46 protein-coding genes (2 of these 46 running past the window's edge) are annotated in these 57,671 nt (G+C 33.4%); 31 read left to right on the top strand and 15 right to left on the bottom strand.

The window, feature by feature from the left end:
* The 7 genes from AC3ITQ_RS12450 to AC3ITQ_RS12420 all read left to right on the top strand — a co-directional run.
* Positions 1-1,275, top strand: partial view of a glycoside hydrolase domain-containing protein gene (locus tag AC3ITQ_RS12450; RefSeq protein ID WP_489234549.1) — the end only. It extends 1,734 nt beyond the left edge of the window; only the last 1,275 of its 3,009 coding nucleotides appear in the window; its start codon lies off the left edge, out of view; the stop codon is at positions 1,273-1,275.
* A gap of 135 nt (positions 1,276-1,410) precedes the next feature.
* Positions 1,411-4,506, top strand: coding sequence for a DUF5107 domain-containing protein (locus AC3ITQ_RS12445; protein ID WP_489234548.1), 3,096 nt, complete (start codon positions 1,411-1,413; stop codon positions 4,504-4,506).
* A gap of 64 nt (positions 4,507-4,570) precedes the next feature.
* Positions 4,571-6,127 carry a M60 family metallopeptidase gene (locus tag AC3ITQ_RS12440; RefSeq protein ID WP_489234547.1) on the top strand — a complete coding sequence of 519 codons (1,557 nt, stop codon included), beginning with the start codon at positions 4,571-4,573 and terminating at the stop codon, positions 6,125-6,127.
* Positions 6,128-6,181: 54 nt separating this feature from the next.
* Positions 6,182-8,359: a M1 family metallopeptidase gene (locus tag AC3ITQ_RS12435; protein ID WP_489234546.1), complete on the top strand. Its 2,178-nt coding sequence runs from the start codon at positions 6,182-6,184 to the stop codon at positions 8,357-8,359.
* A gap of 130 nt (positions 8,360-8,489) precedes the next feature.
* Positions 8,490-10,349, top strand: coding sequence for an alpha-1,3-galactosidase-related protein (locus AC3ITQ_RS12430; RefSeq protein WP_489234545.1), 1,860 nt, complete (start codon positions 8,490-8,492; stop codon positions 10,347-10,349).
* 162 nt (positions 10,350-10,511) lie between these two features.
* Entirely contained in the window at positions 10,512-11,813 is a 1,302-nt protein-coding gene (locus AC3ITQ_RS12425; protein ID WP_489234544.1) for a DUF3472 domain-containing protein, read from the top strand.
* Positions 11,814-11,839: 26 nt separating this feature from the next.
* Positions 11,840-13,219 (top strand): Gfo/Idh/MocA family protein, encoded by a 1,380-nt coding sequence (locus tag AC3ITQ_RS12420; RefSeq protein ID WP_489234543.1) that lies wholly within the window; start codon positions 11,840-11,842, stop codon positions 13,217-13,219.
* A gap of 74 nt (positions 13,220-13,293) precedes the next feature.
* Here AC3ITQ_RS12420 and AC3ITQ_RS12415 read toward each other — a convergent pair whose 3' ends face one another.
* From AC3ITQ_RS12415 to AC3ITQ_RS12395, 5 genes are all read right to left on the bottom strand, one after another.
* On the bottom strand, positions 13,294-13,695 hold the full coding sequence (locus AC3ITQ_RS12415) for an OsmC family protein (RefSeq protein WP_194655405.1): 402 nt from the start codon (positions 13,693-13,695) through the stop codon (positions 13,294-13,296).
* Entirely contained in the window at positions 13,695-15,767 is a 2,073-nt protein-coding gene (locus AC3ITQ_RS12410; RefSeq protein ID WP_489234542.1) for a LysM peptidoglycan-binding domain-containing protein, read from the bottom strand. The genes AC3ITQ_RS12415 and AC3ITQ_RS12410 overlap by 1 nt, the downstream gene beginning before the upstream one ends.
* 95 nt (positions 15,768-15,862) lie before the next feature.
* On the bottom strand, positions 15,863-17,779 hold the full coding sequence (locus AC3ITQ_RS12405; protein ID WP_489234541.1) for a LysM peptidoglycan-binding domain-containing protein: 1,917 nt from the start codon (positions 17,777-17,779) through the stop codon (positions 15,863-15,865).
* Positions 17,780-17,840: 61 nt separating this feature from the next.
* On the bottom strand, positions 17,841-19,370 hold the full coding sequence (guaA, locus tag AC3ITQ_RS12400; RefSeq protein ID WP_026981989.1) for a glutamine-hydrolyzing GMP synthase: 1,530 nt from the start codon (positions 19,368-19,370) through the stop codon (positions 17,841-17,843).
* Positions 19,371-19,553: 183 nt separating this feature from the next.
* Entirely contained in the window at positions 19,554-20,285 is a 732-nt protein-coding gene (locus tag AC3ITQ_RS12395) for a hypothetical protein (RefSeq protein WP_489234540.1), read from the bottom strand.
* 323 nt (positions 20,286-20,608) lie between these two features.
* Between AC3ITQ_RS12395 and AC3ITQ_RS12390 the strand changes: the two genes are divergently transcribed.
* The 14 genes from AC3ITQ_RS12390 to AC3ITQ_RS12325 all read left to right on the top strand — a co-directional run bounded on the left by AC3ITQ_RS12390 (position 20,609) and on the right by AC3ITQ_RS12325 (position 33,535).
* Positions 20,609-21,529, top strand: a complete 921-nt coding sequence (locus tag AC3ITQ_RS12390; RefSeq protein WP_489234539.1) for a DnaJ C-terminal domain-containing protein — start codon at positions 20,609-20,611, stop codon at positions 21,527-21,529.
* Positions 21,522-21,827 carry a chaperone modulator CbpM gene (locus tag AC3ITQ_RS12385; protein WP_489234538.1) on the top strand — a complete coding sequence of 102 codons (306 nt, stop codon included), beginning with the start codon at positions 21,522-21,524 and terminating at the stop codon, positions 21,825-21,827. Before AC3ITQ_RS12390 ends, AC3ITQ_RS12385 begins: the two co-directional genes overlap by 8 nt.
* Before the next feature lie 166 nt (positions 21,828-21,993).
* Positions 21,994-22,377, top strand: a complete 384-nt coding sequence (locus tag AC3ITQ_RS12380) for a RidA family protein (protein WP_489234537.1) — start codon at positions 21,994-21,996, stop codon at positions 22,375-22,377.
* Between the two features lie 109 nt (positions 22,378-22,486).
* Positions 22,487-23,743, top strand: a complete 1,257-nt coding sequence (locus tag AC3ITQ_RS12375; RefSeq protein ID WP_489234536.1) for a voltage-gated chloride channel family protein — start codon at positions 22,487-22,489, stop codon at positions 23,741-23,743.
* A 216-nt stretch (positions 23,744-23,959) separates the two neighbouring features.
* The gene (locus AC3ITQ_RS12370; protein ID WP_489234535.1) at positions 23,960-24,964 is read left to right on the top strand and encodes a DHH family phosphoesterase; all 1,005 of its coding nucleotides are present in this window, start codon (positions 23,960-23,962) and stop codon (positions 24,962-24,964) included.
* 6 nt (positions 24,965-24,970) lie between these two features.
* The gene (gene gldI / locus AC3ITQ_RS12365; protein ID WP_489234534.1) at positions 24,971-25,672 is read left to right on the top strand and encodes a gliding motility-associated peptidyl-prolyl isomerase GldI; all 702 of its coding nucleotides are present in this window, start codon (positions 24,971-24,973) and stop codon (positions 25,670-25,672) included.
* Positions 25,673-25,688: 16 nt separating this feature from the next.
* Entirely contained in the window at positions 25,689-26,765 is a 1,077-nt protein-coding gene (locus AC3ITQ_RS12360) for a peptidylprolyl isomerase (protein WP_489234533.1), read from the top strand.
* 38 nt (positions 26,766-26,803) lie between these two features.
* Entirely contained in the window at positions 26,804-27,943 is a 1,140-nt protein-coding gene (locus AC3ITQ_RS12355) for a peptidylprolyl isomerase (protein WP_489234532.1), read from the top strand.
* Between the two features lie 222 nt (positions 27,944-28,165).
* Complete coding sequence (locus AC3ITQ_RS12350; protein WP_489234531.1) at positions 28,166-29,062, top strand: EamA family transporter; 897 nt, start codon at positions 28,166-28,168, stop codon at positions 29,060-29,062.
* An 87-nt stretch (positions 29,063-29,149) separates the two neighbouring features.
* Positions 29,150-29,506, top strand: a complete 357-nt coding sequence (locus AC3ITQ_RS12345) for a DoxX family protein (protein WP_489234530.1) — start codon at positions 29,150-29,152, stop codon at positions 29,504-29,506.
* A 24-nt stretch (positions 29,507-29,530) separates the two neighbouring features.
* Complete coding sequence (gene aqpZ / locus AC3ITQ_RS12340; RefSeq protein WP_489234529.1) at positions 29,531-30,238, top strand: aquaporin Z; 708 nt, start codon at positions 29,531-29,533, stop codon at positions 30,236-30,238.
* Positions 30,239-30,348: 110 nt separating this feature from the next.
* A complete protein-coding gene (locus AC3ITQ_RS12335; protein ID WP_489234528.1) occupies positions 30,349-31,176 on the top strand; it encodes a sterol desaturase family protein in 828 nt (275 codons plus the stop codon).
* A 120-nt stretch (positions 31,177-31,296) separates the two neighbouring features.
* A complete protein-coding gene (locus AC3ITQ_RS12330) occupies positions 31,297-31,575 on the top strand; it encodes a DUF2805 domain-containing protein (protein WP_042563191.1) in 279 nt (92 codons plus the stop codon).
* A gap of 100 nt (positions 31,576-31,675) precedes the next feature.
* Positions 31,676-33,535: a M61 family metallopeptidase gene (locus AC3ITQ_RS12325; protein ID WP_489234527.1), complete on the top strand. Its 1,860-nt coding sequence runs from the start codon at positions 31,676-31,678 to the stop codon at positions 33,533-33,535.
* 89 nt (positions 33,536-33,624) lie between these two features.
* Here the strand turns inward: AC3ITQ_RS12325 and AC3ITQ_RS12320 are convergent, their stop codons facing one another.
* Entirely contained in the window at positions 33,625-34,068 is a 444-nt protein-coding gene (locus tag AC3ITQ_RS12320) for a hypothetical protein (RefSeq protein ID WP_489234526.1), read from the bottom strand.
* 70 nt (positions 34,069-34,138) lie between these two features.
* On the bottom strand, positions 34,139-36,424 hold the full coding sequence (locus AC3ITQ_RS12315) for a GH92 family glycosyl hydrolase (protein WP_489238933.1): 2,286 nt from the start codon (positions 36,422-36,424) through the stop codon (positions 34,139-34,141).
* Positions 36,425-36,651: 227 nt separating this feature from the next.
* On the opposite strand from AC3ITQ_RS12315, the gene AC3ITQ_RS12310 reads away from it, so the two are divergent.
* On the top strand, positions 36,652-37,275 hold the full coding sequence (locus AC3ITQ_RS12310; protein ID WP_489234525.1) for a M949_RS01915 family surface polysaccharide biosynthesis protein: 624 nt from the start codon (positions 36,652-36,654) through the stop codon (positions 37,273-37,275).
* Positions 37,276-37,409: 134 nt separating this feature from the next.
* Here AC3ITQ_RS12310 and AC3ITQ_RS12305 read toward each other — a convergent pair whose 3' ends face one another.
* A complete protein-coding gene (locus AC3ITQ_RS12305; protein ID WP_489234524.1) occupies positions 37,410-38,006 on the bottom strand; it encodes a GNAT family N-acetyltransferase in 597 nt (198 codons plus the stop codon).
* A 260-nt stretch (positions 38,007-38,266) separates the two neighbouring features.
* On the opposite strand from AC3ITQ_RS12305, the gene AC3ITQ_RS12300 reads away from it, so the two are divergent.
* Positions 38,267-41,116: a M16 family metallopeptidase gene (locus AC3ITQ_RS12300; protein ID WP_489234523.1), complete on the top strand. Its 2,850-nt coding sequence runs from the start codon at positions 38,267-38,269 to the stop codon at positions 41,114-41,116.
* 56 nt (positions 41,117-41,172) lie between these two features.
* On the opposite strand, the gene AC3ITQ_RS12295 is transcribed toward AC3ITQ_RS12300, so the two are convergent.
* From AC3ITQ_RS12295 to AC3ITQ_RS12285, 3 genes are all read right to left on the bottom strand, one after another.
* Positions 41,173-41,529, bottom strand: coding sequence for a hypothetical protein (locus tag AC3ITQ_RS12295; protein ID WP_375032112.1), 357 nt, complete (start codon positions 41,527-41,529; stop codon positions 41,173-41,175).
* Between the two features lie 185 nt (positions 41,530-41,714).
* Positions 41,715-42,893, bottom strand: coding sequence for an AIR synthase related protein (locus tag AC3ITQ_RS12290; RefSeq protein ID WP_489234522.1), 1,179 nt, complete (start codon positions 42,891-42,893; stop codon positions 41,715-41,717).
* A 166-nt stretch (positions 42,894-43,059) separates the two neighbouring features.
* Positions 43,060-45,249 (bottom strand): glutamine synthetase III family protein, encoded by a 2,190-nt coding sequence (locus AC3ITQ_RS12285; RefSeq protein ID WP_072971729.1) that lies wholly within the window; start codon positions 45,247-45,249, stop codon positions 43,060-43,062.
* A gap of 427 nt (positions 45,250-45,676) precedes the next feature.
* Between AC3ITQ_RS12285 and AC3ITQ_RS12280 the strand changes: the two genes are divergently transcribed.
* The 3 genes from AC3ITQ_RS12280 (at position 45,677) to AC3ITQ_RS12270 (ending at position 49,876) form a co-directional block, all read left to right on the top strand.
* Positions 45,677-46,693, top strand: a complete 1,017-nt coding sequence (locus tag AC3ITQ_RS12280; RefSeq protein ID WP_072971733.1) for a glutamine synthetase beta-grasp domain-containing protein — start codon at positions 45,677-45,679, stop codon at positions 46,691-46,693.
* Between the two features lie 380 nt (positions 46,694-47,073).
* Positions 47,074-48,042, top strand: coding sequence for a TerC family protein (locus AC3ITQ_RS12275; RefSeq protein ID WP_489238931.1), 969 nt, complete (start codon positions 47,074-47,076; stop codon positions 48,040-48,042).
* 169 nt (positions 48,043-48,211) lie between these two features.
* Complete coding sequence (locus AC3ITQ_RS12270) at positions 48,212-49,876, top strand: T9SS type A sorting domain-containing protein (RefSeq protein WP_489234521.1); 1,665 nt, start codon at positions 48,212-48,214, stop codon at positions 49,874-49,876.
* Positions 49,877-49,935: 59 nt separating this feature from the next.
* On the opposite strand, the gene AC3ITQ_RS12265 is transcribed toward AC3ITQ_RS12270, so the two are convergent.
* The 3 genes from AC3ITQ_RS12265 to AC3ITQ_RS12255 form a co-directional block, all read right to left on the bottom strand.
* Positions 49,936-50,466: a hypothetical protein gene (locus tag AC3ITQ_RS12265; RefSeq protein WP_489234520.1), complete on the bottom strand. Its 531-nt coding sequence runs from the start codon at positions 50,464-50,466 to the stop codon at positions 49,936-49,938.
* A 227-nt stretch (positions 50,467-50,693) separates the two neighbouring features.
* Entirely contained in the window at positions 50,694-51,557 is an 864-nt protein-coding gene (locus AC3ITQ_RS12260) for an alpha/beta hydrolase (RefSeq protein WP_489234519.1), read from the bottom strand.
* Positions 51,558-51,888: 331 nt separating this feature from the next.
* Positions 51,889-52,761 (bottom strand): AraC family transcriptional regulator, encoded by an 873-nt coding sequence (locus AC3ITQ_RS12255; RefSeq protein ID WP_489234518.1) that lies wholly within the window; start codon positions 52,759-52,761, stop codon positions 51,889-51,891.
* Between the two features lie 448 nt (positions 52,762-53,209).
* On the opposite strand from AC3ITQ_RS12255, the gene AC3ITQ_RS12250 reads away from it, so the two are divergent.
* The 5 genes from AC3ITQ_RS12250 to AC3ITQ_RS12230 all read left to right on the top strand — a co-directional run bounded on the left by AC3ITQ_RS12250 (position 53,210) and on the right by AC3ITQ_RS12230 (position 57,148).
* Complete coding sequence (locus tag AC3ITQ_RS12250; RefSeq protein ID WP_375033453.1) at positions 53,210-53,617, top strand: T9SS type A sorting domain-containing protein; 408 nt, start codon at positions 53,210-53,212, stop codon at positions 53,615-53,617.
* A gap of 672 nt (positions 53,618-54,289) precedes the next feature.
* Positions 54,290-54,697 (top strand): T9SS type A sorting domain-containing protein, encoded by a 408-nt coding sequence (locus AC3ITQ_RS12245; RefSeq protein ID WP_489234517.1) that lies wholly within the window; start codon positions 54,290-54,292, stop codon positions 54,695-54,697.
* 667 nt (positions 54,698-55,364) lie between these two features.
* Entirely contained in the window at positions 55,365-55,772 is a 408-nt protein-coding gene (locus AC3ITQ_RS12240; RefSeq protein WP_072975597.1) for a T9SS type A sorting domain-containing protein, read from the top strand.
* A gap of 394 nt (positions 55,773-56,166) precedes the next feature.
* On the top strand, positions 56,167-56,553 hold the full coding sequence (locus AC3ITQ_RS12235) for a secretion protein (protein ID WP_489234516.1): 387 nt from the start codon (positions 56,167-56,169) through the stop codon (positions 56,551-56,553).
* A gap of 214 nt (positions 56,554-56,767) precedes the next feature.
* Positions 56,768-57,148: a flagellar motor protein MotB gene (locus AC3ITQ_RS12230; RefSeq protein ID WP_489234515.1), complete on the top strand. Its 381-nt coding sequence runs from the start codon at positions 56,768-56,770 to the stop codon at positions 57,146-57,148.
* Positions 57,149-57,203: 55 nt separating this feature from the next.
* Here the strand turns inward: AC3ITQ_RS12230 and AC3ITQ_RS12225 are convergent, their stop codons facing one another.
* Positions 57,204-57,671: the 3' portion of a hypothetical protein gene (locus AC3ITQ_RS12225; RefSeq protein WP_489234514.1), read on the bottom strand. It continues 150 nt past the right edge of the window; only the last 468 of its 618 coding nucleotides appear in the window; its start codon lies off the right edge, out of view — the gene reads right to left on this strand; the stop codon is at positions 57,204-57,206.

Raw genomic sequence — 57,671 nt, 5'->3', positions numbered from 1 at the left:
AACAAAGGTGGAATCACAATAGCACCAAACCAAAAATCAGTTTTGGTAAATGCTTACAGTGGAGCGCGTACCGTTAAAAAAGGAGATGTATTATATTATAACTTCAATTTATTAATCACACCTTTCCACGCACTAAACACAGACTTTCAATGGAATACTAAATTCTATCACAAATACAGTCCAATCGATACCATTGCTAAAACTGGTGCTACGGTAATTAATATTCACCACGCCAATGCAATTAATCCATATATCAATTATCCTTTTATTGAATTTAAAAAAATGAAAAGTTATATTGATGAAGCGCACGAAAAAGGATTAAAAGTAAAAATTTACAATACTGTTAGAGAAGTTTCAAACAAAGCTTATGAGACATTTGCTCTAAGAAGTTTAGGCCACGAAATCTACTCTCCAGGAAAAGGCGGTGGATTCTCATGGTTGCAGGAACATGTTGGCGACGATTATATCGCGGCTTGGTTTGTTCCTGAAATTAAGGATGCTGCAATTGTAAACAGTGGTATGAACCGTTGGCACAATTACTATGTTGAAGGAATGAATTGGTTAACGCAAAACGTTGGTATTGACGGAATTTATCTTGATGATGTTGCTTTTGACAGAATCACAATGAAGCGTGTCAAAAGAGTTTTAACTAAAGACGGACATCCTGGAATTATCGATTTGCATAGTGCCAATCAATACAATAAAAGCGACGGATTTAATAATAGTGCCAATTTATATATGGAGCACTTCCCGTACATCAATAAACTTTGGTTTGGAGAATATTTCGATTACGAAAAAAATCAACCTGACTTTTTCTTAACGGAAGTTAGCGGAATTCCTTTCGGATTAATGGGCGAAATGTTGCAAGATGGAGGAAATCCATGGAGAGGAATGGTTTACGGTATGACAAACAGAATGCCTTGGAGCCACAATGCTGACCCAAGACCAGTTTGGAAATTATGGGATACTTTCGGAATTAAAGGTTCTGAAATGATTGGATATTGGAGCGAAAACTGTCCGGTAAAAACAAATAACGACAAAATATTGGCAACTGTTTACAAAAAGAACGGTTCAACTTTAATTTCAATTGCAAGCTGGGCTGATACTGATGTAAAAGTAAAATTAAGCATCGACTGGAAAAAACTAGGACTTGATCCTTCAAAAGCTACAATAACAGCTCCAGAAGTTTCGAATTTCCAACCTGCTCAAACCTTTACTGCTAAAGATGAATTACCAGTAAGCAAAGGAAAAGGATGGTTGTTGATTGTAAAGTAATTGATTAAAAAATAGTTTTAAGCCACAGATTTCAAAGATTAACACAGATTAATAGATTCTCAGATAAATTTGAAAAAATCTTTTTAATCTGTGAAATCTGTGGCAAAAAAATAACCATACTAAATAGCTTTCCATATGACACTTAAACCTTTCTTATCGATTTTACTGTTTGGAAGCCTGTTTGTCACTGCACAAAATAAACCAACCTATAAGGAATATAAAAAAGTCTTTACAACCTATCCTTTCTCAGATCCGGATCCAATTCCAAAACCAGATACAAAAGTGTATCCTTATTTCCGTTTTGATGGTTTTACAGATAAACCGGTTCAAAAAGAATGGAAAGTAATTGAGATAGAAAACGATTATATTAAACTGATGATTCTTCCTGAAATTGGAGGAAAAGTATGGTCAGCAATTGAAAAGTCAACCGGAAAAGATTTTGTTTACAACAATCATGTTATCAAATTTAGAGATATCGCCATGCGCGGTCCATGGACAAGCGGCGGTGTTGAAGGGAATTACGGAATTATAGGCCATACTCCTAATTGCGCAACTCCTGTTGATTACAAAATTATAACACGAGAAGACGGAAGTATAAGTTGTGTTGTTGGTGTCTTAGATTTACTGACACGTACTTCATGGAAATTAGACATCAATTTACCAAAAGACAAAGCCTATTTTACGACGAATTCCTTTTGGTTTAACTCAACTGAATTTGAACAGCCTTATTATACCTGGATGAATACAGGAATTAAGGCATCACATAGTTTACAATTTATCTATCCGGGACAAAGTTATATTGGCCATAATGGTGAACACAATGCGTGGCCAATTGACAAAGAAAACGGCAAAGATTTATCCTTTTACAAAAACAATGATTTTGGTGGTTATAAATCGTACCATGTTTTTGGTAAATACAATGATTTCTTTGGAGGATATTATCATGATGAAGATTTCGGAATGGGAAGATATGGCAATCACGATGACAAACCCGGCAAGAAAATATGGATTTGGGGATTATCCCAACAAGGTATGATCTGGGAAAAATTATTGACTGACACTGATGGACAATATGTTGAAGTACAAAGCGGAAGATTGTTTAATCAGGCAAGCGACAATAGTAATTTGACGCCTTTCAAGCAACGTTCTTTTGCTCCTTATCAAACAGATACATGGACAGAATATTGGTTTCCGGTAAAACAGACTAAAGGTTTTGTAAAAGCAAATAATTATGGCGCTGTTAATGTTAAAAATGAAAATGGCTGGTTAAAAATTTACCTTTCTCCTCTTCAAAAACTAAATGAAAAATTAGAAGTTTTTGATAATGGCAAAAAAGTCTATTCAAAAGATATTGCTTTAAATACGTTGCAATTATTCAGAGATTCAATTCAGGTTGCGGTTGATCCAAACAAATTAAAACTGGTTTTAGGTGATAATAAACTGGTTTGGAATTCAACTCCCGAAGATGGAAATTTAGCTCGACCATTAGAAGTTCCGAAAGATTTTGATAATAATTCGGTTTACGGTTTATATCTACAAGGAAAGAATTATATCAGTTTTAAAGATTATATAAAAGCAGAAGAGTTCTTAACGGCTTGTTTGAAAAAAGATCCAAACTACGCTCCTGCCCTTTCTGATTTAGCCGGTTTACAAATCAGAAAATTAGAATATAAAGAAGCAATCGCAACTGCGAGTAAAGCATTAGCAATCGACACCTATAATCCCGCTGCGAACTATTACTATGGAATTGCAAATCTTCATTTAGGTAATACAACAGATGCAAAAGATGGTTTCGATATTGCTGCTGCAAGCGTTGAATATCGCAGCCCTGCTTATACCGCTTTGAGTAAAATTTATTTTGCAGAAAATGATCAGACGAAAGCAATTGAATATGCTGAGAAGAGCTTGTTAAACAATCAGAATAATCTGGAAGGTTTACAATTGTTAGCAGTAATGTATCGTCTTCAAAACAAATCTGAAAAAGCACATTCGATCTTAGATAAAATTAATGAAGTCGATCCTTTAAATCATTTTGTTGGCTTTGAAAAATTCCTTTGGAACAATTCAAATGCTTCAAAATCAGATTTCACTTCGTTAATTCAAAATGAAATGCCAGAACAGACTTATCTTGAATTAGGTATTTGGTATCAGCATCTGGGCCGCACGGACGAAGCTGTACAAGTTTTTACGGTGGCGGCTCCAAGTGCTGAAATAATATATTGGAAAGCCTTTTTAGAAAAGAAAGCGGTTGATTTGAGCAAAATTCAACCTGGAATTAGTTTCCCTTTCCGTGGCGAAACTGCCGAAATTCTGGAAAGTTTAATTAAAACAAATGAGCAATGGCAATTGAAATATCATTTGGCTTTGATCGAATGGAATCGCAACAACATTTCAAAAGCAAAAGAATTGTTTTTACAATGTGGTACAAAACCAAATGATCCTGCTTTTTATGCTTCTAAAGCTTCGTTGTTCAAAGATGATTCTCACTTGGTTGTAACGAGTCTTCAACAGGCAATCAAATTAGACCCACAAAGTTGGAGATATCCAAAGTTATTGGCAGAACATTATATCATTCAAAAACAAAATGATAAAGCATTAGCAACGATAGAACCATTTTACAAACGCCATACTGAAAATTATGTAGTTGGGATGTTATATGGAAAAACGCTTTTACTGAATAAAAAATACGCTGAAGCAGATGCCTTTTTAACGAAACTGAAAATCCTTCCTTTTGAAGGTGCAACAAGTGGAAGACAATTGTATCACGAAGCTAAATTGATGCAGGCTTTGGCACAAATGAAAAATAAGCAGTATAAAAAGGCGCTTCAATTTATTGGCGAAGCAAAATTATGGCCTGAAAATTTAGGTGTTGGAAAACCATATCAGGAAGATATTGATGAAAGACTGGAAAACTGGTTAGATTATCAATGTTATACTAGCCTTGGTGATACTGAAACGGCAAACAAATCATTACAAAAAATCGTGGCTTTCAATCCAAAAATCGACAATACGGTTATGAATTTCTTACCGGCAAATCAATTGGTTTCGGCTTGGGCTATCGAAAAAACTGCTTCTTCAAAACAAGCGGAAGAATGGCTAAGAAAGCAGGCAGAATTGTATCCAACAAATAAAATTGTTCAATGGAGTTTAGAAATGTACACAAAAAAACAATCAAACATTTTAAGCGAAGATGAAAAAGATGGCGAAGTCAGAATCATTGAAAAATTATAAAAAACAACAGAGTATATAAGCAATTACCAACTGAATTAACTACCATTAATAAAAACCAACACGAATGAAACACCTAGTTTTACTTTGCCTTTTATTTTTCCTTTCTAATAGTTATGCTCAAAGTTCGACAGACTCAATTTCCATAAAAGAAGATTTAGCTTTTTTTAAAGATAATTTAGCTACGAAACTAAAAAAGAACATAAATTCTCAACAATTAGATAAGATTAAAAATAAAGAAATTCGTAATGCAGCCATACAAATGCTTAAGGGCGACTATGATTTCAATTATAGATTAGCTACTTACAAAGCTTATTTATCACCAGCAACCTTAGGGAAAAAATTATCCATTGGCGATGGGTACAGTAAATATGAAAACATTACAGGTATTTATTTACCTCTGGGTAAACACGTAATTCTGGTAGACAATATTGCAAAAAATAAAACTGTCGATTTAGTTATACCAAATTGGAACAGACAGCCACCTACAGGAATTGCTCCTGATCAGGATCCAAATTGGGGAATTGAAAAAAAATCATATCCTTTGAAAAATGGTATAAACATTATAGATGTTAAAGACTTCGATGGTCTTGCTTATATTAATTATTATTCTGAAGAACCTAAAAAGGAAAACGCAATTAAAATTCATTTTATTGATGCCCAAATAAATGGATTTTTTGATTCAGGAAAACAAAAAAATGAAGATTGGAATAAACTTTTAGACAACACTATTTATCCTATGATAGATGCCAGAGGAAAGTATATTCAAACCATTTATCCTAAAGCTGATTTAAAAAAATATGCTTTTAACAAGGGAGTGGAATTACTAAATTGTTATGACACTTTGATCTATCGCCAGCATCGACTTATGGGATTAATAAAATACAATCGTGTACCAAACAACAGGATATTGGCTCGTGTAAACTACAATTACTATATGTTTAGAGACGAAGATGGAATAGCTTATATGGGCGGTAAATCAGGTTATGCATTAGGAATGGTACTTGATCCCGCAAAAGTTATAGCGGGTGATCCGGCATGGGGATTTAGCCACGAAACCGGACATGTGCATCAACTGCACCCCTATTTTAACTGGGGAGGGCTTTGTGAAGTAAGTAATAATGTTTTCACAATGTATGTTCTCAAATCATTAGGAGTTAAATCTCGCCTTATAGAAGGGAACTACTATGATGCTGCAAGAAAAAAAGTTATCGAGAAAAAAGAAAGCTATTTAAAAGTGGGTGGAAGTTTTGAACCGCTTGTTCCTTTTTGGCAACTGCAATTATACTTCGAAAAAGCAGGTAAAAATCCTGATTTCTACCCTGATCTTTTTGAAGCATTTAGAAAACAAGCTCACAATGCTGATAAACTAAAAGTAAAAGCCGATGAAAATCCGGCTGTTTACCAACTCAATTTTATAAAAACGGCATGTGAAGTTAGTAAAGTTGATTTAACCGATTTTTTTGATTCCTATGGATTCTTTTATGTGGGCGATTTCGATGGCGATTGTTATGGAGCCTATCACTACAAAATGACCGAAAAAATGGCAATGGATTGTAAAAATGAAATAAAATCGAAAAATTATCCTAAACCAGTTTTAGATATCACAACCCTCACTGATTAATTTTTAAATCAAAAATTGATAATTTAAAGTATACCCAATTACTACAAATATAAAATGATGAATAAACAATTTATAAAATATACCTTTTTAAGTCTTGTTGCCATAATGGGACAAAAAATGGAAGCACAAACTGCAGATAAAAAAGCAGATGAATTAACTGCTTACCGCGTTACGGCATTAAAAGTGCATGATTTAGTACACACTAAACTAGATGTTTCGTTTGATTATGGAAAACGTCATTTAAATGGGAAAGAGTGGATTACTTTAAAACCTCATTTCTACGAAACTGATCAGCTTACATTAGATGCTAAAGGAATGGAATTCAAGGAAATTGCGATCATCGACGGCAAAAAAACTATTCCATTAAAATATACTCAGGACAGCGAACAGGTTTTTATTACTTTAAACAGAAAATATAAAAGCACTGAAAAATATGTTGTTTACATAAATTACATCGCAAAACCTAATGAACTAAAAACAAAAGGTGGTGAATCTATTACGGATTCAAAAGGATTATATTTTGTAAATCCCGACGGAAAAGAAGACAAACCGGTACAGATTTGGACACAAGGTGAAACAGAAGCTTCTTCGGCCTGGTTTCCTACTATTGACAAACCAAATCAAAAAACAACTTCTGAAATCGCAATGACTGTGGATTCAAAGTATACAACATTGTCAAACGGAAAATTGACTTCTCAAAAAGATAATAAAAACGGAACCAGAACGGATATCTGGAAAATGGAACAGCCAAATGCACCTTACTTATTTATGATGGCAGTTGGAGATTTTAAAGTATATAAAGACACTTATAATGGTAAAGAAGTGAGCTATTATTTAGAGCCTAAATATGCGCCATACGCCAAACAAATTTTCTGGAAAACGCCAGATATGATGAACTTTTACAGCAAAATGCTGGGAGTAGAATATCCTTGGGCAAAGTATTCGCAAATTGTTGTAACTGATTTTTTTGGAGGTGCAATGGAAAATACTTCTGCAACAGTTCACGGTGGTTATGTGCAAAAAACGGAAAGAGAATTATTAGATGATAACGAAGAAAGTACCGTAGCTCATGAACTTTTTCATCAATGGTTTGGTGATTATGTAACGGCTGAATCCTGGTCAAATTTAACCATGAATGAATCTTTTGCCACTTTTGGAGAAGTTCTTTGGCACGGACATGATGAAGGACAGGATGCAGAAGACAGATCACGATATGGAAAATTACAAAATTATCTGAGTTCTCAGAAAAACGGTGATAGCCAGATTTTAGCTCGTTTTCACTATAAAAACAAAGATGATATGTTTGACAATATCAGCTACTCAAAAGGTTCTATCATTTTGTATGCCATCAAAAATCAAATGGGTGACGAAGCATTTTTCAAATCTCTAAACCATTATTTGACAACCAATGCCTATAAATCGGGAGAAACACACCAATTGCGTTTATCGATGGAAGAAGTGACAGGAAAAGACTGGAGCCCTTATTTTAATCAATGGTATTATCAAGGCGGAAATCCGATTCTAAATATCGAATACGGATATGCAAACGGAAAAGCGACAATTGCAGTAAAACAAGTTCAGGAAAGTACTGTTCAAACCTTTAGTCTTCCTTTAAAAGTCGATTATTATGTAAACGGAACGAAAATCAGAAAAGAAATTTTAATTGATCAAAGAGAACAGAATTTCAGTTTTGACATTCCGTCTCAACCTACCTTCGTAGATCTTGATCCTGATAAAATCTTAGTTGGACAAGTAAAAGACAACAAAAAAATTGCTGATTATTTGTACCAATACAAAAATGTTCCAACGTATTACAACCGTATTGAAGCAATAAAATATGCCACTAAAGATAAAAGTCATGACGCTCAGCTTATCCTTTTAGCAGGATTAAAAGATAAGCAGGATGATTTAAGAACGCTTAGCATTAAAGCAATTGATTTAGGGGATAATCAAATTAAAGATGAGGCAATTAAGACCTTGCTTGATATTGCTAAAAACGATAAAAAAACAATTTCCAGAGCAAATGCAATTATAAAATTAGCCGCTACGGGTGATATGTCTTATAAAGCATTAATGGAGGAAAGCATCAAAAATCAATCTTACAATGTAATTGCAGGAGGTATAATTGGTCTGACTAAATATGCACCAGCTGAAGGAGAAAAAGCCTTATCATCATTAAATGATGATACTAAAAAACATGTAGCGGGGTCGATCAAAAGGCTGAATAAATAAAAAACAGTTCAAAAAACTTTTATGTATTGCCAAACAGAGGTAATCAAATAAAGATCCTGATTTCAAAAATTAAGGATTTATTGAAGTACTAAGTTAAATATCATTTTTCTTGAGAATATAAAAAATACTTATGCAAAAACTTTTTATAACATACATCTTATTTTCAATTTTGACCTTTTGTGCTGCGCAGGAGAAGGTTAAAAAAATAAATGTAAAAGAGTATGGTATTCTTGCCAATACAAAGGAAAATCTGACGGCAAAAGTCAATCAGCTTATTGAAGAAATAGGAAATGAATCAGTACAAATAATTTTTCCGAAAGGACGATATGATTTCTATCCGGACGCCAAATATTACAGAACCTATTATGAAAGCAATACTTATGACGCCGACAGTCGAAAATTAGCTATACTTATTAAAAACAAAAAAAACATCATCATAGATGCGCAACAGTCAGATTTTGTATATCATGGGCACATTCAGCCATTCACATTAGACAATGCAGAAAACATTATTGTAAAGAATGTAAACATCGATTGGGACGTACCTCTAACCTCCGAGAGCGAAGTTATTGAAGCAGATGAAAAACACATTTTAATGAAAATTGATATCGCTCAATCTCCATATAAAATCCATGAAAAAGGATTGACTTTCATAGGCGAAAATGCAAACGAAAACTGGGCTTTATCTGACGGTTCCTGGTTAATTGAATTTGATAAAAATCACATTATTCCAGCAAACACCGGCGATAATGGTTGTGTAAAAGGTGATCTGAAAAATGTAAAATACAGGGAAGTAAAACCCGGATTAGTATTAATGCAGGGCAATTTTACCAAAACTCCAAAGGTTGGAAATTTTCTGATCCTTAGACATGGTAGGCGCGATCATGCCGGAATGTTTTTATTTCATAGTAAAAACACCAAGCTCGAGAATATAAATGTATATCACACCTCCGGATTGGGTATTTTATCTCAATACTGCGAAAATATAGAAATGCGAAATGTAAATATGATTCCCAATCCACATAAAAATCGTTATCTCAGCGGCCACGATGATGGACTGCACTTTATGGGATGCAAGGGCGAAATCATAATCGACAATTGTGATGCACAAGGACTAATGGATGACCCAATTAACATTCATGGCACCTATGTACCTGTAATAGAAAAAGTAGATGACTTTGCTGTAAAATGCAAATTTGGACAAGATATGTCGCACGGATTATTATGGGCGGTTGTTGGAGACAAGGTTGGTTTTATTCAAAAGAAAGAAATGAATACATTTTCCTATGGAACTGTGGCAAGTTTTGAACCTTTAGATGTAGATCATTTCATCATCAGATTCAAAGAAAAAATTCCAGCTAATATAGACGCCAGCTTTGTTTTAGAAAACTTAAGCTGGACTCCAAATGCCACGATTACAAATTGTTTTGTAGGCAGCAACCGAGCGCGAGGTTATTTGATTTCTACACCAGGTAAGGTCATAATTGAAAACAACACATTTGAAACCAGTGGTTCCGCCATCCTTATTGCCGGCGATGCCAATTATTGGTATGAAAGTGGCGCTGTAAAAGATATAACCATTAAGAACAATGAATTTAGATTTCCATGTAATTCATCTAGTTATCAATTCTGTGAAGCTATTATCAGTATTTATCCTGAAATTCCGGAACCAAATGCTTTAAAGCCTTTTCATAAAAATATAAAAATCGAAAACAACAGCTTTAACCCATCGGATTATCCTATTCTTTATGCTGTATCGGTAGATGGTTTAAGTTTTAAAAACAATACAATCACACGCAGTTTTGCTTTCACGCCCTGGCATCCGGGAAAATATAATTTCAGAATTGAGGCTTGCAAAAATGTAGAAATCAGTGGCAATAAAATAGGAGAAAATGTGTTAGGCAAAAATATTCTTCTCAAAGGAATGAAACGAGAAGAATTAAACTTAAAAAACAACGAATTAACCGTTGAAATACCAAAAGCAAACTAAAAATTTTAATCCATAAAAAAAATGTTTTTTTAATACCTAATAATGGAACTTTAATTCAAAACTCATAATTATTTTTAGAATTGTTTGTTTTTGAAGCCTCTCTAATTTGGTTCATTAGAGAGGTTATTTTTAAAATAAAAAAACTTATATATCCATCAAAAAATGAAAAATTTCTATTACTTAATTCTCTCTTTACTAGTATCATGCTCGTATGCCGAAAATAAAAAGGAAAATACAGATCCTCAAATGAAGATTTCACTTCCTTTGGCCGGGAATGCTTTTAGCTCCAAACATATTGACGGAAGCAATACTATTACAGATAATGGCATTGAAAACTGGACAGATTCAAAGGAATATTTTACGGCTTATTTTAGAGTTTCAAAAGCAGGAAATTTTCAAATTACTGTAGAGGAATCTGTGGAAGTGTTTGGAAAAGCAGAACTTGAATTTTCAATAAATAAAGAATCAAAAAAAGTAAATTTTACTGCTTCAAAAAAAGCGGTGATTATCGGAAACTGGAAAATCGATGAGGAAGGATATGTAGCCATCAAAATAAAAGGAATCAGTAAAAGCGGGGATCGTTTTCCGTCTATTAACCGCCTTACTATTTCCAGTACAGATTATGATGGAAAAATCTCTTATGTACCAAATGACGAAGGAAATTTTTATCATTGGGGACGTCGTGGTCCATCAGTTCATTTAAATTATCAGGTTCCTGAAAGTACAAATGCCGAATGGTATTATAACGAAGTTACTGTTCCTGTAAATGAGGACAAAATTGGATCTTATTTTATGGCAAATGGTTTTGGAGAAGGTTACTTCGGAATTCAGGTAAACTCGCCAACTGAAAGAAGGATTTTATTTTCTGTTTGGAGTCCGTTTTCAACAGATGATCCTAAAAGTATTCCGGATTCTCATAAAATTAAAATGCTGAAAAAAGGCGAAAAAGTGCACACTGGAGAATTTGGAAATGAAGGTTCAGGCGGTCAAAGTTATTTGAAATACAATTGGAAAGCAGGAACGACTTATAAGTTTTTGCTTCACGGAATTCCACAAAATAACAATAGCACCAATTATACGGCTTACTTTTTTGCTCCGGAATTAAAAAAATGGCTTTTAATTGCCAGTTTTAACCGTCCTCAAACGAATACTTATCTAAAAAGATTTCATTCTTTTTTAGAAAATTTTGTTCCGGAACAAGGTGATTTATCCCGTCACGTTTTATTCAATAATCAATGGATTTGCGATGAAAAAGGAAATTGGATCGAGGTGAATTCGGCTCGTTTTACTACAGATAATACTGGTGCACAAGGATACCGTATGGATTTTGCCGGAGGACTTGAAAAAGATTCTTTTTATTTAAAAGACGGAGGTTTCTTCAATAATTATACAACACCAAAAACAATATATACCAGACCTTTAAACAATAAAAAACCAGAAATAAATTTTAGTAACTTACCTTAAACAATTGATTAAAAAATAATTAAACCATGAAAACTACTATTTTAAAGTACATTTTGGTCTTTTGTCTTTTCTTCGGATGGACAATTGCATCAGCACAAATGATTAAAACCAAAACCCCTACTCGTCCAAAAGGTCAACAAGATGTTTTGCGTTTGGCAACAGCACCGCTTCCAACAGTTCGTGTGGCTTTCATTGGGCTTGGTATGCGCGGACCTGGAGCTGTAGAAAGAATGACACATATTCCAGGAGTTGAAATCGTTGCACTTTGCGATATGTTAGAAAAAAATACACAATCAGCAAATGAAATTTTAACCAAAGCCGGACTTCCAAAAGCTCAGGAATTTTTTGGGGATGAAAATGCCTGGAGAAAAGTTACAGCGCTTCCAAATGTTGATTTAGTATATGTTGCAACAGATTGGCTACATCATGCACAAATAGGTGTTCAGGCTATGAAAGATGGAAAGCATGTGGCTATTGAAGTTCCTGGTGCTTTGACAATGAAAGAAATTTGGGACCTAATTGATACTTCTGAAAAAACAAGAAAACACTGTATGCAACTTGAAAATTGTGTTTACGATTTCTTCGAGTTAACAACTTTAAATATGGCCCAACAAGGTTTATTTGGAGAAATTCTTCATGCTGAAGGATCTTACATTCACGGTTTACAGCCTTTCTGGGGAGAATACTGGAACAACTGGAGAATGGATTATAACATCAAACACCGCGGAGATGTTTATGCGACTCATGGTATGGGGCCAGCGTGTCAGGCTTTAAATATTCATCGTGGTGACAAAATGAATTTCCTTGTTTCTATGGATACAAAAGCGGTTGGAAATCCCGCTTATATCAAAGAAAAATCAGGTAAGGAAATTAAAGATTTCAGAAACGGAGATCATACTATGACGATGATTCGTACTGAAAACGGAAAAACAATTCAAATTCAGCATGATGTAACTTCTCCGCGTCCTTACAGCAGAATGTATCAGGTGAGCGGAACTAAAGGTTTTGCAAACAAATATCCACTAGAAGGTTATGCTTTGGATGGAAAAGAATTAGGTGACGACGTTAAGCCAAATCACGAAAAATTAAGTGCACATTCGTTTGTTCCTGCAGAAGTAAAAAAAGCTTTAATGGAAAAATACAAACATCCAATAGTTAAAAATATAGAGGAACAGGCTAAAAAAGTTGGTGGTCACGGCGGAATGGATTTCGTAATGGATTATCGTCTGATCTATTGTCTTCAAAAAGGACTTCCATTAGATATGGATGTTTACGATTTAGCAGAATGGTCTTGTTTAGGGCCTTTAACAGAAATTTCACTTGATAAAGGTTCTGCACCAGTAGAAATTCCAGATTTCACACGTGGTGGCTGGAACAAATTACAAAAATTAGAATTCTCAGAATAAATATTTTGGTTAGTTAGAACGAGAAAAGGGTACTTTTAAAAGTACCCTTTTCTTATTTTATAAAATTTCAAACATTACTTCCAGTTAAAAGTAATTCGTTTTTCAATTTCAGAACTTAAACTTAAAAACACCGGACAAGTCATTGCTGCACGTTCCAAAATTGTTCTGTTCTTTTCACTTTCAACACCCTGCATTTCAAAAACAATTTCGATTGCACCAATTCTTCTTGGTTCAGCATTCATTATTTTGGTTACTTCAGCAGTTGAATTAATAAAATCTACATCCAAATCGCGCGCTTTGATTCCCATAATAGTCATCATGCAACTTGCTAAAGCATTGGCAACAGTATCTGTTGGAGAAAAAGCTTCTCCTTTTCCATTATTATCTAGTGGTGCATCTGAGATGATTTCACTTCCTGATTGCACATGAATTGATTGTGTTCTTAAATCACCTAAGTATGTTACTTTTGATGTCATTAGTTTGCTACTTTTAAAGTTAAATCTGTGTCGTAATATAAAATGTACACTCCTTTGTTGGCGTGTCCTCCATCTTCTTTTTTGTAATATTGAAATTTATTGTCAACTTGTTCTGTTGTCATTAAATCCGCTGTTTCCTGATATGTTTTTCCCTGAACCAAACGCATCATGGTATCAAAAGTGACATCAAATCCTCTTGTTGCGTACGTGTTTGGATTAACCTTATTTTTCAGGCGATATTCTTTTTCAAAAATCAAAACACCTTGATCATCACTTTCGCGCGTCACTGACGGATACATTAATTTCAGTTTAATTAGGTTTTCAAAACTAATTTCATCTGTGTCAAGTGTACTGTTTGGTTCTAAAATTACTAGTTGTACCTGACATGATTTTTGTGCATCAAGTAAAGCCTTTATTGTTGTTTTAACCATCGCTGTATTTCCGGTTTCCATCACCACATAATTCATACGGTTTGGCAATAACGAACTTTTTAAATTAGCAACGTCTAAACCTCCGGTTTCACTTAAAGCAGCAAATACAACCCCTTTTTGATTTTGCTTAATGTAACTGATAACAGATTCTTTTTTCTTATCTACGACTGCTACAATATTTCCATTTTTAGCACGCATATAATCAAAAACAGCGTTTCTCACAACGTCATTTGTTGGTATAGATTGATACAAATTATCGATTGGATTAGCCGTATCTTTTGACAATGGTGAAATCACAGGAACATTATACAAGCGTAATGAATTAGCGGTTGTTTCAGCATTAGTCTGATAAAACGGCCCAATAACTGCACTGGCATCCTGCAATTTATTCTGAGCAATTAAACCCGAAACATTAGATGCTGTTTTAGTTTCTCCAGAATCATAAATAGCAACATCAATTGGTAATTTTAAGGTTTTAGCCGAATCAATTGCCATCATAGCCCCTGAATAAAAATCAAGTGTCATGTTCAAAAACTTATCATTTTTAATACGAGTGGCACTGCTTGTCGTATCATTTTGCATCTTAGCTAAATTAAATGGCAATAACAAAACCATTTTTTTACGTTCTGTTTGGCCTCTTTTTTTCGTCAGTTCCACCACTTCAGGATTTGCAGAAACCGTTTCAGATTTTACTTTTTCTAAAACCGAAATACCACCACTACCTGCATTAGCAATTGGTTTTTCAGCCACCTTTTCAACTGGTACTGCTTGCGGAATAATTGGCGTTGGTGCCAAATACCCTGACGGAACTTTTAAAACCATTCCCTCTTTTACTCCTTCTGAAAGTGACGGGTTCAATTCTGTCAATTCCTCCTGCGTAATATGAAACGTTCTTCCTAAACTATAAAAAGTCTCTTTAGGTTTTACCTGATACTCCATATAAGTCGTTACTTTTTTTGGAGTTTCTGCAGGCTTGGCAACATGAGCCACTGGTGCTGCATTTTCTGTTTTAGGAGCTGTTCCTTTTATAGTAACTCGATATCCAATTGGCAAACTAGATACAATTTCCGGATTACGTTTTTCTAAATCTTCTACCGTAGTATTGTATTGTTTCGCAATCGAAAACTTCGTTTCTTTTGCTACAACATCATGATAAACATATTTTTCAGGCCCTTTAGTTGTTTTTGTAGCAGCAGAACTAGCTTTTGGAGCAGATCCTTTTGCTGGAATTACTAATTTTTGACCAATCTGCACTCCCGTTTTTTCAAGACCAGGATTTGCAGCTTTTAAAGCTTCATCAGAAACACCGTATTTTTTTTCGATACTGTAAAAAGTTTCCTTTGGCTGAACTTCATGAATTACTTCTTTTGAATTTACAGCTACTTTAGCTTTAGGCGCTTCCGTTTTTACCTCTGCAGTTTTAGCTCCATTAGTTGGAATCAATAAAACTGTATTAGGTTTCACTCCATTCCTTGCATCTGGATTTAACTGATAGATATCGTAAGGAGTGATTTTAAATTTTACGGCAATCTGGTTTATAGTTTCTCCACTAGAAACGGTATATTTTACCACTTTTTCCTGCGAAAAGGCAGAAAAAGTAATAAAAAACACAAAAGATAATAAGGCAAAATAATACTTCATAATATGGCTTAAACAATTTAATTTTTAATTCAAAAACAAGATACTAATTTTGTTCAAAGCAAGATTCAGGCCACTTGTTAATTTTTATCCAATTATTATCTAAGGTCAATTTCTGCCTTAGCAATAATAATGTCTTTATATAACTCATCTTCCTCCTTTTTCTTGCATTTATATAAAACTTCTTCCATATTTTGGTATCTGTCTGAGTAAACATAATACGAAAGACTGTTTATATTAAAGAAAAAACTAGCGTTAAAATCCCCGGAATCAATAAGTTTCATGATAAACTTATCTCTCGGTGTCGCGTCTGTAAATATACCTAAAACTAAGTAATAGCCATTTGAAACTTCTTTAAGATTATCAAAAACTTCGACTTTTATTGTTTTATCATTTTTAAGCGGATTATCCTTTAGTTCCTGTTTCATTTCTTCTAATGAAATTGCTTTTGAAGGTTCACCAGAATTGGTTTTGTTTTGATTTTTCATAATATCATCCTGATATTTTTTCAATTTTATCAAAGCCAGTTTATCATCAAATTTACGTGCTTCCATACTGTAAAATGAAGCTTTACTAATATGTCTTTTTACCTCAATTTTTTTCTGGGTATCCAGCGAATCAATTTTAGCAATCAAAAGTTGGTTCTGCGCGTCGCCTTGCTCCTGCTCAATTTTATAACGCTTTATTTCTTCTAATGAAAGTCGCTGTTGCAATGAAGTAATGTTCGTGTTTTTTTCGCTTTCGCGGAGTTTCTTTTTGTACTCCTGATTTTCTTCAACAGCGATCTTCTCTACTTTATTCATTAAACCGGCATACGCTTTTCTATTTTCAGCTAATTCCTTTTTTAATTGAGAAGATAATTCACTTGTTTTTCCAATGCTTTCGTACGATTGTTTTTCCAAACGTTTTGATTCATCAACATTCAAAACATCCATTCTTTTTAATTCAACCAGATCATCATTCATCGTATTGACTAACGAATCTAATTTGGCCATCAAAATATCCTGCACATTTTTATTGGCTTCTAAAACCAAACGCAGTTTTTCAACTGAATTTTCCTTAGAACCATTCATATCGTTCAGATTGACTTTCAAATCATTAATCTTAATGATCTTCTGGTTCATTTCCTTCTGAACAACAAGCCTGTCTTTTAAATCATCAATCTCAACTGTTTTGGCTTTTGTTTTTTCAACAACAACTTGTTTTTCGGCAAGAGCCAACATCAATTCTTCACTTTCGTTTGTGGGTTTAATCTCTTTTGTATTGATGGCCAGTTTATTGCCAACAACCAATCCGTTTACAATTTCAGGATTTTGAGATTCTAGCTGATCAATTGAAATACCGTATTTTTTAGCAATCGAAAATTTAGTTTCTTTAGCTTCAACAACATGAAAAATTGTTTCCTGATTAATCACGCGAACTCTTCCATCCAAAGTTTTTCTTTTGTTTGGAATAGCAATCGTCTGACCAATTTGTAATCCGTTTTGAAGCAATTCCTTATTCCCGTTTTCAAGATCCTGAACCGAAACGTTGTATTGTCTGGCAATACTAAACAACGATTCTTTAGCAACCACCTGGTGTGTCACTTTTGAAGATGTCGCCATTTCAGTTTTTGAAAGATTTGCAAGATTTTGCGGAATTACTAATTCCTGACCAATTTGAAGTCCGCCGGCAAGAATTTCAGCATTTGCATTTTGAATGGCATCAACCGTAACTTTATATTGTTTCGATATGCCGTAAAGCGTTTCTTTTGCAGCAACGATGTGGGTGATTTGTTGCTTCTGATTTTGTTTTTCTGTCGGGTGGACTGGGATTTTAAGAACTTGATTGTCTTGGATTCCGCTTTGTGATTCAGGGTTGAGTTTGTAAATTTCATCAACAGAAACCTTATATTTTTGGGCAATAAAATAAGCGGTCTCCCCTTTTTGAATTTTGTGTTCAATAATTGAATCTTGTGCAATTATTTTGTTAAAAGACAAAATAAAGACAAGAGAAATCGTTAAAAGTTCTCTCATAAATAGTAGGTTTAAAAAATTAAGGCGTTACAAATGTAACGCCTTAATTTGAAAATTAGTACTATTCCCACTCAATTGTTGCAGGTGGTTTTGAACTTATATCGTAAACAACGCGATTCACGCCTTTTACCTTATTTATAATGTCATTTGAAACTTTCATTAAGAAGTCGTATGGCAAGTGAACCCAGTCAGCAGTCATACCATCTGTTGATTCAACAGCTCTAAGCGCCACTACTTTTTCGTAAGTACGCTCATCACCCATCACACCAACAGAATTTACCGGAAGCAAAATTGCCCCGGCCTGCCAAACTTTATCATATAATCCCCAAGATTTTAATCCGTCAATAAAAACAGCGTCAACATCTTGTAAAATTTGAACTTTCTCAGGAGTAATATCTCCTAAAATTCTGATTGATAATCCTGGTCCCGGGAAAGGGTGTCTTCCTAACAATTCAGGATCTATTCCTAAAGTAGCACCAACTCTACGAACTTCGTCTTTAAACAACATTCTAAGTGGTTCTACAATTTTTAATTTCATATAATCTGGCAATCCACCAACATTGTGATGCGATTTAATCGTAGCAGATGGTCCTTTTACAGAAACCGATTCGATAACGTCAGGATAAATTGTTCCCTGAGCCAGCCATTTCACATCTTCGATCAAATGTGATTCATCATCAAAAACTTCGATAAATACACGGCCAATTGTTTTACGTTTGGTTTCAGGATCACTGATTCCGGCTAATTCGCCTAAGAAACGATCTCCTGCGTCTACTCCTTTTACGTTCAATCCCATTCCTTTGTATTGATCTAATACATTTTGGAATTCATTCTTACGAAGTAAACCGTTATTTACGAAAATACAGTAAAGGTTTTTACCAATTGCCTGGTGCAATAAAACTGCTGCTACAGTTGAATCAACTCCTCCAGATAATCCTAAAACTACTTTATCATTACCTAATTTCTCTTTTAATTCTCCCACCATCTCTTCTACGAAAGCATTTGGTGTAAAGTTTTGAGGAACTTCAGCAATATCAACTAAGAAGTTTTTAAGCATTTTTGATCCATCAGTAGAATGGAAAACTTCAGGGTGATATTGAATAGCATACGTTGTTTCACCTTCAATTTTGTAAGCTGCATATTCTACGTCATGCGTGCTTGCTAATTTCACTGCATTTGTTGGTAAAGCCTTGATACTATCACTATGACTCATCCAAACCTGGCTGTTTTCTGAAACGTCGTTAAAGAAAACTTCATTCTCCTTAATATAAGATAAATTAGCTCTACCATATTCTCTGGTGTTTGAAGCAGCTACTTCTCCTCCACTAAAGTGAGCTAAGTATTGTGCTCCGTAACAAACCGCTAACATTGGAAGCTTGCCTCGAATTTGAGATAAATCAGGATGTGGAGCATCTTCTGCACGAACAGAAAATGGGCTTCCTCCTAGAATTACTGCTTTATAAGGTGATAAATCACTAGGAAAGTGATTGTAAGGGAAAATTTCGCAGAATATATTTAATTCGCGAACTCTACGCGCAATAAGCTGAGTATATTGCGATCCGAAATCTAAAATAAGTACGTTGTGTTGCATGCGCAAAAATACTTTTTATATTCGAATTTGAAAAATGGAATTTTGATTTTTTTTCTTTAAAGTTTCTAAGCTGCTGAGATACTAAGATTATAAGATTTTATGTTCAAAAGAAAAACTTAGCATCGTAGCATCTTATTTTCCTTTAAAAATCATTTTTTCGTAAAGTGTATTTGATAGTCAATATTACTTTTTTAATTTCTTATCCTCCTTTACAATAACAAATTTAGCCTGTACCCCTGTATTAAAATTCTGCCAATAGTCAGACAAAATAAACTGACCTTCAGCATCATATATCTGAAACTCACCAGTATTCCCTCCAAGTTCCCCTTTATTAAGAGCCTGTAGTTCAAAAGTATTGATACCTTCCTGAAGATATATCTTAAATTCTTGAAAATTAGATTGTAAAAGCATCCTCTCTCTTATAACGTCTTGATTTAAAACAGCTTTAATTAAATCTCCATCTATAGCACCATAATCACGACATTTGATAATAAAATAAGCAGAACCCGTTCTAATATCACCATAACTTACATCGGCCGTAACTAAAGGTTGTTGATCTTCCTTTAAACCAGCATCTTTTAATGCTTTATTTAAATCTTTTTCCATTTTAGCTACATAACGATCACCAGGATTGGCAAAATCAGTTTCTGTAGACATGGTAAATTTGCTTTTTTGCTCTCCTATCTGAAATTTTGATTTAGTTGTAATAGTATTATTATCATAAACACTTGGCGTTTTTATACCAGGTACCTCTGTTTCCGGAGCCGAAGGATCTAAAGTTTCAGGCTTCGGAATTTTTTTGGGTTTAGCGCTAAATTTTGGAGCCGGAATAGCTTTATACTTCGTACCAAACTCCGTCTGAGCTGATACTGTTACAGCGGTAAAAAATAATATGAATAATAAAATATGCTTCATTGAAAAAGTTTTATCGAATCGGCTTTTATAATTTTATAAAATAATAGTCTAGCAAAGCAAAAATAGCATAATTTAATTACTGACTTTAACTTTAAGACTTTTATAACAATATATTAGGCTAAATTTTGGAAACAAAAAACTTGCCAAAAATCATTATTTCTGTCAAATTAAATTCCAATTTCAAAAATTCCAAATTCCAAATTAACTTAACTATTACAAAAACTATTCGTTATTTTTTTGTTTAAAAGAAATACACTGTTTTGATAATTAACAACTTATTCCTAACTTGAGTCTTTTAATTGAATTTTATAAAAACATATAAAATGGATTATATCGACTATTACAAAATATTGGACATTTCAAAATCATCTACTGAAGCGGAAATTAAAAAAGCTTATCGAAAACTGGCTCGTAAATACCACCCTGATTTGAATCCGAATGACAAAGAAGCGGAGAAGAAATTCAAGGAAATCAACGAAGCCAACGAAGTCTTGAGTAATCCGGAAAATCGTAAAAAATATGATAAATACGGAAAAGACTGGAAACACGCCGACGAATTTGAAAAAGCAGGTTACGATCCAAATCAGCAACAGTATTCAAGACAACAGCAACAAGGAAGTGCTCAGGATTTTTCTGGTTTTGGAGAAAATTTTTCAGGAAGTGATTTTTCTGATTTCTTCAATTCGATGTATGGCGGAGGAAGGAGTAACAGATCCCAATCAAAATATCGCGGACAGGATTTTAATGCCGAATTGCAATTGGATTTAGCTTCGGCTTACACCACACACAAACAGAGTTTAACCGTAAATGGTAAAAATATCCGAATTACAATTCCGGCGGGTGTTGAAAATGGTCAGATTATAAAAATTCCAGGACATGGCGGACCAGGTGCAAACGGCGGACCAAATGGAGATTTGTATATCACTTTTAATATCGAAAACAATTCAGACTTTAAAAGAGAAGGGAATAATTTGTATTCTGATGTCGATCTTGATTTATATACCGCCCTTTTAGGAGGCGAAGTTTTTGTAAATACTTTTGATGGAAAAGTAAAAGTGAAAGTTCTCTCTGAAACCCAAACCGGAACGAAAGTCAAACTGAAAGGAAAAGGATTTCCGGTCTACAAAAAAGAGAATCAGTTTGGTGATTTATACATTACTTATAAGGTCAAAACGCCAACAAAATTATCTCAAAAAGAAAAAGAATTATTTGAAGAATTAGCTAAACTAAGAAATCATGAGTAGTAAAAACTTAATCCAGATAAAACAATTTTGCGTATACCACGAAATTGAATACACGTTTATAACGGAGTTGCATAATTATGGTTTAGTAGAAATTATCATTCAGGAAGAAGATGAATATTTACACCCTGAACAGTTGCCTGCCATCGAAAAAATGATTCGCATGCATTATGATCTCAAAATCAATCTAGAGGGAATTGATGCTATTTATCATCTGCTAAATAAGATTGAAGCTTTGCAGCAAAACTTAACGGCAACGCAAAACAAACTTCGCCTTTTTGAATACCATCAAATTGACTAGCCATTAGAAATTTGGTTCTTAAATATCACAAAAAAGACTATTTTACAGATTGATTTCAAATAAATCTATACTCTTTTCGGTTACATATTTTATAAATTGCAGCCGTATTAACTAACCAGAATTATTTTTAAAAATCGATAAAAAATAATTCAAAAAAACAGAAGAAATGAAAAGAGAAAACATCTTGACAGGATCACCATGGGAAGACAAAATGGGATATTGCCGTGCAGTACGAATTGGCAATATTATTGAAGTTTCGGGCACTGTGGCAATTGTTGATGGCGATAAAGTAAAAGCCGATGATGCTTACGCTCAAACTTATAATATTTTAGAACGTGTTGAAAAAATACTGGAAGATTTAAATGTTGGAATGAAAGATGTTATCAGAACAAGAATTTTTACTACCAATATTTCAACTTTTGAAGAAGTTGCCAGAGCGCATTCAGCATTTTTTAAAGACGTCAAACCTACAACGGGTTTTTATGAAATCAGCAAACTGGTTGCTCCTGAATATTTAGTTGAAATTGAATTTACAGCTGTTGTACAGTAAATATTTTTTTTTGCCGCGAATTCACGAATTAATATTTTAAAAATATTAAAACAGATATTTTTTTTCTAAATTCGTGAATTCGTGGCGAAAAATATGCCATTCCTAATTGATGATCTCTCAAAAACTACAAAAAATATTCCTGACTACTTTCAAATGGATTTTGATCTGTTTTTTGATAGGTATTTTGTCTGGATCTGCTTCAGCATTTTTTTTAGTTTCTCTTGAATGGGTTACACAATTTAGAATTCACCACGACTGGATTGTCTGGCTTTTGCCTTTTGGCGGATTAATCGTCGGATTCAGTTATTATTTTTGGGGAGAATCTGTTGTAAAAGGCAATAATTTATTGCTGGAAGAATACGAAAATCCAAAGAAAGTCATTCCGATTAAAATGGCTCCTTTAGTTCTTTTAGGAACTTTAATCACACATTTATTTGGAGGTTCTGCAGGTCGTGAAGGAACAGCTGTGCAAATGGGAGGCGCAATCGCAGATCAATTCACTAAATTCTTCAATTTAGACAATTCCGAAAGAAAAATATTGATCATACTCGGAATCAGTGCCGGTTTTGCCTCTGTTTTCGGAACTCCTTTAGCAGGCGCTATTTTTGCTTTGGAAGTTTTGTACTTCAGCAAAATTAATATCAAAAGTGCTATTTTATCTTTTATAGTTGCTTACGCAGCTTATTTTACCGTCGAATTCTGGCAGGTAAAACACACCCATTATAGCATTCCCGATATTCCCGAAATCAATATACACAATATCGTATATACTGCAATTGTTGGTGTATTATCCGGTTTTGCTGCTTTATTATTTTCCAGAAGTACCCATTTTTGGGGTTCTCTTTTTTCAAAAAATATAAAATATCCTCCATTACGACCTTTTGTTGGTGGAATCATTTTAGCTATTGCGATTGCTGGCTTCGGTTTTACAAAATTCTCCGGATTAGGTGTTCCGGTAATTGTAGAATCCTTCTCAAACCAAAATCAATGGTATGATTTTTTGCTTAAAATATTATTTACGGGTTTTACTTTAGGTGCTGGCTTTAAAGGTGGCGAAGTGACTCCGTTATTTTTTGTGGGAGCAACTTTAGGAAGTGCCCTGTCTGCCATTATACCCATGCCAATCGCACTTTTAGCCGGAATAGGATTTGTTGCTGTATTTTCAGGAGCTACCCACACTCCTATAGCCTGCACCATTATGGGAATGGAATTATTTGGAATTCAGCCCGGAATTTTCATTGCCATCGCCTGTACCATTGCCTATTTTTCTTCAGGTTCTGTTGGGATTTATAAATCACAGATTGTGAAAGGGGCCAAATACAAATTGTATCAAAAATTCCGAAAACAAGAACTTGAAAATCTATAATGAAATTCTAAATTTAAAAATCCCAAATTCCAAAACCTACGAATCAAATTCCTTTGTGAATCTCTGTGAATTCTTAGCGAATCTCTGCGGAACAATAACCCCTAATTTCACAATTCAAAACTAATAACTTATAAGTCCTCACTCATAATTTATAAAAGTGTGTTAATCTCCAAAATGTTTTCAACATTACATTAAAAAAATGTAAATTCGCACACTATGAAAATACAAGATATTCAGGCAATACAATTGTTGCTTGCGACTCCAAAGAAAATTGCAATTATACCGCACAGAGGACCAGATGGCGATGCTATGGGTTCTACTTTAGCTTTATACCATTTTTTATTAAAAAACAATCACCAGCCAACGGTTATTGCACCCAATGATTTTCCTGATTTTTTAGCCTGGCTTCCGGGTTCTGAAACTGTAAAAATATTTGAAAAAGATACTGAGAACTGTACCAAAATATTGCAAGAAGCCGAGTTGATTTTTACGCTAGACTTTAATGCTTTTCACCGTACAGGCGAAATGGAACATACTTTAGCAAAACTAACTGCTCCATTTATCATGATTGATCATCACCAAAAACCTGATGATTATGCCGCATACACTTACTCTGACACCTCATTCGGATCAACTTGTGAGATGATTTACAATTTTATTTCTTTCTTAAACAAAAAAGAAGATTTAGATAAAACCATTGCAACTTGCATCTATACCGGAATTTTAACCGATTCAGGATCATTCCGTTTTCCGGGAACTACTGGTAACACGCATCGAATTATTGCAGAATTGATTGATTTGGGTGTTGAAAATACTCAGATTCCTGTTTTATTATTCGATAACAGTTCGTACAGTCGTTTACAATTACTAGGACGTGCTTTGCAGAATATGAAAGTTTTTGAAGAACATAAAACTTCTTATACTTCGCTTACTCAGCAAGAGCTGGATTCATTTGATTATGTAAAAGGTGACACTGAAGGAATTGTAAATTACGGCTTAAGTATAAAAGGTATTGTTTTTACTGCTATTTTTATCGAAAATAAAGACGAGAAAATTATCAAAATTTCTTTCCGTTCACAAGGTGGATTTGATGTGAATCAGTTTGCCAGAGATCATTTTAATGGCGGAGGACATAGTAATGCTGCCGGTGGAAGATCAGATGTTTCGATGGAAGAAACCCTGAAAAAATTTGAAGATTTAGTAACTAAACTAAAAATATAACCTACTATGAACTACATAAAACTAAGCATTTACACGCTCCTTTTTGCTGTTTTATTGGTTAGCTGTAAACAGCATGAAGATGCCAGAAGACCTATTTCACAAGCTTCGGGATCTTTTATGAAAAAATCAGTTGATCGCAACAAGAAATTAATAGCAGACGAAGAAAAAGTTATTAAGAAGATCATCAAAAGCAATCCGAAAGTAAAATATTACGCTACAAGAAAAGGCTATTGGCTTTCTTATGAAGAAAGAAATTTAACCGAAACGCAAACGCCACGTAAAGGTGATATTGCTTATTTCAATTTGGAAATAAAAGATATCAAAGGCAATGTAATTTATTCAGAAGCTGATCTTGGTCCACAAACTTACCGTGTAGACAAACAAGAAATCATGATGGGATTGCGTGATGGTATCAAACTAATGCGTAAAAATGAGACGGCAACTTTTTTGTTTCCATCTCATATTGCCTACGGATATCATGGTGACAACAAAAAAATTGGCCCTAATGAATCCTTAATCTGTACCGTTACCCTACGTAATTTTGTTCCGGATCCTTCAGCTCCAAAAGCGGCAGTTCCAGCGACACAAACTCCAACAGGGCAAACTGCAGCTCCCACAACCCCTGGACAAATTCCAAAACCTGTAGCGGCAAAACCTGCAACAGTAAAACCAGCAGTTCAAACTAAAAAAGATACAATAAACCCATAAAAACAACATTTTAAAAATGAAAAAAAGTATTTTATTATTATTACTAGCCGTTACCTCATTTTATTCTTGTAAAGACGAGCATAGCAATTTGCCTGATGGTCTGTATGCTGATATTGAAACAAACAAAGGACATATTATTGTTGAATTGGATTATAAAAAAGCACCAATTACAGTAGCCAATTTTGTAACCTTAGCAGAAGGTAAAAACGAATTTGTTACCAAAGACTATCTTAAAGGAAAACCTTTTTATGATGGTTTAAAATTTCACAGAGTAATTGAAGATTTTATGATTCAAACCGGAGATCCTGAAGGAACTGGTTCTGGAGATACCGGATATAAATTTAAAGACGAAATCACTGATTTAAAATTTGACAAAGGTGGCGTTCTGGCAATGGCTAATAACGGTCCCGGAACAAACAGCAGCCAATTTTTCATCACACATGTTGAAACGCCATGGTTAGATGGAAAACATACTATTTTTGGTCATGTAGTTGAAAAAGGGCAAGAAGTAGTAAATCAGGTAAAACAAGACGATAAAATTGTTACTGTAACGATCATTAGAAATGGTGAAGCAGCTAAAAAATTTGATGCCGTAAAAGTATTTCATGATTATTTTTCAGAAATAGCAAAAGAACAAAGTAAATATGCAGGCGTTCAAAAAGAAAAAGTTGAGGCTCTTGCTGCTTTAAAAACGAAAGCTACAAAAACAAGTACTGGATTAGAATATGTAATTACTGAAAAAGGAACAGGAAAAAAACCTGCAACAGGGACTCAGGTTTACATTCACTATTCAGGTTTCTTAGAAAACGGAACCCTTTTTGATTCAAGTGTCGAAGAAGTTGCTAAAACTTTTGGAAAATTTGATCCTGCAAGAGCTGAGGCAAAAGCATATCAGCCAATTCCTTTTACAGCGGGAAGCAAATCAGGTCTGATTCCAGGTTTTATTGAAGGAATTGAACAACTTTCATTTGGAGATAAGGCAGTTATTTTTATTCCATCTCATTTGGCTTATGGAGCTACCGGAGCTGGAGGTGTAATTCCACCAAATGCTAATATTGTTTTTGAAATTCAATTATTAGAAAAACCACAATAATATTTTAAAACTTATCATAGACTTAAATTCGGAATACGATGAAATTTAAATTTCTATTTTTATTTTGCCTTGCAATAGTAAACATTCAGGCTCAGATAACAAAAAAACCTGTAGCAAAAAAAGCTACACCAACAAAAACAGTAGCCAAAACAGTTGCTAAAGCAGATCCAAATGATGGTATTTTTGCTACAATTGCTACAACAAAAGGAGATATTGTTGTTTCTTTAGAATATGTAAAAGCTCCTGTTACGGTTGCTAACTTTATCTCTTTGGCAGAAGGTAAAAATCCTAATGTTAAAGTCGAAAAACTAAAAGGAAAGCCATTTTACGATGGATTAAAATTCCACAGAGTTATTAACGATTTCATGATTCAGGGTGGAGATCCTGATGGAAATGGTTCTGGAGGACCGGGCTATGCTTTTAAAGATGAGTTTAGAGAAGAATTAAAATTTGACAAAGGCGGTATTTTAGCAATGGCAAATTCTGGCCCTGCTACTAACGGAAGCCAGTTTTTTATCACACACAAAGAAACACCTTGGTTAAATGGTAAACATACTATTTTTGGACATGTAGTTTCCGGAATGGACAATGTAAATAAAATTGTTCAGGACGATATCATGACAAAGATTACGATTACTCGCAAAGGTGCCGCAGCCAAAAAATTTGATGCCGTAAAAGTTTTAGCTGATGACGTTAAAAAAGAAGAAGCTAAAAAACTTGAAGGTCAAAAAGTGATCAAAGATAAAGCAGCTTATTTTGCAGCAACAAAAGCAAAAGCGACTACAACAGCATCTGGTTTAAAATATGTGATAACACAAAAAGGAACTGGTGTAAAAGGTGCTGATGGATCAAACATTTACTTTCACTATGCAGGTTATTTTGAAGATGGAAATCTTTTTGACAGCAGTATGTCAGGTGTAGCAAAAGCCTACGGTAAATACGATGCCAGCAGAGATGCACAAGGCGGATATAAAGCTTTTCCTTTTACAGTAGGAAAAAAAGACGGAATGATTCCTGGGTTCATTGAAGCGCTTGACATGATGACTGACGGACAAAAAGCAATTTTCTTCCTGCCATCCAATTTAGCTTATGGAGAAAAAGGTGCCGGAGGTGTAATTCCGCCAAACGCTACTTTAATTTTTGAAATTGAAACGTATCAAAATCAACCTGTGAAGTAATTCATTCAGATTATTTTAACCAAAAATACAAAGCCATCAAATCACAGAATTTGGTGGCTTTTATATTTTAATTCCTTTTTATCATTCTGAGAAATATTCAATTTACACTTTAATGAGATCTTAAAAAATAGATAAAGAATAACGTTTACCTCAATTTTATGCTAAATCACAAACAAAATAGCTTACCTTTGCCGGCTTAAATTTTTTAAAAAATAAATTCAGATGTCACAAAACAATGTATTAAAAGGAGTATTTTTAGTTGCTTTAGGAGCTACAACTTACGGAATGTTAGCCACTTTTGTAAAAATGGCCTATTCTGAAGGATATACCACTGCCGAGGTAACAACTTCTCAATTTGTTTTGGGGATTATTGGAATTCTGTTAATTAATACTTTTCAAAAAATAAAGCACAAAGACAAGGTGGTAAAAGCTACTCCAAAGAATATTTTTAGCTTAATGCTGGCTGGTACTTCTTTAGGAATGACAAGCTTGTTTTATTATTTGGCTGTAAAATACATTCCAGTTTCTATTGGAATCGTTTTATTGATGCAAACTGTTTGGATGGGCGTTTTACTAGAGATGATTTTAGAAAAAAAACTACCTTCAAAACAAAAAGTAATTGCTGTTTTTATTGTCCTTATCGGAACTGTTTTGGCTACTAATATCATCAATAATGATATACAATTAGATTGGAGAGGACTGGCTTGGGGAGTAATGGCTGCGGCTTCTTTCACTACAACTATGTTTACCGCAAATCGTGTTGCTACTGAAATTTCATCAGCACAGCGTAGTTTGTATATGCTTTTAGGAGGCGCCGTAATTGTTTTTTCATTTGCATTTGTTACTCAGGTAACGCCATTTAATCTGGAGATTTTTATGAAATGGGGAATTGTGTTATCTCTATTTGGTACTATTATTCCACCAATGCTTATGAATGCAGGTTTTCCATTAACCGGAATTGGTTTAGGAAGTATTGTTTCTGCTTTAGAATTACCCGTTTCAGTAATGATGGCTTATGTACTTTTAAACGAAAAAGTTATCTTTTCTCAATGGGTTGGAATTGTTTTAATTATCCTGGCGATTATTATAATGAATGTAAATTTTAAACGTAAACATTAGTTCATTTTACATAGTATTAAAAAAAAGCTTCTTGTAATGTTATAATTGTTAATTTTTTTATAAATTCGTGATAAACAATACGATATCATGAACTTACCCTGGCATTTATATTTAATGGCTTTTTTGTATATAATTGCTGGAATTAATCATTTTAGAAGACCCGGAATGTACATTCGAATCATTCCGCCCATATTTAAAAACCCCAAATTAATAAATACTTTAAGTGGAGCTGCTGAAATACTTTTAGGCGTTCTCCTACTGTTTCCTTTTTCAAAAAGATTTGCTGCATGGGGTATTATAGCATTACTGATTGCTATATTTCCTGCTAACCTATTCATGTTTCAAGATAAAAAAGCTGGTTTCGGCTTGCCAAAATGGATTTTATTTGTACGTTTGCCCTTACAAATTGTTTTGATTTATTGGGCTTACCAATATACATTCTAACATTAACCATTAAATTATTTTACTATGAAAAAATTATTTGCAGAATTTTTCGGAACCTATTGGCTGGTATTTGGAGGTTGCGGAAGCGCGATTTTTGCTGCCGGAATCCCTGAATTAGGAATTGGATTTGCGGGTGTAGCTTTAGCTTTTGGTTTAACGGTTTTAACAATGGCTTACGCTGTTGGGCATATATCGGGCGGACATTTTAATCCAGCCGTTTCTTTTGGTTTATGGGCTGGTGGAAGATTTCCGGCAAAAGATTTAGTTCCCTATATTATTGCACAATGTGTTGGTGCAATTGCGGCAGCAGGAACTTTGTACACAATTGCTTCAGGAAAAGCCGGTTTTGCTATTGATAATACTAAAGCCGGAGCATTTGCATCGAATGGTTTTGGGGCTTTTTCTCCAGATGGATACTCACTATCATCAGCTTTTATTGCTGAGTTTGTATTAACCTTGTTCTTCTTACTAATCATTTTAGGAGCAACCGATAAATTTGCAAACGGAAGATTCGCCGGCATCGCAATCGGATTAGGTTTAACTTTAATTCACTTAATAAGTATTCCAATTACCAATACTTCTGTAAATCCTGCAAGATCATTATCACAAGCCGTTTTTGTTGGTGGAGAACCACTATCTCAGGTTTGGTTATTTTGGGTTGCACCAATTTTAGGAGCAATTGTCGCTGGTTTTATTTATAAGTCATTGCTTCAAAATCACGACGCAGCGTAATTTTTTACTCAATTATAAAATTTTAAGAGAAAATCAGATATATTTATATTTGATTTTCTCTTTTTTATTGCTTTATATTGATGAATGGCTTTCTTTAAAATTGCATTATCATGAATGATATTATTGCTTACTTCAGTACAATTCCATCTTCACACCGAAGCTTGATTCTGGTTGGAGGAATTACTATTTTTTGGTTAATTGAAAATACGTTCCCTTTATTTCAGATGCCATACCGAAAATGGCATCATGCGGGAATCAACTTTTTTCTGACACTCACTACAATTATCGTCAATTTTGTTTTGGCTTTTATCCTGATTAAAACCGCTAGCTGGACGACAGAGAATCATTTCGGAATTCTGCATTGGTTACCCGAAATTCCTATTTGGCTGTACACTATTGTTGGATTGCTTCTTTTGGACTTAATTGGCGCTTATCTGGCACATTTTATTCAGCATAAAGTGAAATTTCTTTGGCGCTTTCATCTTATCCATCATACTGATATTTGGATTGACACTACAACAGCAAACAGGCATCATCCTGGCGAGAGTATCATTCGTTTTTTATTTACCACTGCAGGCGTCTTAATTGCAGGAAGCCCGATGTGGATGGTTTTTCTTTATCAATCCTTATCTGTAGTTGCATCTCAGTTCAATCATGCCAATATTTCACTACCTAACAAGTTAGATGTCTTTCTGAGTTATTTCATTGTTTCTCCCAATATGCATAAAGTTCATCACCACTATGTTTTGCCTTATACAGATAGTAATTATGGTAATATTTTCTCTATTTGGGATCGGCTTTTTGGTACTTTTACCACGTTACCAAAAGAAGAATTAATTTATGGAGTTGACACCCATATGGCGGCCGAAGAGCACAACAAATTGAAAAATCTGCTACAAATTCCGTTTCAAAAATCAAGATCAATAAAAAACAGTTAAAATCATTAAAAAAAACATCCCTGATCGAACCAACTAATTATTTTTTTTATTAATATTGATACTTAAATTGAAAATCAATCTATTAATCATTAACCCCTATTTTGAATTAATTTTCACGTGATGAAAAAGAGTAACCGCAAAGAGTTGAGCTGGGAACAAACAGAAAAACTTGTTTCGCTAGCCTTGGAAGAAAGAAATCCATTTGAAATTATTAAAAAAGAATTTGGATTGGCAGAAAAAGAAGTTTTGGAAATCATGAAAAAGAAAATGCCGCTTGAAAAATTTGAAATGTGGAAAAAGAAGGCAATTGCAAATAAACCGAAACCAAAACCAGTTAAAATAGACGATTTTGATGAGGATTTGGATGGTAAATATTATATAAAGAACAAACTCGACTAGTATAAAACTCCTGTAATTCAGGAGTTTTTTTTATTTTTATATAAGTATTGTAACAATTTTCCATTTTATCAGTCAAATACACATAACTAAACGCGAACAAATGAAAAAAATTATTTACACCTTAGCTCTAGCTGTAACACTATGGAGCTGTAAAACGGGTAGTACATCAGGTGCTGCAAAAAGCAATACCGTAGATGTAAACATCAATCTTGTCGATGTAAAAGACGATAAAGTTTTGGTAACTGTTACTCCTCCTGCAATTAAAACTGACGAAATTATCTACAGTATCCCAAAAACAGTTCCGGGAACTTATTCTACAGATAATTACGGAAAGTATTCAGATGGTTTTAAAGCTTTTGATGCTAAAGGAAATGAATTAACGGTAAAAAGAATTGACGATAATTCATGGTCTATCTCGAATGCAAAAACATTAAAAAAGATTACTTATTTAGTAGGAGATACTTTTGATACCGAAAAAGGAACCGGATTTGGTAATGACGATGTTTTTTCGCCAGCAGGAACTAATATCAATGCAGGAGTTAATTTCATGGTTAACACGCATGGTTTTGTAGGCTATTTTAAAGATAAACTAGATGTTCCATATAATGTTACGATTACTCATCCTGAAACATTATGGGGAGCAACTTCAATGACTGATGAAGATGCAAGTAAAACAAGTGACGTTTTTAAAACTCCTCGTTATGCTATTTTGGTAGAAAATCCAATTATGTATTCTAAGCCAGACTACACTACATTCAACGTTAACGGAATGGATATTCTGATTGCTGTTTATTCTCCAACAGGAAAATTTACTGCAGAAAGTATTACTCCGGAAATGAAAACGATGATGACGGCTCAGAAAAACTTTTTAGGAAAAGTAAATGCTACTAAAAAATATACCGTTTTATTGTATTTATCAAGCATGGCTAAAGATGATGCACATGGTTTTGGAGCTTTAGAGCACCCAACGGCAACTACAGTTGTTTTGCCTGAATCAATGCCAAAAGAAAAATTAGTAGAATCGATGAAAGATGTTGTTTCTCATGAATTTTTCCATATTGTGACTCCGCTTACCATCCACTCAAAAGAAATTCAGTATTTTGACTATAATGCACCTCAAATGTCTGAACATTTATGGATGTATGAAGGTGTAACGGAATATTTTGCAAATCTTTTCCAAATCAATCAGGGATTAATTAATGAAGCAGAATTTTACACTCGTATAGCAGACAAAATTGAACAGGCAAAAGGCTTAAATGATACAATGTCGTTTACTGTAATGAGTAAAAATGTTTTAGAGCAGCCTTATAAAGATCAATACTTAAACGTATATCAAAAAGGAGCTTTAATCGGAATGTGCATTGATATTATCATTAGAGAGAAAAGCAACGGAGAAAGAGGTATTCTTGATTTAATGCATAAATTAGCTAATGAATATGGTGTTGAAAAACCATTTAATGACAATGAACTTTTTGCAAAAATTACCCAATTGACTTATCCTGAAGTTGGTGAATTCTTAACTAAATATGTGGCTGGAACCACTCCAATTCCTTATGATTTTTATTTAGCAAAAGTAGGCGTAACAAAAGCAACTGAGAAAAAACCAGGATCAATTTTCATTAAAGGGCAAACTCCTTATATTGGTGTTGACAAAGCAACGAAAGCGATTAGTGTACGTGCTGATATTGACCTGAACGTATTCTTTACTAATTTAAATCTTAAAGGTGGCGATGGAATTGTTTCTATTAATGATAAAGCATACAACTTAGATAACATTTATGATTTAATTGGAGAAAGTGAAAACTGGAAAGAAAATGATCCTATTACAGTTAAAATAAAACGTGCCGGTGTTGAACAGACTATCAAAGGAACTGTGAAATTACCATACGAAGAAACAGAAACTTTTAAAGCAACAGACGCATCTAAAGAGAAACTTAAAAATGCATGGTTGAAAGGATAATTTCTTTTAATCAATAAAGAAAAAAGCTCCAATCAATAGATTGGAGCTTTTTTTATTCTCATTTTTTATCAGAAACGACAATATTGCGCTTATTTCTTTACCGGAAATTTCCAGGCAAATTCATCTTTTTCATTGATGATTGCCCCAATTTCAAACTTCACTACTTCATCAAACTCCGTTTGAAGAATAAACCAATTGTCTTCATTGAAATAGTTTTCGAAAGTATCAAAAGTTTCCTGAGTGTATTTTGTAATTCCTTTTGTTGCGAAATCTTTCTTCACATCTGCAATTTTTCTTCCGATAATCTTGAATCCGAAAACCTCTAAATCATTGCTTGATGCTACTAAATAACCTAATTTCAGTTCTTCTTCTTCATAAAATGTCAATCTGATTTTATGTGAATTGTACACAAAAATAACATTATCATCTTCGTCTTTATAATTTTTATCAGGTTTGCCAAAAACAGCTGTAACATCATTTTGCTTCATTCCGAAAAGCAATTTATCAATTCCTGATTTTAGATTTATTTTCATAATACGTATCTTTTATTTGAGGTGCAAATTTCGTGAAGTTTTTTCAAAATCTGTCACGTTTGTCTTTTTATTAATTTTGATAATTCTTCTTGTTCGGTTTACTACTCATATAAAACGTGATTTTTCCACCATTCATAACATCTCCATGTTTTAGAAAAGGTTTCGATAATTCTTTTCCGTTTAAAAGTACTTTGCTCACAAAGACATTTTTATCCGACTGATTTACTGTTTCAACTTCAAATGTTTTTCCGTTTTCTAAATTAAAAATAGCATTCTTAACCAACGGACTTCCTAATGCATATTCGTCAGAACCAGGTGCTACCGGATAAAATCCTAAACTGCTAAAAATATACCAGGCGCTCATTTGCCCGAAATCATCATTTCCTCCTAAACCGTCTGCACCATTTCGGTACATTTTTTTCAGGATCATTCTTATTTTGTCTTGTGCTTTCCAAGGAGAATTGGTCCAATTGTATAAATACACAACGTGGTGCGAAGGTTCATTTCCATGAACATAATTCCCGATGATTCCTTCTCTGGTAATATCTTCTGTATTCTCAAAATATTTGTCCGGCAAATGCATATTGAATAACGAATCTAAACGAACATTGAATTTGTCATTTCCACCCATCATCTTAATCATTTCGGCCGGATCCTGAGGCACGTACAAGCTGTAATTCCATGAATTTCCTTCAATGAAACCTTGTCCGTGTGTATCTAATGGATCAAATTCTTTTTTGAAAGTTCCGTCATTTAATTTAGGACGCATGAAACCTGTTTTGGCATCATAAACATTTTTATAGTTTTTAGATCTTTCGATAAATTCCTTATAGATTTCGGTTTTTCCTAATTTCTTCGCGGCCTGTGCAATCGCCCAATCATCATAAGCATATTCTAAAGTTTTTGAAACCGAAGAACCATTTTTATCTTCAGGAACGTAACCCATTTTCATATAATATTCCAATCCGTCATAATAAGGTACTTTTGCTGTGTTCACACAAGCCTGAAGTGCTTTTTCCGGATCAAAATTAGTATTACCTTTTACGATAGCATCAGCCACTACAGAAACCGAATGATAACCAATCATACACCAGTTTTCATTAGCATAATGCGACCAGATGGGTAACATTTTATGCACACTTTGCTCCGAATGTGCCAGCATCGAACTCACCATATCTGAGTTTCTTGTTGTTTGGACAATATTAAAAAACGGATGTAATGCCCTGTAAGTATCCCATAAAGAATAGCTTGTATAATTCTTAAAGTTATCTGCTTTATGAACGTTCATATCCAAACCTTTATAATTTCCATCTAAATCCATGTATTCCGTTGGACCTAAAAAGGCGTGGTACATGGCAGTGTAAAAATTGACATAATCTTCTTTTTGAATGGCGTCAATCTGAATTTTATTCAACTCATTATTCCACACTTCCTGACTTTGTTTTTTTACTTTTTCAAAATCCCAGCCTGGAACTTCTTTCTTCATGTTTTCTAACGCTCCTGCAGAACTCACTGGAGATAAAGCCATTTTTATTTTGATTTTTTCTCCTTCTGCGGTATTAAAGTCAAAAAACAATTTTAGATTTTGACCTGCCATTTCCGGGAAATTTTTGGTTTGATCAAATCTTCCCCAAAAACCTCTGTAAACACTTTTTTCCTGTGCAGCTTGTCCGTAACTCTTAATAGGCTTACTGAAAGACATTGCAAAATAAACGGTTCTCGTTCTTGCCCAACCGTTTGTTTGTCTATATCCGGTAATTAAAGTATCATTTTCCACTCGAACAAATGTCCATACATTCTTTTTATCGTAATTGTAAATTCCGGAAGTTAAATCCAGAATAATATGCGCTTCGTCCGATTTTGGAAAAGTATATTGATGCATCCCAACGCGCGTTGTTGCTGTCAATTCTGCTTTGATGTTATGATCTTCTAGAAGAACGCTGTAATAAGCGGGTTCAGCCTTTTCGGTTGTATGAGAAAATGCAGAACGATAACCAGAATGTGGCTTTGAAGCCACTCCCGGATTCAATTGCAACTTACCTGTTGTCGGCATAATTAGAAAATCACCTAAATCAGAATGTCCTGTTCCGCTGAAATGAGTATGACTGAAACCAACGATCGTTTTATCTTCATATTGATATCCTGCACAATATTTATAAACCTCACCGTTGTATTTTCCGTTTAAGCCATAAGCAATCGTATCTGTTTCCGGGCTTAATTGCACACTTCCAAAAGGCACTGTTGCACCAGGATAAGTATGTCCCATTTTCGCCGTTCCAATCATGGGATCTACATACTGAATCAAATTTCGTTTTTCAGTTGTTTTTTTCTGAGCATTGGCAACATATCCAAGCATTAAAAATGACAATCCAAAAAGAATTTTTTTACAATTTACTCTATTCATTGGGTATTTTATTTAATCATTATTTTTTGAATAAAACAATATCAGGTATTTACTAAAACGTTTTATCAATACTTTTAGGTTAGAAAAATACAATAAAATATGCTTTTTAAAAAATATAAATTACTCTGAGCTTAAAACGTTTTAAATATCTTTGAGTTACTAAAAATGTAATCCCATTCATGAAAAATTATATTTTCATTCTGCTTCATTTAACTGCGACATTTATATATGCTCAAAAAGTCGAAAGTTACAGACTTACAAAAGAGCAAATTACAGAAAGAGAACTGGACGGCGTTTCAGATTTCCCAATATATAAAGCTTTTGAATACAGTGACAAAGGCGGCGTTTACGAATTGCTTTTATGTGAGAATCAAAAAACAATTAGTAAAAAAGATACTTTAAATACTAAAATTCAAGCCATTTGTACTATCAATGATCATGGTGGTTTTCTCGAAAAATGGCGAATAAACGATCTACTTGAAATCACAGAACCACAAGAAACCAACATCTGGTTTTGGACAAAATATTGCAGTACTAAAGATCTTGATGGAGATGGTTATATTGAACCCATTATTATTTATGGAGCAAAAAATGAAGACGACGAAATAAGTCGAGTGAAAATCATTACCGTTTATAAAAATAAAAAATATGTAATTCGCGCAGTTGAATGTGTTTTCGATGAATGCAGGAGTTTTAAAAAAGATGCGAATTGGAATTTATTACCGCAGAAAATAAAAACTTATGTAGATAAACTAGTCGATAAAATAAGAAACGAGCAGGGGTTATTATTGAAAGATGGGTAGAAGATTAATGACAATGACAATGACAATAGCAATGGCAATGACAATGGCAATGGTAATGTCAAATTCAATTTACTTTACTCCTAAACTGGACTGAAGTCCAGCCCTACAATATTTTTAGAGCCTACGGCTCTTTTTTATAACTTTCCCTTTAGATTTTCTTTTACTTCGTTAAACCATTCTTCTTTAAGAATACTTAAAACTATTGAATCACGACGAACCTCGCTGTTTGCAGTTGGCATATGGCTTCTTAAAACGCCTTCGACTTTGCAGCCGATGCTTTTCATGGCGGCGATACTTCTTTCGTTGTTATTATCGGCACGGAATTCTACACGCTCCATTCCTAAGGTTTCGAAAGCAAATTGAAGTAATAAGAATTTACAATGTTTGTTAAGACCGGTTCCTCTAAAGGCAGAACCGTACCAAGTGTAGCCTAATTGTAACGTTTTATATTGAAGCTGAATATCATAAAAACGAGTCGAACCTGCATACTTTTGAGATTTTTTATCGAAAACGATAAATGGGAATTCTCTTTTTTCTTCTCTTGCTTTTAGTGCCGACTCAACATAATTAATGAGATTTTCTTTTCCGTCTGCCCCTACTAAAGAATATTTCCAGGTTTCTGGTTCGTTCACGGAGATATCCAATAGATTTTCGATATCGGTGCGTTCTAGTGGGCGAAGTAAAACCATTTCGTCTTCGAGTACTACATTTTGAGGAAAATTCAAATTCATGTCTATACTATTTTGGATGAATACAAAGAAACAAAGTTCTTTTAAACATTGACCATATAAAAGGTCAAAAATTACCTTATAAAAATTAAAAATCAAGTTTTACAACAAATCTTACCTGTACCGATTTAAGTCAAAAATTAACAGAATTTAACTTATTAACATTCAATAATTTATTCTTTTTATTTCGTTAATTTCGCAGTAAAATTCACTAGCCAATTATTTAAAGCAAAAAATTAAGTTTCAACTACAAAAGCCAAACCATGAAATCAAACCCATTTTTAATACTTCTCTTTGTTTTTTTTACTGGATTTTATTCTTATTCGCAAAATCAGAATAAAACAAGCCAGTCGAAGGAATTTAAGGTAGAATTTGAACAGTTTACATTAGATAACGGACTAAATGTAATTTTTCATATTGATCGATCTGATCCGGTTGTTGCTGTCGCTTTGACCTGTCATGTAGGATCAGCCAGAGAGACTACAGGCCGTACTGGATTTGCCCATTTATTTGAACATTTACTTTTTCTCGAATCAGAAAACTTAGGAAAAGGAGGCCTTGATAAAATGAGCGCACGAATTGGTGGCTCTGGTGCGAATGGTTCAACAAGCAGAGATCGTACGAATTATTATCAAACAGTACCTAAAGATGCTTTGGAAAAAATGATTTGGGCCGAAGCCGATAAACTGGGTTATTTTATTAACACCGTAACAGATCCTGTTCTTTCCAAAGAAAAACAAGTAGTTAAAAATGAAAAAAGACAGAGTTACGATAATAGACCTTACGGAAATACCTTTGCCGTAATTGATAAAAATTTATATCCTGCTTCACATCCGTATAGCTGGGAAGTTATTGGTTCTTTGGAAGATTTACAAAATGCCACGCTAGATGACGTAAAAAACTTCTACAATCGCTGGTATGTGCCTAATAATGTAACGTTAACCATTGCTGGTGATTTTGATACAAATCAAGCAAAAAAATGGGTGGAAAAATACTTTGGCGAAATAAAACGTGGCGTAGATATTCCGAATATGGAGAAGCAGCCTGTAACGCTTACAGCATCTAAAAAACTTTATTATGAAGATAATTTTGCCCGTTTACCGCAATTAACTATTACATGGCCATCTGTTTATAAATATCACCCTGATAGTTATGCCTTAGAAGTTTTGGCCAATTACCTTTCAAGGGGTAAAAAAGCACCTCTATACAAAACACTTGTAGAAGACAAAAAATTGACTGATGATGTCGATATGTCTCAATATAATTCTGAAATAGCGGGACAGTATTTCGTTCAGGTTACTGCTTTTGATAAAACAAATTTAAATGAAGTACAAAAAGGAATAAACGAATCGTTTAAAAATTTTGAAGCCGAAGGAATTTCACAACAGGATTTAAACAGAATTAAAGCCACACAGGAAACCGCCTTTTACAATGATTTAGCAAGTGTTCTGGGAAAAGGATTTCAATTGGCCCAATATAAGATTTATGCGGGAACGCCAGATTATATTAATCAGGATATAAAAAATATTCTTGCAGTAACTCCTGAAGATGTTATGCGGGTTTATAATACCTATATAAAAGGAAAACATTTTGTAGCTACGAGTTTCGTACCAAAAGGTCAGGCCAATTTAGTTTTGGAAGGTTCTGAGTTAGCTGTGCTTGAGGAAGAAAAAATAATTAACGGTAAAGAGGATACTTTTGATGCCAGTATTGCAGCTACGTATAAAAAAACACCTTCAGCTTTTGACAGAAGTGTAGAGCCTCCCTACGGAGATAGTCCTAATGTAAAATTGCCTGTGGTCTGGAAAAAGAAATTATCATCTGGTATAAACGTTTTGGGAATTGAAAACCATGAAGTACCTCTTGTTCAGTTTCAATTACAAATTAAGGGCGGAATGCTTTTAGAAACTGCAAATAAAATAGGCATTTCTAATATGATGGCAGAATTGATGACAAAAGGAACAAAAAACAAAACACCTGAACAATTAGAAAATGCAATCGAAAGTCTTGGTGCAGTAATTAAAGCCTATGCAACTGATGAAGCTGTTTTTATTAAGGGAAATACACTGGCAAAGAACTATAACGAAACAATGAAACTTGTTCAGGAAATAATACTTCAACCACGTTGGGATGCAAAAGAATTTGATTTGATCAAACAAAGTACTTTAAGTAAAATTCTACAGCAAAAAGCAAGTCCAAACGATATTGCAGACAATGAGTTTAAAAAAATAATTCACGGCGAAGCATCTATTCTGTCCAATAACAATATTGGAACCGAGAATTCTGTAAAAAACATTACTATTGAAGATTTAAAAAACTACTATACGAAGAATATTTCTCCCTCTGTTTCTAATTTTCAAATTGTTGGTGCCATTTCGGAATCAGATGCAAATAGTTCATTAAATTCATTAAATGAAGAATGGAAGTCGAAAGACATTATTATTCCTAAAATAGAAAGCACAAAAGGAGTAGCCAAATCAAAAATTTATTTTTATGACGTTCCTGATGCAAAACAATCTGTTATTCGAATAGGATATCTTGCTCTTGCCGCTACTGACAAAGATTTTTATCCTGCCAAAGTAATGAATTACCGTTTGGGAGGAGGTGGCTTTGCCTCTGAACTGACACAACAATTAAGAGAAGGAAAAGGATACACGTATGGTATTTCATCTATGTTTGAAGGTTCAAACAACAAAGGTTCATTTTCTATTGAAAGTGGTGTACGATCTAACATAACCTATGAATCAATTAGTTTGATAAAAGAAATAACAGAACAGTACGGTAAAAAATTCAGCAAGAGCGATCTTGATGTCACTAAAGACTTTTTAATTAAAAGTAATGCAAGAGCATTTGAAACTTTATCAGCTAAACTGAATATGCTTTATGAGATCGGCAACTATAACTTTCCAAATGACTATGCTAAACAGCGTGAAAACATTGTAAAAGGCATGACAATTGAGGAGATTCAAAAACTCTCTAATAAATATTTAAACGTAAATGAAATGTTTTATGTAATAGCAGGTGATGCAAAAACGCAGCTGTCAAAATTAGAACAAATTGGTTTTGGAGCGCCAGTTCTTTTAAATCCATCAACAGAAATGGCAAAAAATTAGAATCGCATATAAATAAAAACTGTCCCTAAAATTGGGACAGTTTTTTTTTATAATAATTATTCACTCATTTCGTCGTAACGTTCCGGCACCTGAGGGTCGTATAAAGGGCATTTAAATTCTTCCATTAGCTCGACCAGCTTATTCATGGTTTTGCCTTCGGTTCCGTAACAGTCGATTTTGATGCTTTGTGGAGTTGAAATAACCTGAAATGCACCTTTACCTTTTGTATTTTGCCAGCTGTTCTCATCTACTTTTTCCCATTCTGAGAATACTGAAGCGATTCGGTTAAAGATTACCTCTACCGGAAGTGTTTCTAATCCCTCAACTTCTTCTTTTTCAAGAAGTGCTTCGTAAACTTCGTGATGATTCAAATAAATCTCATCTAAATATCTCCAAAAAAGTAGCTCGTACATAACTCTGGTGTTTTTAGCCCCGATAGCAGTGAAAATCCTTTTGTGCCGGGGTTCGGCACAAAAGATTGTAACGGATAGCGGGATTAGCTCCTAAAAAAGCTAATTATTAATAAAAAAGGTCCTGTTGAAACTCCAGTATAAAAACCTTTGCAACTCAGAACCTCTGGACCTTTGTAACTTAAAAATTAATATTCGAATGTTCCGTATTCGCTCGTAATTGTCAATTTCTTAGCATCAGCTGCTTCTACTCTACCAACGATTTGTGCATCGACATTGAATGATTTTGAAATCGCAATAATATCCTGAGCAATATTTTCAGGAACATAAATTTCCATACGGTGGCCGCAATTGAAAACCTGATACATTTCTTTCCAATCGGTTTTTGATTGTTCCTGAATTAACTTGAACAATGGTGGAACCGGGAATAAATTATCTTTTATAATGTGTAAATTTTGAACAAAATGAAGAATTTTAGTCTGCGCTCCTCCACTGCAATGTACCATTCCGTGAATTTCGTTTGGCGTATAAGTATCTAAAATTTTCTTGATAATTGGCGCATAAGTTCTTGTTGGAGAAAGTACCAGCTGACCAGCGTTTATTGGGCTGTTCTCTACTTCATCTGTTAGACTTACCTGACCTGAATAAATTAATTCTTCAGGAACAAGAGCATCATAACTTTCCGGATATTTTTTAGCTAAATATTTTCCGAATACATCATGACGTGCCGATGTCAATCCGTTACTTCCCATTCCGCCATTATAGCCTTTTTCGTAAGTTGCCTGACCAAAAGAAGCCAAACCAACAATTACATCACCCGCTTTAATATTGGCATTATCCACAACATCGCTGCGTTTCATACGAGCTGTTACAGTAGAATCTACAATAATAGTACGAACGACATCACCAACATCGGCAGTTTCTCCACCAGTTGAATGAATGGTAACACCGAAAGATTTTAATTCGTTGATTAATTCTTCGGTTCCGTTGATGATTGCAGAGATAACTTCGGCAGGAATTAAGTTTTTGTTTCTTCCGATAGTAGAAGAAAGCAAGATATTATCTGTTGCTCCAACACATAATAAATCATCAATATTCATGATTAAAGCATCCTGAGCAATTCCTTTCCAAACAGAAATATCTCCGGTTTCTTTCCAATACATATACGCCAAAGACGATTTTGTACCGGCTCCGTCAGCGTGCATAATTAAGCAATGATATGAATCCTGAGTTAAGTAATCAGGAACAATTTTGCAGAATGCCTGTGGAAATAAACCTTTATCAATATTTTTAATGGCGTTGTGTACGTCTTCTTTTGATGCTGAAACACCTCTTTGTGCGTACCTTTTGCTAGAATCTGAACTCATGAAAATTAGTTTGTGTTGATGTGGTGCAAAGATAATCCCTTTTTTTAATTCTTTGATTGATTCGGATGTTTGATTGATAAAAAAATCACGAAGTTATCTTCGTATCTTAATCTAAAAAACAAAACCCACCTGTTTAAGATGGGTTTTAGTCTAATTATTTTATTAATTACTTTGTAAATAGTAATTCTCTGTATTTAGTAAGTGTCCAACTTTCGTCATCAACCAATAATTCTAACTTATCACAGTGATTACGAATATCTTCAAAATAAGGTTTTACGTTATTACAGTAAACTTCAGCCATTTTTTGGGCATCAGTCAATTGATTCGCTTTTTTACGTTCATTCGTCATGGCCAATACTTTAGAATTGATTCCTTCAATATGACCTGAAATTTCTTTAATCAAAACGATTTGTTCTTTTGCAATGGTTTCGAATTCTTTTCCGAAGATTTCTTTTAAACCTTTTACATTCTCAATTAATGTATTTTGGTAACGAATCGCTGTCGGAATAACATGATTTCTGGAGATATCACCTAAAACTCTTCCTTCAATCTGGATCTTTTTAGTGTATTCTTCCAATTCAATTTCGTAACGAGCTTCCGCTTCAACATGATTTAAGATTCCTAATTCATCAAATAAATCAAGTGCTTGCTTAGAAACTTTTGCTTTAATAGCTTCCGGAGTAGTTTTAAAATTACTTAAACCTCTTTTAGCTGCTTCTTTTTCCCAGGCATCGCTATAACCGTCACCTTCAAAAAGTATTTTTTTAGATTGTTTGATGTATTCTCTCAAAACATTAAAGATGGCGTCATCTTTTTTCATGTCTTTAGAGTCGATCAAATTATCTACTTCTATTTTGAAATCTTTCAATTGTTTGGCAACAATTGCATTCAACGTTGTCATTGCGTTCGAACAGTTTGCATTTGAACCAACGGCTCTAAACTCAAATTTATTTCCTGTAAAGGCAAAAGGCGATGTTCTGTTTCTGTCTGTATTATCTAAAAGAACATCCGGAATTTTACCTACAACATTTAGTTTTAAATCGGTTTTTTCTTCAGGAGATAATTTACCGGTTGTTACACTTTCTAATTCAGATAAAACCTTAGTTAATTGTGCACCAATAAAAACAGAGATAATAGCCGGCGGCGCTTCATTTGCTCCTAACCTGTGATCATTACTTGCTGTTGCGATAGAAGCCCTTAATAAAGTTTCGTAATCGTTAACCGCTTTGATTGTATTAATAAAGAAAGTCAAAAACTGTAAATTACTCATTGGCGTCTTACTCGGACTCAATAAATTAACTCCAGTATCAGTTGCCAATGACCAGTTGTTGTGTTTTCCTGAACCGTTAACACCTTTAAAAGGTTTTTCATGGAATAACACTTTAAAATCATGGCGCTCTGCCACTCTTTGCATCACATCCATTAATAAGGAGTTGTGATCTACAGCCAAATTTGTTTCTTCGAAAATTGGTGCCAGCTCAAACTGATTTGGCGCTACCTCATTATGACGTGTTTTTACCGGAATTCCCAACAACATACATTCCTGCTCTAAATCTCTCATATAGGTTAAGGCACGAGTTGGAATAGAACCAAAATAATGATCATCAAGCTGTTGTCCTTTTGCAGAAGTATGTCCTAATAAGGTTCTTCCTGTCATCATTAAATCAGGACGTGAATTAGCCAAAGCTTTATCAATAAGGAAATATTCCTGCTCCCAACCTAGAGTTGCCGTTACCTTTTTTACATTTTTATCAAAATAACGACATACTTCAGTAGCTGCTTCATCCATAGCAGATAATGCTCTTAATAACGGAATTTTATTATCTAAAGCTTCACCCGTGTAAGCGATAAAAACAGTTGGAATACATAAAGTGGTACCATATATAAATGCCGGAGAAGTTGGATCCCAAGCAGTATAACCTCTGGCTTCAAAAGTATTTCTGATTCCGCCATTCGGGAAACTTGATGCATCAGGCTCTTGCTGAACCAATTGAGCTCCGCCAAATTTTTCTACTGGATCACTTCCGTCATACGATGTTTCGAAAAAAGCATCGTGTTTTTCTGCTGTTGTTCCTGTAAGTGGCTGAAACCAGTGTGTATAATGTGTAACGCCTTTGGCTAAAGCCCATTCTTTCATTCCCATGGCGATATAATCTGCCAGTTTTCTGTCTATTTTAGTTCCGTGCTGAATTGCATCCCTAACTCCCTTTAAAGCATCTGAAGTTAAATATTGCTTCATTGCTTTCTCATTAAATACATTGGATCCAAAAATGTTAGACTTTCTATCAATTTCTTCAAAATGTACTGGCTTTCTTGTCGAAGCTTCTTTCAAAGCTTGGAAACGTAATGTTGACATGTATATAAGTTTAAAGATTCGTAATAATTTTCACTAAAAAAAGAGGAACAAATATAAGCAATAAAAGAGGCTATTTGAAAGATATATTTTGGAAATTTATGTGGTAATATTTCAACAGAAGATCGTTTTTTTAAAGAATAATGAATTCAATTTAAAGAAATGTAACAAAATACACCGGCATTATTCATTAAATAAACATTTTTTCATAATTCCTTAACTCAGAAATTCAAAAAACTCCCGTAATTATTACGAATTTATTTTTTTATAGTGTTAAAAATTGCTTTTTTAAAAATATACCCCCATCTAAATTGCGCTTCTCTAAAAAATTATACTCCGTAAAACAAAATAGCCCCCTAATTTTTAGGACTAAAAAAATAAATCTATATTTGACCCAGCGAAAAAAAACAAAAAAATAAATTATATTATTATGGCTAAAATTAAGTTAGAGTACATTTGGTTAGATGGATATGAACCAACTCAAAATCTTAGAAGTAAAACTAAAGTTGAAGAACACGAAAATTTCAAAGGAACATTAGAAGAACTTGGAAACTGGTCATTTGATGGTTCATCAACAAAACAAGCAGAAGGTGGTTCTTCAGACTGTCTTTTAGTTCCTGTTGCAATTTACCCAGATCCAACACGTATTAACGGATATTTAGTTATGTCTGAAGTTATGTACGCTGATGGAACACCACACCCTTCTAACGGAAGAGCTACAATTGATGATGATAATGAAGATTTTTGGTTTGGTTTCGAACAAGAATATTTCATCATGGATACTAAAACTTTATTGCCATTAGGTTTCCCTGTTGGAGGTTATCCTGCTCCACAAGGTATGTACTACTGCTCTGTTGGTGGAAAAAACACTCACGGAAGAAAATTAGTAGAAGAACATGCTGACTTATGTATCGCTGCCGGAATTAACTTTGAAGGTATTAACCAAGAGGTTGCTTGTGGACAATGGGAGTTCCAATTATTCGCTAAAGGTGCTAAAAAAGCAGGAGACGAAATTTGGGTTGCTCGTTACTTATTAGATCGTTTGACTGAGAAATATGGTTACTATATTGAATATCACCCGAAACCATTAGGAGACACAGACTGGAATGGTTCTGGTATGCATGCTAACTTCTCTAACGAGGTGTTAAGAACATGTGGAGATCAAGCAACTTACGAAAGAATTTGCGAGGCTTTCCGTCCTGTTACTGCTGAGCACATTGCTGTTTACGGAGCTTACAACGACCAACGTTTAACTGGTAAACACGAAACTGCATCTATCCACGATTTCTCTTATGGAGTTTCAGACAGAGGATGTTCTATCAGAATTCCTTTAATGACTGTTCAAAAAGGATGGAAAGGTTGGTTAGAAGACAGAAGACCAGCTTCAAACGGTGATCCATACAAAATTGCTGCTAGAATTATCAAAACTGTTAAATCAGCGCTATAATTCATAGTTCAAATTATACTGAAAAGTGCCATCTTAATTGATGGCACTTTTTTTTATTTACATATTTCTTCCTTTAATTTTATGATAAGAGTCATTTTTTTTTGAAGCTAATCCCGCTATCCGTTGCAATCTTTTGTGGCGAACCCCGCCACAAAAGGATTTCCACTTCTATCGGGGCTAGGGCAGTCATTTTCATAAGAATATTTTCGTTAGTTTGTCATTTCGGAACGAGGGATGACAAAAATGCAAAAACTAAATTACACAGAAATTTAATCGGTTTTAAAACCTTATAGTTTCTAAATTCGACGGTAATTTTCTAATAATTTAATTTTTAAGTTAAACTTCAAAACCTATCTTTGTAAATCATTTAAAATTATCTCATAATGGTTTGGATTTTCTTTTTATTGGCCGTAGTTATTATTCTTGCTTTAGATTTAGGCGTTTTTAACAAAACACCTCATATCATTAGTACTAAAGAAGCAAGCAAATGGACATTGATTTGGGTAACACTGTCATTTGCCTTTTCAGGAGTTATCTACTGGCTTTATACTACAGATTATATTGCGAATCCAGATGGTCTTAAACCTGCAGTCGCTTCCATGAAGTTTATTACAGGTTACTTAATTGAATTATCCTTAAGCGTTGATAATATTTTTGTGATTGCGATTATTTTTGCTTCGTTTAAGATTCCGCAAAAATACCAGCACCGTGTTTTATTTTGGGGAATTCTTGGAGCGATTGTTTTCCGTGGATTGATGATCTTCTTCGGAGTAATGTTGATCAATAAATTTACCTGGACTACTTACTTATTTGGCGCATTCTTAATTTTTACTGCTTTAAAAATGTTATTTTCTGGTGAAGATGAAGATTTTCATCCAAAAGATTCTTTCGTATACAAAACATTAGGAAAAATTATTCCGATTACATCTGAAACAGATGGCGAGAAATTTTTCATCTCTACAAAAACCGCAAAAAGAGCTGCAACTCCATTGTTCGTTGCCTTAATTGTTATTGAAGTAATGGATGTTTTATTTGCTGTTGATAGTGTTCCTGCAATTCTGGCTATTACTTCTGATCCGTTTTTAGTGTTCAGTTCTAATATTTTTGCTATTCTTGGATTACGTTCCATGTACTTTTTCTTAGCCAATATGCTGGCGAAATTCAGTTATTTAGAATACAGTCTTGTTGCCATTTTAGCTTTTGTAGGGTTAAAAATGATTCTACACGATTTTATCCACATTCCGGAATGGGCTTCTTTAGGATTTATTGCACTTTCTCTTTTAGTGGGAATTATGGTTTCTCTTAAATTTGGTAAAGAAAAAGAATTAACAGATTTGGATTTGGATTAATTATCTGGAAACATATACACATAAAAAAAGGAGATCAAATGATCTCCTTTTTTTATAAAGCATTAACCTTAGTAAATAATAAATATAATCTTATAATTTAACTTTTAAAAGTAAGTTTATACGTTATTTATTGATATTTTTATCTCATATAAACCTTTAAATTTTTATCATGAGAAAAAAATACCTTTTCCTCTTTTTTTTGTTTGCATTCAATACTTTAATGTTTGGACAAAAAGTTACAATCACCCCAACAACTGTAAATGGCTACAATTATAGCTCTGGGTCTATAAATTTAGCATCTGTAAGTAAGTCAACAATTTCGTTAGGTGTTAAAGTTGAAACCCCAGTAAATGCTCCAGACAATGGCACTGTAACTATTTATTACGAAAAGAGCTCTGGATGGGGCGGCAATATACCCTCTGGCGGTAACGGGGGATTTTTATTTTTTGGTGGTGGAAAAATTGGACTCGCCACTTTTGTTATTTATTTAAACAGTGCCGATTTTAACGTTTCGGGGGGAAACTTATACGCCGAATATAAAACCTTTTCTGGTGTAGTTTATAAAAGTAATAAGATATCTATAATAAAAGATAATATTCCTTCTCCTCCACCTCCGTCCCCTAATCAGCCAACGCAGGAAATAGTTCCTTATGGAGGTACTCCTATTTTACCAGAATTTAGTGATTATTACGATATAACTTCAAAAGATTGGGTGTATCCCAACACAGATATTATCGTAGATGTTAATTCTCCTTTTTACCAGGGTGTATCATTAAGACAAAAAACTACTTATACATATGGGACTATCATAAGTGGAACCATAACTTTTTCTGTTGTTAATTTTTTAACTCAACTTGAAAATTTAAGAGTAAATAATGTAATTACTGGAAATCAATATTTAATAGATGGACAAATTCCTCAAACAATAATTGGTAATGAAGCGTCAGAAAGTCACTCAGTACAAATAGCAGGTAGTACTAGAAGCCAAACAGTTACTAATTCATTAAAAAACTATCCTTTTCAGTGGCAATCCAGAATCAAATACCCTCTACTTTGGTCTTATTTTGGCGACAATTATTTTCAAACATATGGATGGAAAGATATATCAGGAGCAACACAAATAAACTATACTCCTCCTGCATCTAACAATGCAATGGAATATAGAAGATTAATAATTGAAAACCCTCTCGATCAATCACCATACAGAAGATGTGCAACCAGTAATGTTATTGAAATAATCCCGTTAAATACAGATTTAACAAAAAACACAATATGTTGTGACCAAATTGTCAATTATGGCAATACTGCAAATCCAATAAATGGGGATAGTCCTAATAGTGTATATTATCAATGGTTAATATCAAAAGATAACAATAACTGGACAAAAATTATTGAAGCAAAAGATAAAGAATATATCCCCACTATAACCTCCAGAGCAGAGGGAAACAGAATCCCTACTGATCAACCAATTGTACAGTACTATAAAAGAATTATTTATAGTTTCTACTATAATGTACATTATATAAGTAATATTGTAAAAACAACTTTCCAAACTCGATTAGACTCAGATAATCAATCTATAAAAACATATCCAAATCCAACGACATCCATCTTGAATATTGAAGATAGTAGGCCGAATGCGATATCTAACATTATCATCACTAATAGTACTGGTCAAATAGTAACTCCTAACACTTATTCAACAATAAGTTCAAGTTTAATACAATTAAATGTTGCAAATTTACAACCGGGAATTTATTTTATCACTATGAATATTAAAATTACTGGAGCAACCAGACCTTATAGCTATAAAACAACATTTCTAAAACAGTAGATATAAAATTAAATTGATATAAAAAAAGGAAATCTTACGATTTCCTTTTTTTATATCAATTATAAATTAATTGTTTTAACATTACTATCATCAATCTTATATTTTTTAACGACAGTATTGTAATCAGAATAATCCTCTTTATTAACTGATTTGTTACTAATTTCAGGATCTGCACCCGGAACAACTATAATACGAAATTTTTGATTAGTTCTTAAATTAGTTGGCACAGTATTTAAGTTGAATCCATCTAGATAAAGTTCAAAGTCTACTCGGGTAAAATTAAATTTATAAGTAAAAAATAAACGTCCATCGTCATAATAATGTGATTCTGGAATTTGAGTCCAAATTGTACCTCCATTTGTTGCTACTCCATTCGCTCTGTAAGCCAAAACTACATCGCCAGGAAAAAGAGTAAAACCAAAATCTATAACTTCTCCATCTCCATTCAAAGCAAAATTAACATTATTAACATCAATAACTGGAGCAACTGGCGCGTCATATCCCGGAGGTCCCGGAGGCCCTTCTGGTCCTTCACAGCTTGAAAATACAATTAATCCAACAACTGCGAAAAGTGTAAGTATCTTTTTCATAAAATTTGCTTTTTTAAGTTTTATATATAAAGGTACTTCCAAAAACCAAACCAAAAAAAAAATTACATAACTTTTTTCTTAATCTTTTTATACTATTTTGCATTTCACGCCATCTTTTAAAATATAATACTTTAACAATCAAAGGCTAATATTAAAAAACTTCCAAAAAAAAGCATCCGATTTTAACGGATGCTTTTAAATAAAAATTTATAAATAAATTATCATCTCTATTTTGTATTCTTAGTTTTAAACAATATTTTACTGAAAAACAAAGCGTGATAAGGCAATGAATTATCCCAGTAATCCCACGTATGAGCACCAGGACGTTCTGTATAATCATGGTCTACCTTATTATAAACCAATCTTCGGTGCAATTCACGATTGGGTTCTATTAAAAAATCATCAACGCCGCAGTCTATAATCAAAGGCAATTTATTTTCTTTGATTTTATCCAGCATGTTCATGACAGCATATTTTGCATACATTTCAGAACTATCACTTTTATCTCCAAATACAGGCTGCATTAATTTGACAACCTGAGCTGATGACTCTCTATTCAGCATTGTACTCATGTCTACTGCCCCACTCATACTTCCGGCAGCACAAAACAAATCCGGATGTTTGGCTGATAAATAAAGTGCACCGTGTCCTCCCATCGAAAGTCCGGTGATTACTCTTCCATTTCTATTGCTAATGGTTCTGTATGTTTTATCTACTTTCTGAATCACCTCCTGAGTAATAAAAGTTTCAAACTGACTTTCTTTATTGACCGGACTATCCAGATAAAAACTAAAAGTTTCACCTTCGGGCATTACAATAATCATATTGTATTGATCGGACAATCCCTGAACTAGTTTTTTGTTTGGTGTATTTTTTAACCAGTCACTAAAGTGTCCGTAAGCACCATGCAGTAAATACATTACCGGATAAGCCGTTTTACTTTTGGCATAAGAATTAGGCAATACAACAGCAGCTTTGTAGGTTTTGCTCATCGCTGTACTGGCAATTTGTAAAGTATCTACTTTGGCAGCATAACTTATAGACGAAATGCATAAAAAAGCTGTAAATACTAAAATTTTAAGTTTTTTCATATTGGTGTTTTTTCGATTAGGGATTGTAAATATAGTTTTTTCAGGATAAATTATATGAAAAATCGGACCAGTTTTATTATCAACAAAACTATTTATTTGTTGTATTTTTTTGCCACAGATTAATATGATTTTGAAGATTATTATAAAAAAGGAGTTGCCACGAATTACAAAAATTTTCACGAATTATTTTTTTTTATAATTTGTGCAAAGAATAACCACAGATTAGAATTAGTAAAAATTCGTGTAATTCGTGTCTAAAACTAAAAAAACCATTCGCAGCAAACGAATGGTTTTATGAATATTTATATCTTAAGAGATTGCAATCTAAAACTTAACTAATTATAATCTTGTGTTCCTGACGATATTGAGATGCACTTACACCAGTATACTGTTTAAAAGATTTACTAAAATGGCTAAAATTATTGAAACCACTTTCGTAACAAACCTCATTGATACTTATTGGTTTCTCTGCCAAAAGTTTTGAAGCATGCACCAAACGATACTCATTGACAAACTCGGTAAATGTTTTGTTCGAAACTTTTTTGAAATACCTACAAAACGAAGGTGTTGTCATACTAACCATACTTGAAACCTCATCGATGGCAATTGATTCCTGAAAATTATCTTTCACAAAATTAAAAATCATCTTCATTCGGTCATTATCCTGCGTGTTCAGCTCTAGTGAGAAACCATCTGCATTAAGCACCGTATATTCTTCTGATGCCTCAAGCTCATCTAAAATACTCAAAAGGGTTAGCAGACGCTCAAACGGAAGCTGGCTCTCCATCTTTTCTATTTTATCGCCAATTTGCTTTTTAGTTTTCCCTCCAAAAGCAATTCCTCCTTTAGACTGTGTAAGGACATTTTGAACCCTTCTCATCTCCGGAGCACCAAAAAAGTCGCTGCCTAAAAATTCAGGTTTGATATGAATAACTGTTTCGTTTATATTTCCTGTCAGCTCATTTGTAAAACCACAATGAGGCAAATTCGCACCTATCAGCATCAAACTACCATTCGTATAGTAAGAAACGTGGCTTCCTATTTGTCTTTTTCCTGCCCCACCGTTTATATAAACCAACTCAATTTCAGGATGATAATGCCATAAATGAGCTTTGCTATTGGTCTTTTCGGCGTGTTTAGTGTAGGTAAAAGAACTTCCGTATGAGTTTGATATCACTTCAAGAGCTGGGGCTATTGTCTTCATGATAAAATCTTTAAATAATAATAGCAAAATTAACAAAAACACCTAAAATAATTTAAATTTTAACCTATAACGGTTTCGTAATTGAGAATTTTTTATCATTTCCTACTTTTAAACGCAGTCAAAAACGATTCAATTTCACTATTTTTTTCAAGACCCATATTTTTATCCGTGCTTTTTTTAATATATCGCATTTTATTCCTCTTTTTTATATGCATGCAGCATTCTTTGTAAGAATTACGGAATATTTCAAGAATGTTAAAAATCAAAAAAACATTGAAAAATAATAACCGAATTAACCAAAACACCTCTAATAATTCAAATTTTAACCTATAACGGTTTCGTAAATGAGAATATAGCATATAAATTGGCTAATAGAGTTGTGAAAAAAAATCTATCACTGAAGTAATTTAGCATCAGAAAAAGGAACTAATAATTTAAAGCAATGGTTATGAAAAAGATTTTAAAATTAAGTTTAGTGTGTGCAGTACTTTTTACAGGAATGAGCACTTATGCAATTGATGGTAACGAAGATTTTACTCTTCATGTATTAAAAGGAAACGGAAAATTAGTAACATTCGCTCTTAACCAGGTTAAAAAAGCAAGTCTTACTATATATGATAAAGATGGTTCAGTACTTTATTATGAGAACGCTACAGGTAAAGACGGAATCTTAAGAACTTTCAGTTTCGAAGAATTTCCAGCAGGAACTTATATCTTAGAAGTGGAAGACAGCGTAAAAAAAGTAAAACATGAAATTACAGTAACTGATGATGGCTCTTTTTTATCATCAAAAGCAATTTCATCAACTTATAAAGCAGATACAACTGCAAAAAATACTAGCGTAGCAACACGCTAAAAAAGTTTATACTCGCATACAGTATAAAAATGAGGTTAGATAGTTAGTAAAGTTTAAAAACTGAAAAGTTTTAGAAACAGCTCTTTGTGGTTATTGAGCTGTTTTTTTTTGTGCTTTACTTTTTTGCCACGAAGGCACTAAGGCACAAAGTTTTTTAAGTTTAGTTTGTCATCCTGACTCAGGAAGGATCACATTAAAAGCTCGACAAATATTGAGGAATTTCTGTGCGGAACTTCTAGTATTATCCTTCGTTCCTTACCAGAATAAGTATTGCATTTGAATCTCACGCAAAGACACAAAAATGTAAAAGTTTGTTTCACGCAGATTCTGAAGATTTAAGCAGATTTTGCAGATTTATTTTTTTTTATAATCTGCGCCTATCTGCCTAAATTTTTTTTAAATCTGCGTGAAACCAAATTTTAGGTTTTAAACCTCCAAGTAAACTTTTTGTAAGAAATACAGATAATTTTACATTTTCTTAAACACTACAAAACGTTGAAAAATAATAGGTGATTTTACTAAAATGCTAAAAATAATTCAAATTTTAACCTATAACGGTTTCGTAAATGAGAATATAGCATCGAAATTGGAAAATAGAGTTGTGTTGAAAAACGTAGATCTGAAGTAATTTAGCATCAGAGAATTAGAACTATTAATTTAAAAACTAATGCCATGAAAAAGATTTTAAAATTGAGTTTAGTATGTGCAGTGCTTTTCACAGGAATGAGTACTTATGCAATTGACGGGAATGAAGATTTTAACCTTCATGTATTAAAAAGAGATGGTAAACTAGTGACTTTTGCCCTTAACCAGGTTAAGAAAGCGAATTTAACTATTTACGACAAAGATGGTTCTGTATTATATTATGAAAGTGCTACTGGTAAAGATGGAATCCTAAGAACTTTTAATTTCGAAGAATTTCCTGAAGGAACGTACATCTTAGAAGTAGAAGACAGTGTAAAGAAAGTAAGACATGAAATTACAATAACTGATGAGGCTACAGTTTTATCATCAAAAGCAATTTCATCTGTTTATAAAGCAGATTCAACTGCAAAAAGTACAAGCGTAGCAGTACGCTAAAAAAGTTTATACTCTCATAAAGTATAAAAATGAGGTTAGATAGTTAGTAAAGTAAAAACGTGATTGTTTATAAACAGCTCTTTGTGGTTATTGAGCTGTTTTTTTTGTGCTTTACTTTTTTGCCACGAAGGCACTAAGGCACAAAGTTTTTTTAAGTTCAGTTTGTCATCCTGACTCAGGAAGGATCACACTAAAAGCTCGACAAATATTGAGGAATTTCTGTGCGGAACTTCTAGTATTATCCTTCGTTCCTTAAGAGGATAAGTATTGCATTTGAATCTCACGCAAAGACATAAAAATGTAAAATTTTGTTTCACGCAGATTCTGCAGATTTAAGCTAATTTTGCATATTTTTTTTTATTTATAATCTGCGCGTATCTGCCAAAATCTTTTTAAAATCTGCGTAAACCTACTTTACGGTTAAACCTCAACGTGCGTTTTTTTATAAGAAACAGGGATAATTTTACATTTTCTTAATCACTACAAAACTTTGAAAAATAATAAGCGAATTAACTAAAACGATAAAAATAATTCAAGTTTTAACCTATAACGGTTTCGTAAATGAGAATACAGCATCGAAATCGGAAAATAGAGTTGTGTAAAAAACCTTACAATGTAAGTAATTTAGCATCAGAGAATTAGAACTATTAATTTAAAAACTAATGCCATGAAAAAGATTTTAAAATTGAGTTTAGTATGTGCTGTACTTTTCACCGGAATGAGTACTTATGCAATCGACGGGAATGAAGATTTTAATCTTCATGTTTTAAAAACAAATGGAAAGCTTATCACATTTGCCCTTAATCAGGTGAAAAAAGCAAGCTTGTCTATTTACGACAAAGATGGTAATCTAATTTATTCTGAAAATGCTTCAGGTAAAGATGGAATTTTGAGAACTTTTAGCTTAGAGGAATTTCCGGAAGGAACTTACTATTTAGAAGTTGAAGATAATGTGAAAAAAGTAAAACATGAAATTACGATTACTGATGAAGCTACTGTTTTGTCAAAAAAAGCAGTTTCATCAGTTTACAAAGCTGGTTTCTACAATAAAAATACAAGTGTAGCAACACGCTAAAAAGTTTATACAGACAGTATAAAAATGAGGTTAGATAGTTAGTAAAGTTTAAAAACTAAAAAGTTTTAGAAACAGCTCTTTGTGGTTATAGAGCTGTTTTTTTATGCCTTATTTTTAGAAAATTTTCTGTCCCGAATTATTTTTGGAAAACTATTCTTAATAATTTTAAGAGTCTGATTTTTATACTTTTAAAAAATAACGTAAAAAAACATCCAAGAACTAAGTTTTTACGTACATACTTTAACAAAAACATCGAAACATCTTTAATTCAGCAACTTATCCGTTTGAAAACGGCATTTTTTTGCACAAAATTAATTTTTTTTGTTAGTTTTACCGTTCCACTATTTAGTATTAAACAATTTAAAAAACAATTTAAAAAACAATTAAAAAAGACATGACAAAATTTACCCAAATGGGCTTAGTTGTTGCCTTATTTCTAACAACAATTTTTACCTACGCAATTGATGGAAAAGGAGATTATATTTTGAATATAATTACCGGAAACGGAAAAGTAGTTAGCTTTACTTTAAACACCGTTGAAAAATCAGTTTTTTCTATTTATGATGAAAATCACAATTTGCTTTACACAGGAGATTCTGCTGCAGACAAATTAGAAATTTCAAAAACAATAAGTTTAGAAGGTTTTCCAGCCGGAACTTACGTTTTAGAAGTAACAGAAAGCGGTAAAGTTGCTAAACATGAAATTAAAGTTGTAGCTAAAAAAGTGAAAAAAGTTTCATTAGACGAATCAGTAAACGAAAGTCCTGCATTTCGTCGTTAATCACTCTTTTTGCCCAAAAAGTTAAAAGCATTCGCCGCGCCGAATGCTTTTTTTTGTTTTCTTAGTATACAATATAATAGGATTTTTACGTTTTGATAATAGTCTTAACAAACTGTTACTATGACCGTTAAATTTACATTTAACCGTTAAAACAATCAAAAATCAATAGATTTAAATACATTTGTACAATTAAGTTACTTATTATCAAAGGCGTATGAAAAGAAAGCTAGCCATTTTATTACCATTGACTCTTTTTTATTTAAAGCTTTCTGCTCAAAATGAAAATTATGTTACCAAGAAAACTGGCGAAAAATACGCTTACGTTGATGTAACCAAAACTTACGAAAAAGTGGCCGCAAAAGGCTATAAATCTATAGATCTGTTTCAGAAACTAGGAAATTCTTCTTACGCCATTTGTAATCTGGAGAAAGCTGCAAAATGGTACGGTGAGTTATTTGCCATGACATACGATTTAGATCAAATGTATTATTACAGATATGCAGAATCGTTACGATTCATTTCTCAAAATGAAAAGGCCGATGCATTGATTGAGCGATTGAAACGCAAATCTAAAATAGCAGCTAAAAAGAAATAAAATGTTTCTTCTATACTGCCTACCCACTTCAAACAAAGCTGAAGTAATTCTCCAACTATTTTTTGTTTAAGTTTAATTTAAATTCTTTTACAGCTGGCAACATATCCTTATTCCATTCTACTTCCAGGTATTTTGATGCGTGTTCTTTCATATCCTTAAAATGATCAAGTAAAATCGCTGCCCCTTCATCTTTTACTGCATCTTTTACCATCTTAAAAGTGAGCTCAGCGCCTTGCGCATCAAGTCCTGCTAAGTCAAATACTATATCTTTTGTTTTTGAAAGCATCGCATATAAACTTAAAAGCTTTCTTAGAGTTCCTGGCAGCTTCTCTATTTTCGTTTCTTTTTTAATCCATTTATCTTCATATATTTTACTGGAAAAAGGACTTTTAAGATCTGCATTTTTCTTAAGATACCTTCCAACTGTTAAAGGAAAAAAAGTATCTCTAAAGTATGATCTTCTAAAATAATCAACAAACCTCATCTTTCGATGTATGATTACATTTTCGTGCTTGATTTTACC

Source organism: Flavobacterium sp. KH_001 (assembly GCF_057840745.1).
The sequence above is the reverse complement of the archived record's forward strand: the minus strand, read 5'-3'. Positions and strand labels throughout refer to the sequence as shown.

What these genes read in the sequence shown, in the direction of transcription:
- AC3ITQ_RS12445 (WP_489234548.1), top strand. Translation starts at nt 1,411, where the DNA reads ATGACACTTAAACCTTTCTTATCGATTTTACTGTTTGGAAGCCTGTTT.
- AC3ITQ_RS12440 (WP_489234547.1), top strand. Translation starts at nt 4,571, where the DNA reads ATGAAACACCTAGTTTTACTTTGCCTTTTATTTTTCCTTTCTAATAGT.
- AC3ITQ_RS12435 (WP_489234546.1), top strand. Translation starts at nt 6,182, where the DNA reads ATGATGAATAAACAATTTATAAAATATACCTTTTTAAGTCTTGTTGCC.
- AC3ITQ_RS12430 (WP_489234545.1), top strand. Translation starts at nt 8,490, where the DNA reads ATGCAAAAACTTTTTATAACATACATCTTATTTTCAATTTTGACCTTT.
- AC3ITQ_RS12425 (WP_489234544.1), top strand. Translation starts at nt 10,512, where the DNA reads ATGAAAAATTTCTATTACTTAATTCTCTCTTTACTAGTATCATGCTCG.
- AC3ITQ_RS12420 (WP_489234543.1), top strand. Translation starts at nt 11,840, where the DNA reads ATGAAAACTACTATTTTAAAGTACATTTTGGTCTTTTGTCTTTTCTTC.
- AC3ITQ_RS12415 (WP_194655405.1), bottom strand. Translation starts at nt 13,695, where the DNA reads ATGACATCAAAAGTAACATACTTAGGTGATTTAAGAACACAATCAATT.
- AC3ITQ_RS12410 (WP_489234542.1), bottom strand. Translation starts at nt 15,767, where the DNA reads ATGAAGTATTATTTTGCCTTATTATCTTTTGTGTTTTTTATTACTTTT.
- AC3ITQ_RS12405 (WP_489234541.1), bottom strand. Translation starts at nt 17,779, where the DNA reads ATGAGAGAACTTTTAACGATTTCTCTTGTCTTTATTTTGTCTTTTAAC.
- guaA (WP_026981989.1), bottom strand. Translation starts at nt 19,370, where the DNA reads ATGCAACACAACGTACTTATTTTAGATTTCGGATCGCAATATACTCAG.
- AC3ITQ_RS12395 (WP_489234540.1), bottom strand. Translation starts at nt 20,285, where the DNA reads ATGAAGCATATTTTATTATTCATATTATTTTTTACCGCTGTAACAGTA.
- AC3ITQ_RS12390 (WP_489234539.1), top strand. Translation starts at nt 20,609, where the DNA reads ATGGATTATATCGACTATTACAAAATATTGGACATTTCAAAATCATCT.
- AC3ITQ_RS12385 (WP_489234538.1), top strand. Translation starts at nt 21,522, where the DNA reads ATGAGTAGTAAAAACTTAATCCAGATAAAACAATTTTGCGTATACCAC.
- AC3ITQ_RS12380 (WP_489234537.1), top strand. Translation starts at nt 21,994, where the DNA reads ATGAAAAGAGAAAACATCTTGACAGGATCACCATGGGAAGACAAAATG.
- AC3ITQ_RS12375 (WP_489234536.1), top strand. Translation starts at nt 22,487, where the DNA reads ATGATCTCTCAAAAACTACAAAAAATATTCCTGACTACTTTCAAATGG.
- AC3ITQ_RS12370 (WP_489234535.1), top strand. Translation starts at nt 23,960, where the DNA reads ATGAAAATACAAGATATTCAGGCAATACAATTGTTGCTTGCGACTCCA.
- gldI (WP_489234534.1), top strand. Translation starts at nt 24,971, where the DNA reads ATGAACTACATAAAACTAAGCATTTACACGCTCCTTTTTGCTGTTTTA.
- AC3ITQ_RS12360 (WP_489234533.1), top strand. Translation starts at nt 25,689, where the DNA reads ATGAAAAAAAGTATTTTATTATTATTACTAGCCGTTACCTCATTTTAT.
- AC3ITQ_RS12355 (WP_489234532.1), top strand. Translation starts at nt 26,804, where the DNA reads ATGAAATTTAAATTTCTATTTTTATTTTGCCTTGCAATAGTAAACATT.
- AC3ITQ_RS12350 (WP_489234531.1), top strand. Translation starts at nt 28,166, where the DNA reads ATGTCACAAAACAATGTATTAAAAGGAGTATTTTTAGTTGCTTTAGGA.
- AC3ITQ_RS12345 (WP_489234530.1), top strand. Translation starts at nt 29,150, where the DNA reads ATGAACTTACCCTGGCATTTATATTTAATGGCTTTTTTGTATATAATT.
- aqpZ (WP_489234529.1), top strand. Translation starts at nt 29,531, where the DNA reads ATGAAAAAATTATTTGCAGAATTTTTCGGAACCTATTGGCTGGTATTT.
- AC3ITQ_RS12335 (WP_489234528.1), top strand. Translation starts at nt 30,349, where the DNA reads ATGAATGATATTATTGCTTACTTCAGTACAATTCCATCTTCACACCGA.
- AC3ITQ_RS12330 (WP_042563191.1), top strand. Translation starts at nt 31,297, where the DNA reads ATGAAAAAGAGTAACCGCAAAGAGTTGAGCTGGGAACAAACAGAAAAA.
- AC3ITQ_RS12325 (WP_489234527.1), top strand. Translation starts at nt 31,676, where the DNA reads ATGAAAAAAATTATTTACACCTTAGCTCTAGCTGTAACACTATGGAGC.
- AC3ITQ_RS12320 (WP_489234526.1), bottom strand. Translation starts at nt 34,068, where the DNA reads ATGAAAATAAATCTAAAATCAGGAATTGATAAATTGCTTTTCGGAATG.
- AC3ITQ_RS12315 (WP_489238933.1), bottom strand. Translation starts at nt 36,424, where the DNA reads ATGCTTGGATATGTTGCCAATGCTCAGAAAAAAACAACTGAAAAACGA.
- AC3ITQ_RS12310 (WP_489234525.1), top strand. Translation starts at nt 36,652, where the DNA reads ATGAAAAATTATATTTTCATTCTGCTTCATTTAACTGCGACATTTATA.
- AC3ITQ_RS12305 (WP_489234524.1), bottom strand. Translation starts at nt 38,006, where the DNA reads ATGAATTTGAATTTTCCTCAAAATGTAGTACTCGAAGACGAAATGGTT.
- AC3ITQ_RS12300 (WP_489234523.1), top strand. Translation starts at nt 38,267, where the DNA reads ATGAAATCAAACCCATTTTTAATACTTCTCTTTGTTTTTTTTACTGGA.
- AC3ITQ_RS12295 (WP_375032112.1), bottom strand. Translation starts at nt 41,529, where the DNA reads ATGTACGAGCTACTTTTTTGGAGATATTTAGATGAGATTTATTTGAAT.
- AC3ITQ_RS12290 (WP_489234522.1), bottom strand. Translation starts at nt 42,893, where the DNA reads ATGAGTTCAGATTCTAGCAAAAGGTACGCACAAAGAGGTGTTTCAGCA.
- AC3ITQ_RS12285 (WP_072971729.1), bottom strand. Translation starts at nt 45,249, where the DNA reads ATGTCAACATTACGTTTCCAAGCTTTGAAAGAAGCTTCGACAAGAAAG.
- AC3ITQ_RS12280 (WP_072971733.1), top strand. Translation starts at nt 45,677, where the DNA reads ATGGCTAAAATTAAGTTAGAGTACATTTGGTTAGATGGATATGAACCA.
- AC3ITQ_RS12270 (WP_489234521.1), top strand. Translation starts at nt 48,212, where the DNA reads ATGAGAAAAAAATACCTTTTCCTCTTTTTTTTGTTTGCATTCAATACT.
- AC3ITQ_RS12265 (WP_489234520.1), bottom strand. Translation starts at nt 50,466, where the DNA reads ATGAAAAAGATACTTACACTTTTCGCAGTTGTTGGATTAATTGTATTT.
- AC3ITQ_RS12260 (WP_489234519.1), bottom strand. Translation starts at nt 51,557, where the DNA reads ATGAAAAAACTTAAAATTTTAGTATTTACAGCTTTTTTATGCATTTCG.
- AC3ITQ_RS12255 (WP_489234518.1), bottom strand. Translation starts at nt 52,761, where the DNA reads ATGAAGACAATAGCCCCAGCTCTTGAAGTGATATCAAACTCATACGGA.
- AC3ITQ_RS12250 (WP_375033453.1), top strand. Translation starts at nt 53,210, where the DNA reads ATGAAAAAGATTTTAAAATTAAGTTTAGTGTGTGCAGTACTTTTTACA.
- AC3ITQ_RS12245 (WP_489234517.1), top strand. Translation starts at nt 54,290, where the DNA reads ATGAAAAAGATTTTAAAATTGAGTTTAGTATGTGCAGTGCTTTTCACA.
- AC3ITQ_RS12240 (WP_072975597.1), top strand. Translation starts at nt 55,365, where the DNA reads ATGAAAAAGATTTTAAAATTGAGTTTAGTATGTGCTGTACTTTTCACC.
- AC3ITQ_RS12235 (WP_489234516.1), top strand. Translation starts at nt 56,167, where the DNA reads ATGACAAAATTTACCCAAATGGGCTTAGTTGTTGCCTTATTTCTAACA.
- AC3ITQ_RS12230 (WP_489234515.1), top strand. Translation starts at nt 56,768, where the DNA reads ATGAAAAGAAAGCTAGCCATTTTATTACCATTGACTCTTTTTTATTTA.